This window comes from Pseudoblastomonas marina (assembly GCF_034374265.1).
Lineage (GTDB): Bacteria > Pseudomonadota > Alphaproteobacteria > Sphingomonadales > Sphingomonadaceae > Alteriqipengyuania_A > Alteriqipengyuania_A marina.
The window spans coordinates 504,766-561,710 of sequence record NZ_CP139718.1 but is presented as its reverse complement, the minus strand read 5'-3'; the positions used below and the strand labels follow the sequence as shown (position 1 = coordinate 561,710).

General features: G+C 65.5%; 52 protein-coding genes, 1 pseudogene and 1 riboswitch (2 of these 54 only partly in view). Of the genes and pseudogenes, 37 read left to right on the top strand and 16 right to left on the bottom strand.

What is annotated here, in order from left to right; genetic code table 11:
• The 6 genes in view from T8S45_RS02690 to T8S45_RS02665 are tightly spaced (at most 47 nt apart) and all read left to right on the top strand, a layout consistent with a single transcriptional unit that may run on beyond the window.
• Positions 1-1,306, top strand: partial view of a lytic transglycosylase domain-containing protein gene (locus T8S45_RS02690; RefSeq protein WP_322294579.1) — the 3' portion only. 668 nt of this gene lie to the left of the window's left edge; 1,306 of the gene's 1,974 nt are visible here — the last part of the coding sequence; its start codon lies beyond the left edge, outside the window; it ends in the stop codon at positions 1,304-1,306.
• A 10-nt stretch (positions 1,307-1,316) separates the two neighbouring features.
• Entirely contained in the window at positions 1,317-1,814 is a 498-nt protein-coding gene (greB, locus tag T8S45_RS02685) for a transcription elongation factor GreB (protein ID WP_322294578.1), read from the top strand.
• Positions 1,811-2,299: an invasion associated locus B family protein gene (locus T8S45_RS02680; RefSeq protein WP_322294577.1), complete on the top strand. Its 489-nt coding sequence runs from the start codon at positions 1,811-1,813 to the stop codon at positions 2,297-2,299. Before greB ends, T8S45_RS02680 begins: the two co-directional genes overlap by 4 nt.
• A 47-nt stretch (positions 2,300-2,346) precedes the next feature.
• Complete coding sequence (gene rlmN / locus T8S45_RS02675) at positions 2,347-3,585, top strand: dual-specificity RNA methyltransferase RlmN (protein WP_322294576.1); 1,239 nt, start codon at positions 2,347-2,349, stop codon at positions 3,583-3,585.
• On the top strand, positions 3,582-4,172 hold the full coding sequence (locus T8S45_RS02670) for a class I SAM-dependent methyltransferase (protein WP_322294575.1): 591 nt from the start codon (positions 3,582-3,584) through the stop codon (positions 4,170-4,172). Before rlmN ends, T8S45_RS02670 begins: the two co-directional genes overlap by 4 nt.
• Before the next feature lie 47 nt (positions 4,173-4,219).
• Positions 4,220-4,987, top strand: a complete 768-nt coding sequence (locus T8S45_RS02665; protein WP_322294574.1) for an SDR family oxidoreductase — start codon at positions 4,220-4,222, stop codon at positions 4,985-4,987.
• Here the strand turns inward: T8S45_RS02665 and T8S45_RS02660 are convergent.
• Complete coding sequence (locus T8S45_RS02660) at positions 4,984-5,421, bottom strand: DUF1801 domain-containing protein (RefSeq protein ID WP_322294573.1); 438 nt, start codon at positions 5,419-5,421, stop codon at positions 4,984-4,986. The two genes, T8S45_RS02665 and T8S45_RS02660, sit on opposite strands and share 4 nt — an antisense overlap.
• Before the next feature lie 86 nt (positions 5,422-5,507).
• Here T8S45_RS02660 and T8S45_RS02655 point away from each other — a divergent pair, with 86 nt between their 5' ends.
• From T8S45_RS02655 to T8S45_RS02645, 3 genes are all read left to right on the top strand, one after another.
• Positions 5,508-6,800, top strand: coding sequence for a class I SAM-dependent methyltransferase (locus T8S45_RS02655; RefSeq protein ID WP_322294572.1), 1,293 nt, complete (start codon positions 5,508-5,510; stop codon positions 6,798-6,800).
• Positions 6,801-6,897: 97 nt separating this feature from the next.
• On the top strand, positions 6,898-8,127 hold the full coding sequence (locus T8S45_RS02650; protein WP_322294571.1) for an argininosuccinate synthase: 1,230 nt from the start codon (positions 6,898-6,900) through the stop codon (positions 8,125-8,127).
• A 934-nt stretch (positions 8,128-9,061) separates the two neighbouring features.
• On the top strand, positions 9,062-9,598 hold the full coding sequence (locus tag T8S45_RS02645; protein WP_322294570.1) for a septal ring lytic transglycosylase RlpA family protein: 537 nt from the start codon (positions 9,062-9,064) through the stop codon (positions 9,596-9,598).
• 46 nt (positions 9,599-9,644) lie between these two features.
• On the opposite strand, the gene T8S45_RS02640 is transcribed toward T8S45_RS02645, so the two are convergent.
• The 4 genes from T8S45_RS02640 to T8S45_RS02625 form a co-directional block, all read right to left on the bottom strand.
• A complete protein-coding gene (locus tag T8S45_RS02640) occupies positions 9,645-10,265 on the bottom strand; it encodes a TIGR02466 family protein (RefSeq protein ID WP_322294569.1) in 621 nt (206 codons plus the stop codon).
• A 43-nt stretch (positions 10,266-10,308) separates the two neighbouring features.
• The gene (locus tag T8S45_RS02635) at positions 10,309-11,385 is read right to left on the bottom strand and encodes a hypothetical protein (RefSeq protein WP_322294568.1); all 1,077 of its coding nucleotides are present in this window, start codon (positions 11,383-11,385) and stop codon (positions 10,309-10,311) included.
• Positions 11,386-11,466: 81 nt separating this feature from the next.
• Complete coding sequence (locus T8S45_RS02630; RefSeq protein ID WP_322294567.1) at positions 11,467-11,958, bottom strand: hypothetical protein; 492 nt, start codon at positions 11,956-11,958, stop codon at positions 11,467-11,469.
• Between the two features lie 74 nt (positions 11,959-12,032).
• Entirely contained in the window at positions 12,033-12,173 is a 141-nt protein-coding gene (locus tag T8S45_RS02625; RefSeq protein ID WP_322294566.1) for a hypothetical protein, read from the bottom strand.
• 186 nt (positions 12,174-12,359) lie between these two features.
• Here T8S45_RS02625 and T8S45_RS02620 point away from each other — a divergent pair, with 186 nt between their 5' ends.
• Positions 12,360-13,574, top strand: a complete 1,215-nt coding sequence (locus tag T8S45_RS02620; protein ID WP_322294565.1) for an ATP-binding protein — start codon at positions 12,360-12,362, stop codon at positions 13,572-13,574.
• A gap of 153 nt (positions 13,575-13,727) precedes the next feature.
• Here T8S45_RS02620 and uvrA read toward each other — a convergent pair whose 3' ends face one another.
• Positions 13,728-16,667 carry an excinuclease ABC subunit UvrA gene (uvrA, locus tag T8S45_RS02615; protein WP_322294564.1) on the bottom strand — a complete coding sequence of 980 codons (2,940 nt, stop codon included), beginning with the start codon at positions 16,665-16,667 and terminating at the stop codon, positions 13,728-13,730.
• A 258-nt stretch (positions 16,668-16,925) separates the two neighbouring features.
• On the opposite strand from uvrA, the gene T8S45_RS02610 reads away from it, so the two are divergent.
• Both T8S45_RS02610 and T8S45_RS02605 read left to right on the top strand, forming a co-directional pair.
• A complete protein-coding gene (locus tag T8S45_RS02610) occupies positions 16,926-17,510 on the top strand; it encodes an Hsp20/alpha crystallin family protein (RefSeq protein ID WP_188641492.1) in 585 nt (194 codons plus the stop codon).
• A gap of 116 nt (positions 17,511-17,626) precedes the next feature.
• A pseudogene (locus T8S45_RS02605) lies at positions 17,627-17,770 on the top strand (2'-5' RNA ligase family protein); the annotation flags it as partial.
• Between the two features lie 172 nt (positions 17,771-17,942).
• Here T8S45_RS02605 and T8S45_RS02600 read toward each other — a convergent pair.
• Positions 17,943-18,518 (bottom strand): hypothetical protein, encoded by a 576-nt coding sequence (locus T8S45_RS02600; RefSeq protein ID WP_229658073.1) that lies wholly within the window; start codon positions 18,516-18,518, stop codon positions 17,943-17,945.
• Positions 18,519-18,678: 160 nt separating this feature from the next.
• Between T8S45_RS02600 and thpR the strand changes: the two genes are divergently transcribed.
• The 4 genes from thpR to T8S45_RS02580 all read left to right on the top strand — a co-directional run bounded on the left by thpR (position 18,679) and on the right by T8S45_RS02580 (position 23,470).
• Positions 18,679-19,215, top strand: a complete 537-nt coding sequence (gene thpR / locus T8S45_RS02595; RefSeq protein WP_322294563.1) for an RNA 2',3'-cyclic phosphodiesterase — start codon at positions 18,679-18,681, stop codon at positions 19,213-19,215.
• 199 nt (positions 19,216-19,414) lie between these two features.
• A complete protein-coding gene (locus T8S45_RS02590) occupies positions 19,415-20,398 on the top strand; it encodes a lysozyme (RefSeq protein WP_229658072.1) in 984 nt (327 codons plus the stop codon).
• A complete protein-coding gene (locus T8S45_RS02585; protein WP_322294562.1) occupies positions 20,373-21,083 on the top strand; it encodes a hypothetical protein in 711 nt (236 codons plus the stop codon). Before T8S45_RS02590 ends, T8S45_RS02585 begins: the two co-directional genes overlap by 26 nt.
• A 215-nt stretch (positions 21,084-21,298) precedes the next feature.
• Positions 21,299-23,470 (top strand): M3 family metallopeptidase, encoded by a 2,172-nt coding sequence (locus tag T8S45_RS02580; protein ID WP_373282518.1) that lies wholly within the window; start codon positions 21,299-21,301, stop codon positions 23,468-23,470.
• 53 nt (positions 23,471-23,523) lie between these two features.
• Here the strand turns inward: T8S45_RS02580 and T8S45_RS02575 are convergent, their stop codons facing one another.
• The 4 genes from T8S45_RS02575 to T8S45_RS02560 all read right to left on the bottom strand — a co-directional run bounded on the left by T8S45_RS02575 (position 23,524) and on the right by T8S45_RS02560 (position 28,015).
• Positions 23,524-24,282, bottom strand: coding sequence for an ABC transporter ATP-binding protein (locus T8S45_RS02575; protein WP_188641490.1), 759 nt, complete (start codon positions 24,280-24,282; stop codon positions 23,524-23,526).
• Complete coding sequence (locus T8S45_RS02570) at positions 24,282-25,235, bottom strand: FecCD family ABC transporter permease (protein WP_322294561.1); 954 nt, start codon at positions 25,233-25,235, stop codon at positions 24,282-24,284. Before T8S45_RS02570 ends, T8S45_RS02575 begins: the two co-directional genes overlap by 1 nt.
• Entirely contained in the window at positions 25,236-26,012 is a 777-nt protein-coding gene (locus tag T8S45_RS02565; protein ID WP_188643078.1) for a helical backbone metal receptor, read from the bottom strand.
• Between the two features lie 95 nt (positions 26,013-26,107).
• Positions 26,108-28,015, bottom strand: coding sequence for a TonB-dependent receptor plug domain-containing protein (locus T8S45_RS02560; protein WP_322294560.1), 1,908 nt, complete (start codon positions 28,013-28,015; stop codon positions 26,108-26,110).
• Between the two features lie 92 nt (positions 28,016-28,107).
• Positions 28,108-28,318: riboswitch (cobalamin riboswitch) on the bottom strand.
• A 67-nt stretch (positions 28,319-28,385) separates the two neighbouring features.
• Here T8S45_RS02560 and T8S45_RS02555 point away from each other — a divergent pair.
• The 12 genes from T8S45_RS02555 (at position 28,386) to T8S45_RS02500 (ending at position 42,758) form a co-directional block, all read left to right on the top strand.
• Positions 28,386-29,489, top strand: a complete 1,104-nt coding sequence (locus T8S45_RS02555; protein WP_322294559.1) for a cell wall hydrolase — start codon at positions 28,386-28,388, stop codon at positions 29,487-29,489.
• Positions 29,490-29,618: 129 nt separating this feature from the next.
• Positions 29,619-29,933: a hypothetical protein gene (locus T8S45_RS02550; protein ID WP_188641487.1), complete on the top strand. Its 315-nt coding sequence runs from the start codon at positions 29,619-29,621 to the stop codon at positions 29,931-29,933.
• A gap of 132 nt (positions 29,934-30,065) precedes the next feature.
• A complete protein-coding gene (locus T8S45_RS02545) occupies positions 30,066-32,015 on the top strand; it encodes a putative bifunctional diguanylate cyclase/phosphodiesterase (RefSeq protein WP_322294558.1) in 1,950 nt (649 codons plus the stop codon).
• 272 nt (positions 32,016-32,287) lie between these two features.
• The gene (mdh, locus tag T8S45_RS02540) at positions 32,288-33,250 is read left to right on the top strand and encodes a malate dehydrogenase (protein WP_322294557.1); all 963 of its coding nucleotides are present in this window, start codon (positions 32,288-32,290) and stop codon (positions 33,248-33,250) included.
• Entirely contained in the window at positions 33,247-33,642 is a 396-nt protein-coding gene (locus tag T8S45_RS02535) for a hypothetical protein (protein ID WP_322294556.1), read from the top strand. Before mdh ends, T8S45_RS02535 begins: the two co-directional genes overlap by 4 nt.
• 38 nt (positions 33,643-33,680) lie before the next feature.
• Positions 33,681-34,571, top strand: coding sequence for a succinate--CoA ligase subunit alpha (gene sucD / locus T8S45_RS02530; RefSeq protein ID WP_188641483.1), 891 nt, complete (start codon positions 33,681-33,683; stop codon positions 34,569-34,571).
• 28 nt (positions 34,572-34,599) lie between these two features.
• Positions 34,600-37,449 carry a 2-oxoglutarate dehydrogenase E1 component gene (locus T8S45_RS02525; protein ID WP_322294555.1) on the top strand — a complete coding sequence of 950 codons (2,850 nt, stop codon included), beginning with the start codon at positions 34,600-34,602 and terminating at the stop codon, positions 37,447-37,449.
• A gap of 14 nt (positions 37,450-37,463) precedes the next feature.
• On the top strand, positions 37,464-38,720 hold the full coding sequence (gene odhB / locus T8S45_RS02520) for a 2-oxoglutarate dehydrogenase complex dihydrolipoyllysine-residue succinyltransferase (protein WP_322294554.1): 1,257 nt from the start codon (positions 37,464-37,466) through the stop codon (positions 38,718-38,720).
• Positions 38,721-38,730: 10 nt separating this feature from the next.
• Positions 38,731-39,045: a hypothetical protein gene (locus T8S45_RS02515; RefSeq protein WP_322294553.1), complete on the top strand. Its 315-nt coding sequence runs from the start codon at positions 38,731-38,733 to the stop codon at positions 39,043-39,045.
• Positions 39,038-40,456 carry a dihydrolipoyl dehydrogenase gene (gene lpdA / locus T8S45_RS02510; protein WP_322294552.1) on the top strand — a complete coding sequence of 473 codons (1,419 nt, stop codon included), beginning with the start codon at positions 39,038-39,040 and terminating at the stop codon, positions 40,454-40,456. Before T8S45_RS02515 ends, lpdA begins: the two co-directional genes overlap by 8 nt.
• A gap of 111 nt (positions 40,457-40,567) precedes the next feature.
• Positions 40,568-41,920 (top strand): serine hydrolase, encoded by a 1,353-nt coding sequence (locus tag T8S45_RS02505; protein ID WP_322294551.1) that lies wholly within the window; start codon positions 40,568-40,570, stop codon positions 41,918-41,920.
• A 61-nt stretch (positions 41,921-41,981) separates the two neighbouring features.
• On the top strand, positions 41,982-42,758 hold the full coding sequence (locus tag T8S45_RS02500) for a hypothetical protein (protein ID WP_322294550.1): 777 nt from the start codon (positions 41,982-41,984) through the stop codon (positions 42,756-42,758).
• Here the strand turns inward: T8S45_RS02500 and T8S45_RS02495 are convergent.
• Positions 42,740-44,422: a DUF8614 domain-containing protein gene (locus T8S45_RS02495; protein WP_322294549.1), complete on the bottom strand. Its 1,683-nt coding sequence runs from the start codon at positions 44,420-44,422 to the stop codon at positions 42,740-42,742. The two genes, T8S45_RS02500 and T8S45_RS02495, sit on opposite strands and share 19 nt — an antisense overlap.
• A gap of 73 nt (positions 44,423-44,495) precedes the next feature.
• On the opposite strand from T8S45_RS02495, the gene T8S45_RS02490 reads away from it, so the two are divergent.
• Complete coding sequence (locus T8S45_RS02490; protein ID WP_188641476.1) at positions 44,496-45,197, top strand: PepSY domain-containing protein; 702 nt, start codon at positions 44,496-44,498, stop codon at positions 45,195-45,197.
• A gap of 9 nt (positions 45,198-45,206) precedes the next feature.
• Complete coding sequence (locus tag T8S45_RS02485; RefSeq protein ID WP_188641475.1) at positions 45,207-45,851, top strand: trimeric intracellular cation channel family protein; 645 nt, start codon at positions 45,207-45,209, stop codon at positions 45,849-45,851.
• Here T8S45_RS02485 and T8S45_RS02480 read toward each other — a convergent pair.
• Positions 45,848-46,570, bottom strand: a complete 723-nt coding sequence (locus T8S45_RS02480) for a hypothetical protein (protein ID WP_322294548.1) — start codon at positions 46,568-46,570, stop codon at positions 45,848-45,850. The two genes, T8S45_RS02485 and T8S45_RS02480, sit on opposite strands and share 4 nt — an antisense overlap.
• 105 nt (positions 46,571-46,675) lie before the next feature.
• Positions 46,676-47,230 carry a hypothetical protein gene (locus T8S45_RS02475; protein ID WP_322294547.1) on the bottom strand — a complete coding sequence of 185 codons (555 nt, stop codon included), beginning with the start codon at positions 47,228-47,230 and terminating at the stop codon, positions 46,676-46,678.
• Positions 47,231-47,425: 195 nt separating this feature from the next.
• On the opposite strand from T8S45_RS02475, the gene T8S45_RS02470 reads away from it, so the two are divergent.
• The 5 genes from T8S45_RS02470 (at position 47,426) to T8S45_RS02450 (ending at position 52,930) form a co-directional block, all read left to right on the top strand.
• The gene (locus T8S45_RS02470; protein ID WP_322294546.1) at positions 47,426-48,565 is read left to right on the top strand and encodes a GNAT family N-acetyltransferase; all 1,140 of its coding nucleotides are present in this window, start codon (positions 47,426-47,428) and stop codon (positions 48,563-48,565) included.
• Entirely contained in the window at positions 48,562-49,404 is an 843-nt protein-coding gene (locus T8S45_RS02465) for a transcriptional regulator (RefSeq protein ID WP_322294545.1), read from the top strand. The genes T8S45_RS02470 and T8S45_RS02465 overlap by 4 nt, the downstream gene beginning before the upstream one ends.
• A 31-nt stretch (positions 49,405-49,435) precedes the next feature.
• Complete coding sequence (locus T8S45_RS02460; RefSeq protein WP_322294544.1) at positions 49,436-50,347, top strand: acyl-CoA thioesterase; 912 nt, start codon at positions 49,436-49,438, stop codon at positions 50,345-50,347.
• A 224-nt stretch (positions 50,348-50,571) separates the two neighbouring features.
• Positions 50,572-50,847, top strand: a complete 276-nt coding sequence (locus T8S45_RS02455; protein ID WP_322294543.1) for a hypothetical protein — start codon at positions 50,572-50,574, stop codon at positions 50,845-50,847.
• Between the two features lie 256 nt (positions 50,848-51,103).
• Positions 51,104-52,930: a DEAD/DEAH box helicase gene (locus T8S45_RS02450; RefSeq protein WP_322294542.1), complete on the top strand. Its 1,827-nt coding sequence runs from the start codon at positions 51,104-51,106 to the stop codon at positions 52,928-52,930.
• An 11-nt stretch (positions 52,931-52,941) separates the two neighbouring features.
• Here T8S45_RS02450 and T8S45_RS02445 read toward each other — a convergent pair whose 3' ends face one another.
• Positions 52,942-53,196, bottom strand: a complete 255-nt coding sequence (locus T8S45_RS02445) for an energy transducer TonB (RefSeq protein WP_268235612.1) — start codon at positions 53,194-53,196, stop codon at positions 52,942-52,944.
• 150 nt (positions 53,197-53,346) lie between these two features.
• A complete protein-coding gene (gene uvrC, locus T8S45_RS02440) occupies positions 53,347-55,308 on the bottom strand; it encodes an excinuclease ABC subunit UvrC (protein WP_322294541.1) in 1,962 nt (653 codons plus the stop codon).
• A 115-nt stretch (positions 55,309-55,423) separates the two neighbouring features.
• Between uvrC and T8S45_RS02435 the strand changes: the two genes are divergently transcribed.
• Positions 55,424-56,131: a CPBP family intramembrane glutamic endopeptidase gene (locus tag T8S45_RS02435; RefSeq protein WP_322294540.1), complete on the top strand. Its 708-nt coding sequence runs from the start codon at positions 55,424-55,426 to the stop codon at positions 56,129-56,131.
• Between the two features lie 55 nt (positions 56,132-56,186).
• Positions 56,187-56,945, top strand: the 5' portion of a protein-coding gene (locus T8S45_RS02430) for an LLM class flavin-dependent oxidoreductase (protein WP_322294539.1). 225 nt of this gene lie beyond the right edge of the window; the window shows 759 of its 984 coding nt (coding positions 1-759); it begins with the start codon at positions 56,187-56,189; its stop codon lies beyond the right edge, outside the window.

Below are 56,945 nucleotides of genomic sequence, written 5' to 3'. Positions count from 1 at the left end.
TCCCGGCTTTCTCTACAACCAGGCCCGCCAGTGGCGCCGCAACGGCCAGCAATCGGCCGCAGTGGCCCTGCTCGCCAACGCACCGACCATGACGGCTCCCGCACTCGACGGCGAGTTGTGGCTCGCCGAAGTACTCGAAGTGGCGCGCGATGGCGGTGCTTCCTCTGCCTTCCGGATCGCGCAGAAGGTCGACCAAGCCTTCGCCCCGGATGCCGATATCAGCGACATGAGCTACTCGATCCGAGACGACTACACCTCGCTGGTGTGGCTCGGAGGGACGAGCGCGATGTGGCAGCTCGACGATCCCGCGGGCGCCGCGCCGCTATTCTATCGCTACGGTGCCGCAGCCAAGACTGCGCCGACCCGGTCAAAGGGTTTCTACTGGGCCGGCTTCGCTTCGCAGCGTGCGGGCAACCAGGCGGAGGCCAATCGCTATTACGAAATGGCCGCGCAATATCCCGACATGTTCTACGGCCAGCTTGCGCTCGAACGCCTCGGCCGTGAGTTCCCGACCATTGCCGCGCCCCTTACCCCACAGCCGACCGAGCAGGAACGCGTCCGCTTCGCCGCCATGCCGCTGGTGCAGGCGGTCAAGGAAGCCGCGCGCGGCGGGCTCGACTGGCGCGACACGCGTTACTTCCTGACCGAGCTCGCCGACTGGGCCGACACCCCGACCAGGGCGCAGATGGTCTACGATCTCGCGCAGGAACTCGGTCGCCGCGACCTGGCGGTTCATCTCGGCGCAGCGACGCAGGCCAATGGCGTGCCCGGGTTCGAGCGCGTCGGCTATCCAAAGCTCGACACGCCGATCAATTCCTACTGGACGATGGTCCACGCGATCTCGCGGCAGGAAAGTGAATTCGCGACCAAGGCCTTGAGCCATGCCAATGCCTATGGCCTGATGCAGCTGATCCCCGGGACCGCGCAGGACACCGCGCGCAATCTCGGCGTGACCTATTCGCGCAACGCGCTGCTCGAGGATCCGCAATACAATATGCGGCTCGGTAACGCCTATTTCGCGCAGCTGATGGACCGTTTCGGCGGCAGCTACCCGCTCGCGCTGGTCGGCTACAATGCCGGACCGGGTCGCGCGATCCAGTGGATCGAGCGCAATGGCGATCCGCGCAGGGGCGAGATTTCGTGGGAGGAGTGGATCGAGAAAATCCCGTTCTTCGAGACCAAGAACTACGTCCAGCGCGTCCTCGGCAACGCGGTGACCTACGAACAGCTCTATCCCGAAGATGCCCGCTACGGCGCCCCGCGCACGCCCAGTCGCTTTCTTGGACGGCCGGTCCCTTCACGCTAAGGCCTCCGGCGTGAAACACGACGGACACCCCATCACGCCGGCGGGCCTGGCGGCCATGAAAGCGCGCTACGACCATCTGCTGTCGAAGGAGCGCCCCGAGATCGTCGAGATCGTCAGCTGGGCCGCGGGCAATGGCGACCGGAGCGAGAACGGCGACTATCTCTACGGCCGCAAGCGCATGCGCGAGATCGACCGCGAGCTCGCCTTCCTCGCGCGCCGGATGAAGAATGCGCGCGTCGTCGATCCCTCGGCCCAGCCCGATCGCACCCGCGCATTCTTCGGCGCGACCGTGACGCTGGCGGACGAGCACGATGACGAGCGGGTCGTGACGCTGGTGGGTGATGACGAACAGGATGCGGGATCAGGCCGGATCGGTTGGTCGAGCCCACTCGCGCGGGCCTTGAAAGGGGCCGAGGTCGGAGATCTGCGCACCGTCTACCTGCCCGGCGGCGAGAAGGAATACGAGATCATGGCGATCGAATACCCGGTGCGGGAGAACGCCGCATGAAGGGGTTCGCCGTGTTCGGGGCCATGGTGCTCCTCGCGGTCCCGGCCATGGCGCGCGACAGCCTTGGCGTGTTCGACAGCTGGGGCGCGTTTCGCGATCCGCGCGTGCCGCGCTGCTATGCCATCGCCGCAGCCGAGCCGAACGATCGACAGCGCCGTTTCGAACCATTCGCAAGCGTCGGGACTTGGCCGAATCGCGGGGTCCGAAACCAGCTTCATTTGCGCCTGTCGCGAGAGGTTCGCGACGGCGGAGTGATCCGCCTGCGTGTCGGGCGCGACAGTTTCGAACTCGTCGGCGGCGGCGGTGATGCGTGGGCCCGCCACAAGCGTATGGACGCCGCAGTGATCGCCGCGATGCGCTCGGCCAACTCGATGCGGGTGACTGCGACCGACAAGAGCGGCACTCGCTTCTCCGATCGCTACGACCTGTCGGGGGCCGCCACCGCCATCGATGCCGCGACGGTGGGTTGCGCCAGGACGCGATGACGCGACGCTAGCCAAACCCGATAGCCGTCCCTATATCGCGCCTTCCCATGGCAGACACGAACCTCATGGCCATACCGGGGCAGGTCGACCCCGTTCCCGTTGCGCGCGATATCACCCCGCGCGCCGATGGCCGCATCGACCTGCTCGGCCTCACCAAGAGGCAGATCATGGACCTGTTCGCGGGCGCCGGGCTCGATGCCAAGCAGTCCAAGCTGCGCGCGAAGCAGGTGTTCCACTGGATCTACCATCGCGGCGAGACCGAATTCGAGGCGATGACCGATATCGCCAAGACCATGCGCCCCTGGCTCGCCGAGCGCTTCGTGATTGCCCGGCCCGACGTGGTCGAGGCGCAGCATTCGTCCGACGGCACGCGCAAATGGCTTCTCAAGACCGCCGACGGCCACGAATACGAGATGGTCTTCATCCCCGATGAGACCCGCGGCACACTGTGCGTTTCCTCGCAGGTGGGCTGCACGCTCAATTGCCGCTTCTGCCACACCGGCACGATGCGCCTCGTGCGCAACCTCACCCCGGGCGAGATCGTCGGCCAGGTCATGCTCGCGCGCGATGCGCTGGGCGAATGGCCCAAGGGCAAGATGGATTTCGCAGAGGAAGAGAGCGAAGCCGAATACCGCGCCGACGGCCGGCTGCTCACCAATATCGTGATGATGGGCATGGGCGAACCGCTCTACAATTTCGACAATGTCCGCGATGCGCTGCGGATCGTGATGGACGGCGAAGGGCTCGCCCTCTCCAAGCGGCGGATCACGCTCTCGACCAGCGGCGTGGTGCCCGCCATGGCGCGCTGCGGCGAGGAGATCGGCGTCAACCTCGCCGTTTCGCTCCACGCGGTGACCAAGGAGGTCCGCGACGAGATCGTGCCGATCAACAGGAAGTACGGCATCGAGGAACTGCTGCAGGCCTGCGCGGACTATCCTGGCGCCTCGAATGCGCGCCGCATCACCTTCGAATACGTGATGCTCAAGGACAAGAACGACAGCGACGACGACGCGCGTGAACTCGTCCGCCTGATCAAGCAGTTCGACCTACCGGCCAAGGTCAATTTGATCCCGTTCAACCCCTGGCCCGGTGCGCCTTACGAGTGCTCGACGCCCGAACGGATCAGGGCCTTCTCGAGCATCGTGTTCGAGGCCGGAATCAGCGCGCCCGTCCGCACCCCGCGCGGGCGCGATATCGACGCCGCCTGCGGCCAGTTGAAGACGACCGCCGAAAAGAAGAGTCGCGCCCAGCGCGACCGCGAGGCTGCCGCGGCGGCCGCCGGTTGAGCGACGCGGAGACATTGGCCTGGTACGAGGCCAACGCTCCTCGTTTCGCATTCAGTTTCGGCACCACGCACAGCGTCCATCTCGACGGCTTTCTCGACCGGCTCGCCCCCGGAGCGCGTATTCTCGAACTCGGTTGCGGCACCGGTCAAGATGCCGCTCGCATGATCGAGCGCGGGTTCGATCTCGACACAACCGACGCGACATCGGCGCTGATCCGCAAGGCGAAGGAACGGTTCGGCGTCGAGGCCCGGCAGATGCGATTCGACGAGCTCGACGCGATCGAAACCTACGACGCCGTCTGGGCACATGCCTGCCTGTTGCACGTCGCGCGGGCCGAGCTCCCCGACATCCTCGAACGGATCCGGAAAGCGTTACGCCCCGGAGGATGGCACTATGCCAATTACAAGCTCGGCGACGGCGAGGCACGCGATCCGCTCGGCCGGCTCACCAACTTCCCCGCTACCGAGTGGCTCGAGGCCATCTATCGGGATGCAGCCTTTGTCATTGATGCAGCGGAGAAATATTGCGGCAAGGGCGCAGACGGCGTGCGGCGCGACTGGTATGCGCTGACGGTTCGGCGCGGCTAGGTCGCCAAGGCTAGCCAAGTGCACCCATGTGTGCTTTGCCGCTGCCCATGAACAAGCCATCCGTCCTCGTTACCGGCGGTGCCAAGCGCATTGGCGCGCAGATCGTCCGTCGTTTCGCCGAAGCCGGGTGGCACGTCGTGATCCATTACGGCACCTCCGAAGAGGAAGCGCAGGCGCTCGCCGACGAATTGCCCTCGGCCGAAATCATCCAGCGCGATCTCGCCAATAGCGGTTCGGCCGTTCAGATGATCGACGAGCTTGCCGAACGCCTGCCCGACTGGCGCGTTCTGGTAAACTGCGCGAGCGTGTTCGAGCGCGACAGTTACGACAAGGTCGACCCGACGATTTTCGAGCACGCCATGCACGTCAACGCCCTCGCGCCGGTGCGGATGGCGGAGGCCTTTCTCGAACATGCCAAGAGCAGCGCCGGGCGACGCGTGATCCAGCTGACCGACCAAAAGCTGGCGAACCCCAATCCCGATTTCTTCAGCTACACGATGAGCAAGCACGCGGTCGCCGCGGCGATGCGGATGCTCGCGATCGCGCATCGCGGTTCGGACGACCGGGTCTATGCGCTTGCGCCCGGCGCGATCTTGCCGAGCCACGACCAGGACGAGGCCGAGACCGAAGTCTCGCACCGGATGAACCTGCTCGAACGCAAGACCGATATCGCGGAGGTCGCGGACGCCGCGCTGTTTCTCGCCGAAGGAACGCTTGCTTCGGGCGAGACGCTCTATATCGATTCGGGCCAGCACGTCCTGTCGCAGGATCGCGACGTGATGTTCCTCGCGCGCGAGGGCGAGGTCGAAACCTAGCCTGGCGGATAAAGCGCGTTCATCGTCGCCCAGTCGTCGGCGACGATCTCCTCGAGCACGTCCATGTCCACGTCGTCGAGCTTGTTGATGTAGAGGCAGCTCTTGCCGCGCGACCACTTGCCGAGCCGATCGAGTTTTTCCTTGCGCCGCTCGGCCTCGGCCTCGTCGCAATAGCCGCCCATTAGGTAGAGCGAATGTTTCGCCTTGCGCGGGCTGAAACCGGTCCGCATCCAGTCGCCCTCGCGCCCGCTGTCATATTCGTAGTGATATTCGCCGAACCCTATGATCGAAGGGCCCCACAAGTTCGGTCGTTCGCCGGTCACGCGCTCGAACAACGCGAGCAGTTCGCGGGCCTCTTCGCGTTTGCGCTCATGATCGATCGTGTCGATGAATTCCTCGACGCTCGCCTCGGTCTGCGTGGTCTTGTTCGCCATCCGAACGCTCCTTCCCGGTGGTCGCCGCTGTGGACGTCCACTCTATTCTATTGCCAGATCGGGCAACTGGCATAAACATATGACATATGTGGCTACTCGATAAACTGCTCAATCGGCTGATCTCCGAAGGTCGCCTCACCGTCACCGATCATGACGGCAAGTCTTATGACTACGGCCCCGGGGGCGACGAGGAGACGATCCGCCTCCGCCTGACCGACAAGCGCGCGGCGGGCCATATCGCACGCTACCCGCAACTGGGCGCGGGCGAGGCCTTCATGTGGGGCTGGCTGGTGGTCGAGGAACCGCACGATATCCGCGACCTTATCCTGTTCTTCACCCGCAACGCGAAGAAGATCGGCGACGATGCTACCCACGCCCAGGGCAAGCTGCGCAAGTTCCTGCAGAAGGCCGCGGCGAAATTCGACGGGATCAATTTGCGCGGCAAAGCGCGCAAGAATGCCGAGCACACCTACAACCTCACCCGCCGCCTCTACGAGCTGTTCCTCGACGAGGACCGCCAGTACACCATGGCCTATTACCGCGACCCGGCGAACAGTCTCGAGCAGGCGCAACTCGACAAGAAGGCGCATATCGCGGCCAAGCTGGACCTGAAGCCGGGCATGAAGGTGCTCGATATCGGCTGCGGCTGGGGCGGGCTCGCGCTCTATCTGCACAAGCATTACGACATCGACGTGCTCGGCGTCGCGCTTGCGCCCGACCAGATCGCCTTCTGCCAGGAACGCGCCGAGGCGCTCGGCGTGGCCGACCGCGTGAATTTCGAATTGTGCGACTATCGCGATGTCCAAGCCGAGGACGGCGGGCGCTTCGATCGCATCTGCTCGGTCGGGCTGCTCGAACATGTCGGCACGATCCACTACCCGCAATTCTACGAGCACACCTCGCGCCTGCTCAAGCCCGACGGGGTGATGTTCAGCCATTGCTGCGGCCGCGCCGGACCTCCGGGCACGACCGATGCCTGGACGCGCAAGTACATCTTCCCCGGCGGCTATATCCCCGCCCTGTCCGAACTGGTGAGCGAGAGCGAGAAGCATGGCTGGCAGGTGATGGACGTGGAGGCGATGCGCTTCCACTACAGCCACACGCTGGAGGAATGGTACAACCGCACGGTCCTCCACAAGGACGAGATTATCGCGCTCTACGACGAGCAGTTCTACCGCATGTGGCTCTACTACCTCGCCGGCGCCGAACAGAGTTTCCGCCACGGTACGATGGTCAACTGGCAAATCCTCTACGTGAAGGACCGCACCGCCATCCCGATGACGCGCGACTGGATCACCGAGGAAAGCGCCCGGCTGCGCGATGCCGACGAAGCACCGGTGTGGAGCCTCGACCCGGCGCTACGGCAGGCGGCGGAATAATCTTGCGGGCGGCAGTCCCGTCTGCCCGGCACCTCCCCGACACCGCCTCAAAGAGGGAAATATTGCCGAGAAACCGCGCCGCTGCTAGCTGCACGCGATGACCGACACCAAGCCCATCTCCCGCGTCGTCCTCGCCTATTCGGGCGGTCTCGATACCTCTGTCATTGCCAAGTGGCTGATGAAGGAGCGCGGGCTCGAGGTCGTGACCTTCACCGCCGATCTCGGCCAGGGCGAGGAAATCGAGCCGGCGCGGGCGAAAGCGCGCGCGATGGGCATTCCGGACGAGCACATCTTCATCGAGGATTTGCGCGAGGAATTCGTGCGCGATTTCGTTTTCCCGATGATGCGCGCCAACGCCCGCTACGAAGGCGATTACCTGCTGGGCACCAGCATCGCGCGTCCCTTGATCTCCAAGCGTCTCGTCGAGATCGCGCACGAGACCGGCGCCGATGCGATCGCTCACGGGGCGACCGGCAAGGGCAACGACCAGGTCCGCTTCGAGCTCTCGGCCTACGCGCTCGATCCGAATATCGAGGTGATCGCCCCGTGGCGCGAATGGGACCTCACCAGCCGCACCGCGCTGATCGACTGGGCCGAAAAGCACCAGATCCAGGTGCCCAAGGACAAACGCGGCGAGAGCCCGTTCTCGACCGACGCGAACCTGCTCCACACCTCGTCGGAGGGCAAGGTGCTCGAGGATCCGTGGGAGGAAACGCCCGACTACGTCTATTCGCGCACCGACCATCCCGAGGACGCGCCCGACACGCCCGAATATATCGAGATCGATTTCGACAAGGGTGACGGCGTCGCGCTCAATGGCGAGGCGATGAGCCCCGCTGCTCTGCTCGCCGCACTCAACGATCTCGGTCGGAAGCACGGGATCGGCCGGCTCGACCTGGTCGAGAACCGCTTCGTGGGCATGAAGTCGCGCGGCATGTACGAAACGCCGGGTGGCGAGATCTATGCCCGCGCGCATCGCGGGATCGAACAGATCACGCTCGATCGCGGCGCAGCGCATCTCAAGGACGAGCTGATGCCGAAATATGCCGAGCTCATCTATAACGGCTTCTGGTTCAGCCCCGAGCGCGAGATGCTGCAGGCGGCGATCGATTTGAGCCAGGAGCGCGTCAACGGCACCGTGCGGCTAAAGCTCTACAAGGGCAATGCGATGGTGGTCGGGCGCAAGTCGCGCGACACGCTCTATTCGGAGGCCCATGTGACCTTCGAAGACGATGCCGGCGCTTACGACCAGCAGGACGCGGCGGGCTTCATCAAGCTCAATGCGCTGCGCCTGCGGCTACTGGGCGCGCGCGACAGGCGCAGCTGATCTCGGGAATGGATGCAGCACGACTCGGCAGAAATGTCGGGATTGGCAGCGCCTTTATAAGATTCTTGCGCGAAAGGCAAGTCCGGCTTTCCGTTACTTATCCACCGTTATCCACAACCAAAAGTGTGGAATGTCGATAAGTCGGGCTTGCGCAGCTTGAACGAATCGCTTTCCCGGCGCAGTTTCAAGTCATCGGAAGGCGGAGGAACCCGTCGGAACTTGAAGGCCGAAAGGCCTGATAGGAAAGCGGAATTCCGTTGAAACCATCCGGTACCGTGGCTGAGCCCGCGGTAGCGTCGGAAAACACGTCGCGAACGAACCTTCGGGTTTGATCAAGACGAACCGCAGATGCTGCGAGTGGCTCGTTACGGTTTGGCCGGATCATCCGGTCACGCGAGGTCGGAGCAAAGGGAGGCGCGAGCCGAACCGGGCGAAGACCGCAAGTTCCGGGAAACCGGGGTGCTTCGGCACCGACGGAACCGGAAGGGAAAAGTCGGGTGAAACGCAATCCCTCGTGGATTGCCGGAACCGCGGATATCGCGAGACCGCTACGGATGTGAAGGCTTCGGAACCGCCGGGTGGTGGCAGTGAAGGAAAGCGAGCCTCGGGCTCGTGGACCGGATCTCCCCGCCCGACGGAACCGGTTCCCGGCGCGAGCGCCGGACGCACGAGCCCGGCGGCTTTGCCAAAGGGCAACATGCTTCGGCGTATGCGTTCCCCCCGGAACGAGACGTCGGCGAGAGCGGGGTCGGCAGCAATGCCGGCCCCGTTTGTCATTCGGGATCCGAAACCCTGGCACCGCGATTCTCCGGCTGCGGATCGGCAATTTCCCGCTCTTTGCCGCCCGGAATCGCGACCGGACGACGGCAAATTGCGGCAAAACGGTGGCACATCGCGACTCCTGAGCCGTTCGGCGCTGTATAACCCGGCCACGATGGAAGGGACCCGCAAACCCCTGCGCCGCGCCACTTGGCTGGCCGCCATGCTCGCCCTCACCTGGTCGAGCTCGGCGGCGGTGTCGCAGGACGCCGTGTCCGAACCGGTGGTGCAGGACGTACCGCCGAGCTTCGCCGACAGCTTTCCCTCGGTCCCCGAACCCGACACCACGCCCGAACCCGCCGACGGCGCGGTCGACGTGACCGAGATCGACCCGCCGATCGAGGTGGTCGAGGACGAGACCGCGATCGGCAGCGGCACCGCCTCCTATTACGGGCGCAAGTTCCACGGGCGCCGTACCGCCAGCGGCGAGCCGTTCGACATGTACGCGATGACCGCCGCGCACCGCACCCTGCCCTTCGGCACCCGCCTGCGCGTCACCAACCCGCGCACCGGGGCGAGCGTGGTCGTGCGGATCAACGATCGCGGCCCGTTCCACGGCAGCCGGATCATCGACGTCTCGCGCGCCGCGGCCGAGGAACTCGGCCTGGTCGGGCGCGGCCACGGCCTGGTCGAGCTCGCGCTGGTCGACTAGCGCGCCCTCCCTGCGCGTTCTCCCCGCGCATTCTCCCCCCGAGCCGCTAGAGCGTCAGCTCCGATACGTCGCGCAACGATCCCAGCTTGCCCTTGATGAAGGCGTTGAACGCGATCGAGTAGCGCGGCTGCTGCGTCTGGTTCGGCTCGACGTAATGCTGCAGCTTGCTCGGGAACAGCAGCAGGTCGCCCTGCTTGGGCACCACCGCGTTCTTGAGCGTGTTGTAGACGTTCACCTGCCCGTTGTTCGGCCCCAGTTCGAGCTGCTGGTAGGCAGTGTGCCGTTCGAAGATCATGTTCGCCGGCGGATCGGGCATCTCGGTATAGTAGAGCGAGCCCGACACGATCGAGTTCGAATGCGAATGCCCGTGCATCCCCGCGCCGGGCGGGTTCACCAGCGTCCAGCTCTGCGTGACGTAGAGCTTCTGCGTCAGCCCCATCACTTCCTTGGCATAGGTGTCGAGCGCCTCCTGCACCGCCTTGGCGATCGAGCGCAGCTCCTTGCGCTTGAAGATGTAGAGGTCCTTCGAGATCTTGTTGGTCTGGTTGTCGACCATCTCGAGCCCCTTGAGCAGCTTGACCTGCTCGGGCGTGATCGCATCGGCGATGCTGGTCACGAAGTATGGTTCCGCGAAGAGCGGTTTCACGTCGAATGCGCGGCTGGCCATCCGCTTTTCTCCCCGGCCATTTCAGTCCCGCCGACGGTGCTATTCATGTGACAGCAATGTTGCAACCCCCGGCTTCCGCCTCATCCGCGGCGCATTCCGCCACGTCGCGCGCCCACTCGGCCTGCACGTCCTGGCGGATGTGGCCCCAGGCATCGACCAGCCACCATTCGGGCGTCCCGCGCTCGAAGGCGAGCACCTGCTGCTCGATACAGGCCTGCAGCGTCTCGAGCGTGGCGTCCTGCGGCGCGCCGTCCGCGTCGTCGGGTTCGGGCGCGGGCTCGGCGAGCAGCTCGAACACCACCGGGTCCCCCGCCGCCACTTCTCCCGTCCCCCTTTCCTCGGCCAACGCCTCGCGCGCTTCGAGCATCTCCGCCACCCGCGCGCGCCAGCCCTTGTCGTAATCGGGATCGCGCCACTGCACCGGCGCCCAGAAGGCAGGCGAGGCCCAGTCCTGCCGCCGCATCGCGTCGAGGGCGATGGACCGGGTGTTACACTGTCCAGGACCTTTTTTACCGGATGGCTCTGCGCCCTTCGGAGAGGTACCGCAATCCGCCCCCTCGCCCCCGCTCGCCGCCGCCGGATCGCCCTCGCCGCCGTCGCGCGGGTCCGCCGGTTCGCGAGTGCCGGTTACAGGCAATTCCACCCCCGGTAGGGGCTCCCCTGCCCCGAACGCCGCCATCGCCGCGTCGAACTCGTCCGACAGCGCGCGCACCTCGGCGCGCTCGGACAATCTGTCGAGCCGCCCGATATGGGCGAGCAGCAGCCGCCCATCGTAGCGCCGCCGCTTGGCGACCTCCTCGCCATGGTAGAAGACCGTCTCCTCCACCCCGTCGATCGCGCGACACGCCAGCACGTCCTCCGCCCGCGCCAGCGCCTGCAACTGCGCCGCCTCCCAGCAGCGCCGGAAATCGGCGCAAGCCCGCCGCGCGCGATAGACCGTCTGGTGCGAGACCCGCGCCTTGCGCGCCGCCGCCCGCACCGACCCGACCACCGCCAGCGCCTCGAGAAACACGACCTGCACCGCGCGCGTGAACTCGACACAAGGCTTGCGCGGATCGTCCTCCGGCAAGCCCGAGAGCAGCGCGGGGAGGTTCGGGGTAATATGGGTGGGGGCGTTCATGGTCCGGTTCCTTTGTTCAGGAGTGGACCGGACTATTTATACCGAAGGGGGCGTGTAGGACAGCATCGCGATCCGTGAGCGTCACCCGCCGTTGAAGCGCCGATAGCACTCGCGCTCGACCAGCGGCACCGCTTCGGCCCGCGAGCGCGCCCTGACCACGACTGTGCCGTAGTCTTGGTCTTCCATCATGCAGCGCCCGTTAAACTCGCGCAATTCGGGCTCGTCGTACCGCGCTTCGTCGAGCGTTTCGAGAATCGAGCAGCTTTGCACTGCGATTTCGCCCACACCCTGGCCGAGCAGTTCGATCCGTTCGACGCCGCCCCTGAAAACTGCCGTTTGAGGTTGCCCATTGCGTGTCCAATCGACCCGAGAACATTTGCCGCTGCTTGATGTGAGCGTCAGCCACCGTCCTTCGACCGACGCGTTTGCATAGCATCGTCCGATGACCTTGCTGGCATCGCAGGCCGCACCGGTCTGCGCGCGCGCCTCCTGTCCTCCGGAGAGGATCGGCGGGACCACAAGCACCCCGAAAATCAGTCCGGCTATCACGCCAAGCAAATGGATTCGCTTCATGAGATTTCTCCGCAGCGCCACCCTCTTACTGGGCCCTGCGTAGCATGGTTTTGCACCAGATGCATTTGGCGGCCCTAATTCGCTACCGCCAGCGCCTCGAGAAACACGACCTGCACCGCGCGCGTGAACTCGACACCAGGCTTGCGCGGATCGTCCTTCGGCAAACCCGAGAGCAACGCGGGGAGGTTCGGGGTGATTTGGGTGGGAGCGTTCATGGTTCACCTCGTGCGGGGACGTTGGGGAACCGGACTATTTATACCGTGTGGGGCGTGTAGGACGGGGTTACGGTCAGTATCAAGCACATTCGGGGCGAGATCATAAAGGTTGGACCGGCGAAAAATCGCTTGTTGATATTGATGCCAATCAGAGCGAGAAAGACGCTGAAACTCGGAGAAACTCCTGTGGAATTTGCAGAACGTCACGACCTACTCAACAAGACATTTACGCCGCGGTCGCCGGTTAATCAGCGCCAGCTCTTCTCGGGCAGAATTGATCAACTCGCCAAGGTCCAGCGCGCTGTCGAATCCCCGGGGACCCACGCCGTACTATATGGCGAGCGGGGGGTTGGGAAAACTTCGCTAGCAAATGTGGCAGAACAAATTGCACCGATCTGGAACTCTGAGACTATCGCCCTCAAAGTTACTTGCAACAGCAACGATACGTATTCAACGATTTGGCGACGAGCGTTTTCGAAAATTACTTTTTCCGAAAAAAGTCAAAGCGTAGGATTTCTTTCAGAGACTTCCATAAACACCCGCAGCTTTGCTGAAACTCTTCCTCAGGAACTCACCTCAGATGACGTAGAAAACGCCCTTCAAAGATTAAAAAAGCACGCACGTCTGTTTATTATATTTGACGAATTCGATCGTGTTTTTCAAGCATCATCAACTCTTACCTTACCTTTTTCTGATACAATAAAATCATTATCCGATAATAACTACGATATTACTGTTTTAGTTGTAGGGGTAGCTGATTTTATTGGCGATCTCATTGCGCAGCACGAATCTATTGAACGCGCTATTGTACAAATTCCTATGCCACGAATGTCTTCCGTTGAGATTGGTCAAATCATCGATACCGGGGCCGCGCGACTTGAAATGGCGATCGAGAATCCTGCGCGCCAACAGATCGTAAAGCTTTCTCAGGGTCTACCTTACATCACTCACTTGATTGCGCTTCATTCCTTCCAAGAAGCGATCACGAATAACGATGCGAATGTAAATAAAGGGCATGTTAGCATCGGCATTCAAACAGCTCTTGATGAATGGCAAGCTTCAATCAAAACTGACTACGTGAAAGCGACAACCAGCGTTCAAAAGAAAAACATCTTTAGGGAAGTTTTGCTGGCATGTGCTCTCGCAGAAGTCGATGAGATTGGATACTTTGCAGCTGCTGATGTAAGATCTCCATTGCGGGAGGTCACCGGACAGTCTTACGATATTCCAAATTTTGCACGACACTTAAAAGAATTTTCTTCGGAAAATCGTGGTAAAATTATTGAGAGAACTGGGCAAGCGAAACGACTCCGCTATCGTTTCAATAATCCTTTGATGAGAACTTATGTCATTATCCGAGGGGTCGCGGAGGGAATGATACCGCTCGAGAAAATCAGATAAGTGATTTACTCGCTCGACTCCTCATGTCGCATTGGAAGCAACGGCTGTAGCGTATTTCGCTGTCAGGACTGAGGTCCAGAATGCCATACTCCCCATGATCTAATTTGCTTTGCACAGTTACGTTTCCCGGGGCAGGCTATCGACCGATTACGTTCACTCGGCGGCTTGCTTCGCCCGGTCCAGCATCGGCTGCAAATACCGCCCGGTATAGCTCGCCTCTGTCCCGGCCACCTCTTCCGGCGTCCCCTCGGCCACGACCTCGCCCCCGCGCACCCCGCCATCGGGGCCGAGATCGAGGATCCAGTCCGCCGTCTTGATCACATCCAGATTGTGCTCGATCACCACCACCGAATTCCCCTGGTCCACCAGCCGGTGGAGCACTTCGAGCAATTTGCGCACGTCCTCGAAATGCAGGCCGGTGGTCGGCTCGTCGAGGATGTAGAGCGTCTGCCCGGTGCTGCGCTTGCTGAGTTCCTTGGCGAGCTTCACGCGCTGCGCCTCGCCGCCCGATAGCGTGGTCGCCTGCTGGCCGACCTTGACGTAGCCGAGGCCGACCTCGTTGAGCATGTGCATCTTGTCGCGGATCGGGGGGACGGCCTTGAAGAAGGTCTCCGCGTCCTCGACCGTCATGTCGAGCACGTCGGCGATCGAGTGGCCCTTGAACTTCACCTCGAGCGTCTCGCGGTTGTAGCGCTTGCCGCCGCATTCCTCGCAGGTGACGTAGACGTCGGGCAGGAAGTGCATCTCGATCTTGATCAGCCCGTCGCCCTGGCACGCCTCGCAGCGGCCGCCTTTGACGTTGAAGCTGAAGCGGCCGGGCTTGTATCCGCGCGCCTGGCTTTCGGGCAGGCCGGCGAACCAGTCGCGGATATTGGTGAAGGCGCCGGTATAGGTCGCGGGGTTGGAGCGCGGGGTGCGGCCGATCGGCGACTGGTCGATCTCGATCACCTTGTCGCAATGGTCCAATCCGGTGACCTTGTCGTGCGCGCCCGCGACCACGCGCGCGCCGTTCAAGTGCCGCGCGGCGGCGGCATAGAGCGTGTCGATGGTGAAGGAGGACTTGCCCGAGCCCGAAACGCCGGTGACGCAGGTGAAGGTGCCGAGCGGGATCGAGGCGGTGACGTCCTGGAGGTTGTTCGCGCGCGCGCCGTGGACGGTGAGCTTGTGCCCGTTGCCCTTGCGGCGCTCGCTCGGGACGGAGATCTCGCGGCGGCCGGTGAGGTAGTCCGCGGTGAGCGAGTTCTTGGCCTTGAGCACCTGCTTGAGCGTGCCCTGCGCCACCACCTCGCCCCCGCGCACGCCCGCGCCGGGGCCGAGATCGACCACGTGATCGGCCTGGCGGATCGCGTCTTCATCGTGCTCGACCACGATCACCGTGTTGCCGAGATCGCGCAGCCGCTTGAGCGTTTCGAGCAGCCGGTCGTTGTCGCGCTGGTGGAGGCCGATGCTGGGCTCGTCGAGCACGTAGAGCACGCCGCTGAGGCCCGAGCCGATCTGCGAGGCGAGGCGGATGCGCTGGCTCTCGCCGCCGCTCAGCGTGCCCGAGGTGCGATCGAGGTTGAGGTAATCGAGCCCGACATTGTCGAGGAAGCCCAGCCGCTCGTTGATCTCCTTGAGGATGGCGCGCGCGATCTGCGACTGCTGCTCGTTGAGATGATCGTCGAGCTTGAGGAACCAGTCCTTCGCCGCGGCGACGCTCATCTTGGTCGGGGTAGCGATATCGACCGTGCCGTTGTCGACCTCCGGAGGGCCGGGTATCTTCACCGCCAGCGCCTTCTCGTTCAATCGCTTGCCGCCGCAGGTCTCGCAGGGCTGCGCGGTCTGGAACTTGGACAGCTCCTCGCGCATCCACGTGCTCTCGGTCTGCATCAACCGGCGGTTCAAATTGCCGATCACGCCCTCGAACGGCTTCTTCACCGTGTACTGCTTGCGCCCGTCCTTGAAGGTCAGCGGCACCGGCTTGCCGCGCGTGCCGTGGAGGATGACGCTGCGCGCCTCCTCGCTCAGCTCGTTCCACGGCGTGGTGAGGTCGAAATCATAGGCCGCGGCGAGGCTGGCGAGCACCTGCATGTAATAGGGCGACGGCGGGTTGGACTTGGCCCACGGCACCACCGCGCCCTTCTTGAGCGTCAGCGCCTCGTTGGGGACGACCAGCTGCGGGTCGAACAGCTGCTTCTCGCCCAGCCCGTCGCAGGTCGGGCAGGCCCCCTGCGGCGCGTTGAACGAGAACAGCCGCGGCTCGATCTCCTCGATCGTGAAGCCCGAGACCGGGCAGGCGAATTTCTCGGAGAACACGATGCGGTTGGCGGGAATGCCCGCGCCCTTCATCGCGCCGCCGCTCTCGCTTTCATCCTCGCGCCCCGGCACCACGCCATCGGCGAGGTCGACATAGGCGAGCCCCTCGGCGAGCTTGAGCGCGGTCTCGAAACTGTCGGCGAGGCGGGTTTCCAGCCCCTCCTTCACCGCAAGACGATCGACCACCACCTCGATGTCGTGCTTGAACTTCTTGTCGAGCGCGGGGGCCTCTTCGATCGCGTACATCTCGCCGTCGATCCGCACGCGGGTGAAGCCGGCCTTCTGCCATTCGGCGAGCTCCTTGCGGTATTCGCCCTTGCGCCCGCGAACGACCGGCGCGAGCAGGTAGAGCCGCGTGCCCTCGGGCAATTCCATCACCCGGTCGACCATGTTGGAGACCGTCTGCGCCTCGATCGGCTCTCCGGTGGCGGGCGAATAGGGCACCCCCACCCGCGCCCACAGCAGGCGCATATAGTCGTAAATCTCGGTGACCGTCGCCACGGTCGAGCGCGGGTTGCGGCTGGTGGTCTTCTGCTCGATCGAGATCGCGGGGCTGAGCCCGTCGATATGCTCGACATCGGGCTTCTGCATCATCTCGAGGAACTGCCGCGCATAGGCGCTGAGCGATTCCACGTAGCGCCGCTGTCCCTCGGCATAGATCGTGTCGAAAGCGAGGCTCGACTTGCCCGAGCCGGACAGGCCCGTGATGACGATCAGCGCATCGCGCGGCAGGTCGATATCGACGCCCTTGAGATTATGCTCGCGCGCGCCTTTGACGGAAATCTTGGTAAGGGCCATGGGGGATGCGTGTTCCTGAATTGTTCGCGCAGGTCAAGGGGCGACGATGCTGGGGTATCCGACGCCCATGTGGGTGCAGGCCGGTCGATTGCAAACGGCGATGGCAGACAGGGCACGCGACACCTCCCAAACCGCTGCGCCGTCCGGAACACCGTGGCGCGGTCATGCGTTTTGCACCCGACATCAACGGCGGCTCCAGGCGCGTCTGTTCCCCATTTCCGGCGTGCCGGGGGGCGCATAGCAAAAGGAGAAGACAGCATGGCATTCCGATACCTCACCCCCTATCGCCGCGGCATGACACCTCGCTCGCGCCTCGGCGGCGGCTCGCTGTTCGACCTGCATCGCCAGATGAACAGCCTGTTCGACGACCTGTTCGAGCAGGACGGCGACGGGACCGGCACGACCGCCACCATGACCAGCCCGATGCTCGACATCCATCAGGACGACGACCAGATCGAGATCACCGCCGAGCTGGCGGGGGTCAAGCGCGACGACATCCATATCACGGTCAATGAGGGCGTGCTGACGATCTCCGGCGAAAAGAGAAGCCAGCGCGACGACGACGGGACCGGCTATCGCGAGCGCAGCTACGGACGGTTCGAACGCAGCATCACCCTGCCTTCGAATGTCGACGAGGAAGAGATCTCGGCCGACTTCGAAGACGGCGTGCTGACGATCACCCTGCCCAAGAGCGAAGAGAAGGCCCGCGGTCGGAAGATCGAACTCGGCGGCGGGAAGAAGCGCACGGGCGACAACCGCGCCGAGCAGGCGCTGATCGACCAAGAGGACCAATCCTCGAACCAGACTGAGAAGAACAAGAAGCGCGAAAACGAAGACGCCTGAGCGCATAGCAACCACCCTCAGTGGGCGGCCCGTGAGGGCCGCCCATTTGGTTCGCCACCGGAACATTCCGCTCCACGAAGTTGGACGTTCACTGAGGCTGGGCCGACCTGATCCGCATGCACCGCCTGTTCGTCGCCCTGCGCCCGCCCGAGCCCGTGCGCGACGCCCTCATCGATACGACGGAGGGGCTCGAGGGCGCTCGATGGCGGGGGGATGAGCAGTTGCACCTGACCTTACGCTATGTTGGCGCGGTCGACCGATCCCGGCCACGATGCGCCAACTTCACCTGTGGCCAACCTCGTCGAGGGACCTATTCACCTGCTGATCGGAAGCCAGCAGTCGATCCGGGCCATCCAGCTCTTCTGACGAGCCCGCCGCGGGTGCGGGGATCCGCCCGAGAGGGACGGACTGCCCCCGCGCCGGTCGGGTGCTTCAGCCGAGCTTGGCGAGAATCTTTTCCCGCGACGCCTGGGAGAGATGTGCGAGACGTTCGTCGTCGAGGTCCACGCCCCATTCGGGAATGTAGGCGACTTTTTCGTGAAGCTCTTTGTCGAGACAAATCCCGAACCGCTCGCGGACCTTCACCTGCACGTGGCCCCACACCCGGAACTTGCAGTCGCCGCGTTCAAAGGTCGCGTGGATACGACGCGCTTCCCATTTCTCTTCGGTCACGGTCTGGCCGTCGACGACCCGGCTCTCGTCCTCGGGAAGAAATTCCCCCCAACGGCCGAAGAGGCATTTGCAGCGCCCCCCGGTCTCATCGCCCTCCGCGCTACAAACTTGGCGCTCGGTCTCCGGATACTGGGCGAGCACACGCCGGGCCGCCGCCTCCCGTTCGTCGGCGGTGGGGCGAACTGCGTCGCGACAGCGCTGCTCGGCCTCCTGCTGGCTCTCGTTTTCGCCCGGAATCACACGGACGTTTTCGTTGACCTGCATCACGATCCGTTCAGCCCGGTCCTTCTTGTATCGATATTCCCGCTCGCGGCATTGGCCTGTGCATCCGCTCATGATCGACTTCCCTTCGATTGAAGCGCGACCCGATCGAGGTGGCGAAGCCTTTGCGACTCCGCGCATGGGTGCATAGCATATCCAGGCGACGCGCGGGCCTGGCCCGGCTTTCCGCGACGCGGGATTGGACGTTCACGGAGGCTGGTCCTAGGTGATCCCGATGCACCGCCTCTTCGTCGCCCTTCGCCCGCCTGAGCCCGTGCGCGATGTCCTGATCGATACGATGGAGGGGCTCGACGGCGCTCGGTGGCAGGGGGACGAGCAGTTGCACCTGACGCTGCGCTTCGTGGGCGAGGTCGACAGCCCGCAGGCGAACGACCTTGCCGATGCACTTTCGGAGGTGCGCGCCGGGCCGTTCGCGCTGCAGGTGCGCGGGGTCGGGCATTTCGCGAGAAAGGGCCGCGCCTCGGCGCTGTGGGCGGCGTTCGAGCCGAGCGAAGGGCTCGCCATCCTCGAACGCCGGGTCGAGCGCGCCTGCCGCGCGGCCGGACTGCCCCCCGAAACCCGCAAGTTCGTGCCGCATGTCACGATCGCGCGGTTGAACGCCTCGAGCGGGCCGATCGACGGCTGGCTCGCACGCCACGGGCGGCTCACCGCCCCCGAATGGCCGGTCGAACGCTTCGTCCTGTATGAAAGCCAGCTCGCCGAAAGCGGCGCGGTCTATACACCCGTCGTACAGTATCGGCTTGTAAACTAAAGACATTCCTCAGGCTGGAGGATCGCTTTTCCGCGCCGCAGGGCAGCAAGCGAATAGCGACCACCGCACGGACTCGCACGACGAAGCGAGGACCGATGCCCCTCCCCATCCGTTGAACAGACAAGAGCACAGGAGGCCTCGATGCGCCGCCGGCAGGGCGGGCGCTCGGGCTCCCACGCAGACAGAAAGATACGACCCGATGTCCTATATCGAATCCGCCACCTCGGGTGGCGATCCCCTCAACCCCGCGTCGCGGGACAGACTGGGCGGTCAACCGACCCATTCCCCGACGAAAGCCTCCGTCAATCGCCCCGCCACCGCGGCGCGGTCCGATGACGAGAAGGCGCGGCGCAAGGCGGCGCTCGACAAGCTGCTGCGCGATATCGACACCTCGCTCGACGAGGCCAACAAGGCCAATGCGTCGGGTGCGAATCGCCCCAAGACCAAGGCGCACAACATGGTGCGCGACCTCGGCGAACGCTATCGCCACCGCAGCGAATTGCAGCGCGCCCGCGCGGCCGCGCAGAAGACCTTCGGGGTCAAGCCGCGCAAATCGGGCCGCAAGCGCGCGGCATTGATGATGGGGCTCGGCGCGATGACGCTGAGCACCGTCGCGGCGACCGGGCCCGAACTCCGCACCAAGTCGGTGCCGGTGATCCAGGACGTCTCGGTCGACGCGACCCGCTATCGCGTCCACGCCGCCAAGATCGGCGCGAGCGACGCGTTCAAGCAGGCCCTGATCGAGGAGGAAGGCGTGCGCCAGACCGTCTATCGCGACGTCGCCGGCTACCCGACCGTCGGGGTCGGCCACCTCATTCGCTCCGAGGACGGGCTGAGCGTCGGCGACCGGATCAGTTACGACCGGGTACTCGATTTCCTCGAGGACGATCTCGCGATTGCCGAGGAAGGCGTCCGCCGCCTCGTCGGCGACCTGCCAATCTACCAGCACGAATTCGACGCGCTGCTCGACCTCGTCTACAATGTCGGAGAAGGAAACGTATCCGCGCAGGAATCGCCGCGCCTGAATGCCGCGATCGCCGCCGGAGACTACGAGACGATCGCCGATGAACTGCGTTACACCACTGCTGCGGGCAAGAAGGCGCGCGGGCTCGAATTCCGCAGCGAGCGGCGCGTCGCCATCTTCGAACAGGCGAGCTATGAAGATCCTCGCGAACAGTCGTGATTGGCGTTCATACACCGGTTCGGTCTTCGTGACGTTTTCTGCGCTCTCGCTGACCGCCTGCGGGGTGGTCGACGAGATGCGGAAAGGCGAAAAGGGGACCGACCTCCCCGCTGTCGCTGCCTCCGTCCCCGAAACCGACGCCGAAGTGGTCGAGCAGATTGTCGCCGATGCCGACGACTGCCTGCTCGTCGTCTGGGAGGCCCAGGAAGAACGCGACATCGCCTTCGACCGGGCACACGACCAGGCCGAGGGTGGCGCGATTTCCTGTGCCACCGGCACCAGCCCAAGCCAGTTCGAACGCGCGATCGCGTCGATCCGCGATGCCGCCGGCAGTGGCGACAAGGCCCGCATGCTGCGCGAGGTCGACATCCCGCTGATCTACATCGACAATGACGGCAATCGGCGCGCTCTCGCCGACCCGCAGACGGTCGACGCGGTGTTCGACGAGGTCTTCGACGGCGCGACCATGGCGATGCTCCAGCGGATCGACCTGTCGCAGATGACCGTCGTCCCCGAACAGAAGGGCGGCTTCTTCGAACTCGGTTCGCTGTGGCTCGTCGTAGACGAACCCGGCTCCCGCCCGCGCATCGTCACCGTCAACCGCCAGGCGATCATGGAAGCCGCCGAAGCCGCGCGCGCCAAGGCGCAGGCGGGCGAGAACGGCGTTTCGAGACAGTCGGGCTGAGCCCGCGCCGAGCTTTACCCTTGAATCCGTCGGACATCTGCGGTTCAAGCGCGACCATCTAACAAGCGACGGACCCCTACATTTCGTCCGTCCAATTTCCAGGAGAGAATCTCTTGCTTTACCGCCTACTCGCCACCACCGCCTCCGCCGCGCTGCTTGCCGGCTGCGCCACCTATGACGGCAGCGGCATCGACAGCACCGAAACCACCGCCACGATCGACGGCGACACCGGCGTCACCGCCGTGAACATCCCCGAAGGCACCGGCTATTTCGCGTCCGACAGCGACCTGCCCTTCCTCGCCCCCGATTTCACGAAGATTTCGGAAGACGATTACATCCCCGCCTTCGAGCAGGGCATGGCGATCCAGAAGGCCGAAGTGCAGGCGATCATCGACAATCCCGCCGCGCCGACCTTCGACAACACCATCGTCGCGCTCGAGAAGTCGGGCCGCATGCTCGGCCGCGTCGGCCGCGTCTTCTTCGCCGTGTCGGGTTCGAACACCACCGACCGGCTCGACGAGATCAACACCGAGATCAGCCCGCGCCTGTCGGCCCATGGCGACAGCATCACGCTGAATCCCGAACTCTTCGCCCGCGTGAAGGCGGTCTACGACAACCGCGCCGCGATGAGCATGACGCCCGAGGACGCGACCCTGCTCGAGAACACCTATGACAGCATGGTCCACGCCGGTGCACTGCTGACCGACGCCCAGGTCGAGCGGGTCAAGGAGATCAACACCGAGCTTTCGACCCTCACCACCGAATTCGGCCAGACCGCGCGCGCCGCGATGAGCGAACAGCCGCTGATCGTCGACACCCGCGAGGAACTCGCCGGCCTGTCCGACAGCGACATCAAGGCCGCGGCCGATCTCGCGACCGAGAAAGGCTATCCGGGCAAGTTCGCGATCGCGCTGCAGAACACGACGCAGCAGCCGCTCCTGCCGAGCCTCGAGAACCGCGCCACGCGCGAGAAGCTGTTCAAGCTCAGCTACAACCGCGCCGACGGCACGACCGATATCGACACGCGGATGCTGATCGCGCGGATCGCCGAACTGCGCGCCGAGAAGGCCGCGATCTTCGGCGAGGACGACTGGGCCAGCTACACCATGTACGATCGCATGGCGAAGACGCCCGACACAGCGCTCGACTTCATGGGCCAGATGGTCCCCGCGCTGGCCGCGACCCAGCGCCGCGAAGCCGCGCTGCTCAACGAGATGATCGAAGCCGAAGGTGGCGATTTCGACGTCCAGCCGTGGGACTGGTATCGCTACGCCAACAAGGTGAAGGCCGAGCGTTACGAGCTCGATGAAGACGCCGTGATGGAGTATTTCCAGCTCGACAAGGTGCTCGAGGACGGCATCTTCTACATGGCGGAAAAGCTCTACGGCCTGACCTTCGAGCGTCGCACCGACCTGCCCGTCTACCACCCAGACGTGTGGACCTACACCGTGTTCGACGCCGACGGCAGCGAACTCGGCCTGTTCTACTTCGATCCGTTCCAGCGTCCGTCCAAGCGCGGCGGCGCGTGGATGAGCAACTTCGTCGACCAGAGCTATCTCTGGGGCACGAAGCCGGTGATCTACAACGTGCTCAACATCCCCAAGGCCCCGGCGGGCGAGCCGCAGCTGGTCAGTTTCGACTGGGTCAACACCGCGTTCCACGAATTCGGCCACGCGCTGCACGGCTTCTTCGCCGACCAGAAGTACGAGAGCCTGTCGGGCACCGCGACCGCGCGCGACTTCGTCGAGTATCCGAGCCAGGTCCACGAGATGTGGGCGACCTATCCCTCGGTGCTGTCGAACTACGCCAAGCACTACCAGACCGGCGAGACGATCCCGGCCGAACTGATCGACAAGATCGAGGCTGCGGCGCAGTTCAACCAGGGCTACGATTTCGGTGAAGTCGTGACCGCGGCGCTGCTCGACATGAAGTGGGCCGCGCTGTCGCCGGCCGAAGCCGCCGCGCTCGACACGCCGGCCAAGGTCGACGCGTTCGAACGCCAGTCGCTGACCGAACTGGGGCTCGAGATCGACCTCGTCCCGCCGCGCTATCGCAGCACCTATTTCAACCACATCTTCAGCTCGCCGGCAGGCTATTCGGCCGGTTACTACAGCTATCTGTGGACCGAGATGCTCGATCGCGACAGCCGCAAGTGGTTCCTCGACAATGGCGGGCTGACGCGCGCCAACGGCGATCACTATCGCAAGACCGTGCTCAGCCGCGGCGGGACGATGGACTACTTCAAGATGTTCGAGAACTTCGCCGGTCGTCAGCCCGACGTCACCCCGATGCTGCAAGCGCGCGGCCTGCTCGCGGGTGGCGACGAGGCGGTCGACAGCGAAGTGGCCGATGACGGCCCGGCCGAAGTCGGCGACAGCGGCCAGTAAGCCGCATCGCAACCGGAACGAAGGGCGGGCCCGCGGGTCCGCCCTTTTCGTATCTAGCGAAGTGCCAGCGCGCGGCTGCCCGGCTCGCCGACCCAGCGGGCATCGACGCCCCAGACCTCGCGCAGCACGTTTTCGGAGAGCGCGGTTTCGGGCTCGCCCAGCGCGACGCGGCGCCCCTCGTCGAGCACCAGCACCTCGTCGGCATGGTTCATCGCCAGCGCAAGGTCGTGCATCACCAGCACCACGCCGCGCGCGGCATCGGCTTCGCGGCGCAGGAGCCGCAGCAGCGCGAGCTGGTGCGCAAGGTCGAGATTGGCGAGTGGCTCGTCGGCGAGGATCCACTGCGGCGCACCCGCCAGCACCCGCGCCATCAGCGCCCGGCTGCGCTCGCCGCCCGACAGGCGCGAGAGCGGACGGGTGCGCAAATCCTGCAACTCCATCGCATCGAGCGCGGTCTCGATCGCGGCGGCATCATCGGCGCCACCGCTACGGCGCTTCGCCAGCGGCCCCCCGCGCCACGCCAAGCGACCGAGATCGACCAGCGTCTCGACGGTGACGTCCCACGCCACCTCGGGCGTTTGCGGGAGGTAACCGATCGCGCGCGCCCGCGCCCGCGGCGAAAGGTCGGCAATCGGCGTCGTGTCCAGCTCGGCGGCGCCAGCATCTGGCGCGATCAAGCCCGCGAGCACCGACAACAGGCTCGACTTGCCGGCCCCGTTCGGGCCGCAGATCGCGGTGATCCGGCCCGGCGCAATCCCGGCAGATACCCCGTCCAGGCGATCGCCGAGCGTGATATTGTCCGCGCACAGCATCACACGGTCTCGCGGCGGATGCGCAGCAACAGCGCAAGGAAGAAGGGCGCGCCGATCAGGCTCAGCGCGATCCCGAGCCGCAACTCGCTCGCCAGCGGCAGGATGCGGCACAGCATGTCGGCCACCAGCACCAGCAGCGCGCCGGCGAGCGCGCTCGGCACGACCAGCGAAGACGGGCGGCGATCGGTCAGCGGGCGCACCAGGTGCGGCACGATCAGCCCGACGAAGCCGATGATCCCGGCGACCGCCACGCCGCTCCCCACGGTCAGGCCCACCCCGCCGATCAGCAGCCATTGCAGCGCGCGCGGCTCCATCCCGAGGCTGCGCGCCGCTTCCTCGCCCAGCGTCAGCGCATCGAGCCCGCGCCCGGCGAGCAGCAACAACGCGATACCGATCACGATCAACGGCGCGGCGAGCCAGACATCGCTCCAACTGCGATCGGTCAAAGCGCCCATCAGCCAGGTCACGATCTCGCTCATCGCGAACGGATTGGGGGCAAGGCTGATCGCGAGGCTCATCAGCGCACCCGCGAGGCTGGCGATCATCATTCCCGCAAGCGTGAACAGCAACACCGAATTGCCGCGTCCCGCGATCAGCGACAGCAGCGCCATCGCCCCGCCCGCGCCGACCAGCGCGAAGGCCGGAAGCGCGTAGGGCTGCGCGGCATAGCCGAGCCAGAAGCTCAGCACCGCGCCGAGCGCCGCGCCTGGCGCGATCCCGAACAGGCCCGGATCGGCGAGCGGGTTGCGCAGATAGCCCTGCATCGCCGCCCCCGCCGCGCCCAGCCCGGCGCCCACCACCAACGCGAGCACCCCGCGCGGCAGGCGCAATTCGGCTAGGATCACCGTTGCATTGGGTGTGGTGGCTGGATCGAGCCAGACCCTCCCTGCCAGCAGCGAGAGCGGCAGTGCGAGGGCGATGGCAAGCAGGAGGATCGGGACCGGGCGGCGCATTCAGCCGATACCCTCCCTGATCGCCCGCAACCGCTCGGCCGCGCGGATGATCGTCGGACCACCGCAATAGAGCAGGTTCGAGGCGAGCCGCCGCTGCTCGATGCCCGCGCTGTCGATCACCGGGTGGAACAGCGCGCGGTCTTCCTCCGCGGTCGGCGAACCGGCGGCGAGGATCAGCGCTGGTGGATCGGCGAGCACGGCTTCGAGCCCGAGCCGGTCGGCCTGCCCCAGCCCGCGCGCGGCGGCGGCGTGGGCGAAACCTGTGCGGCGGAGCAGGTCGACGATCAGTGTCCCCTCTCCCGGAACGATCCCGCCCGCCTGCCACACCAGCGCGGGGATTGGATCGCCCGCACCTTCGGCAGCGGCCAGCGCGTCCTCGATTTCGGCGACCAGCGCTTCGCCCGCATCCTTCGCATCGGCCAGCGCCGCCAGCTCGCGGATCTGGGCAATGCTTTCCTCGACCGTCGCGGTGATCCCGATCCGCGCGACCGGGTAGCCGAGCCGCTCGAGCGCCTGCGCGGTGGCGGGCGGGAGGAAGGTCGTGGCGACCACGAGGTCGGGATCGAGCGCGGCAATCTCCTCGACCGTCCCAGCCGTGGCGGGCCAGCGGCGCGCCTCGCGCACGTCCAACGAACTGGCGGCGGGATCGTGGCTGTAATGCGAGACCGCAGCGAGCTTGTCGGGCGCGATCTCGGCGAGGATCGCGTCGGAACAGGGGTTGAGGCTGACGATGCGGAGTTCTTCGGTTTCCGGTTGCGGTACCTCCACACACCCCATCGTCATTCCCGCGCAGGCGGGAATCCAGAGCAGGAGCGCGCGCCAGGCCGCCCTGGATCCCCGCCTGCGCGGGGACGGCGAGGCGAAAGCAATCCTCAATAGCCCGCCCTCACCCCGACGAACGCGCCGCGCCCGGCCTGCGCGTAGCCGGCGGCGGTCTGGTATTGCGCGTCGCCCACATTCTCGATCCGGCCGAACAGTTCGACCGGGCCGAGATCGTAGCGTGCGCGCAGGTCGGCGGTAGCGTAGCCGTCGAGCGCGTTGAAATTGCCTGCGTCGTCGAAACTGTCCGACGCCATGCGGATGTCGAACCCGAGCGTCAGCCCGTTGAGCGGGGTGCGCCAGTCGCCCCACACGGTCAGCGCATGGTCGGGACGGCGCGCGAGCCGGTTGCCGAAATTGGCCGAACCCGGCGTGCGGTTCGCGGTCTCGAGATAGGTGTAGGCCGCGCCGGCCTCGAATTTCGCCCACAGGCCGACGGTCGCTTCGGCTTCGACGCCGCGCGCGCGGGCCCGCCCGACATTGTCGTAGGTGCCGAACGGGCGATCGGTGCAGATCCCGCCGGTGACGCCGAAGCACGACACGAAATCGACCTGGTCTTCGGTGTCGCGCTGGAATGCGGTCACGGCGAAATGGAACCGGCCCGAACGCCGCGCGCCCTTCTCGATTCCGATATCGTAACTGACGCTGCGTTCGGGCTCGAGCGCGGCGTTGCCGTAGTCCGAATAGAGCTGGAACAGCGTCGGCGCCTTGAAGCCCTCGCCCATGCTGGCCTTCACGCTCCAGCCATCGCCGAGCAACCAGGCGGCATCGGCACCAAGGCTGGTCGCGCCGCCGAAGCGGTCATGCTCGTCGCGCCGGACGCCGAGATTGAGCACCAAGGGCCGCACGCGATATTCGAGCTGGGCATAGGCGCCGACGATCTCGGCGTCCTGCTGCGGATCGAAGCTCGAGGAGAAGCGGCTCCACTCGGCCTCGCCACCGAAGGCGATCGCGACGACATAGGGCTTGAGGAAATAGCGCCCGCGCAGTTCGGCACGCTCGCTGCGGCCCTGTGTGGAGAAACTCGGTTCGGTGCCGAAGCCGGGATCGAAGGTGTCGCGGTCGGTGTCGGAGAGCGAGAACGACGCCGTGAGGTTCAGCCTTTCTCCGCCATAGTCGAGGCCAATCCGTCCGCTGCTCTCGCGCGTTTCCTGGAACCCCGCGGTGTCGGCGAGCGTGAACGCGGGTGCAGGAAAGCCGTCGATCTCGAGCCGGCTGTCTGCATGGCGCGCGCTGGCGACCACGTCGAGCGTGTCGGTCAGCGCAAAGCGACCGCGAGCGCCCGCCTGCCATTGGCGGTAGCCGTCGGCTTCGATTCCGGCGGCGGCCGAGGAAAACCCCTCGGTGTCGTAATGGCCGCCCGAGAAGGTCAGCCCGTAGCGCTCGCCTTCGAGCCCGAGCGCGGCGGTCGCATAGAGCGTATCGCGTGCGCCGTATTCGACGCTCGCCTCCGCCCCGTCGAACTCGCGCCCTTCGACCAGCAGCACGCCGCCGACCGCCTGGCTGCCCCAGATCGTCGAGTTCGATCCGCGCAGCAATTCGATCCGGCCTACCGTGCCGGGCAGTAGGTTCCCGAAATCGAATCCCGCACCAGGCGCTGCCGGATCGGCCACCCGCACCCCGTCGACCAGCACCAGCAATTGTTCTGCCTCGGCCCCGCGCAGCCGTATGCCGGTGAAGCTGCCGACCCCGCCATTGCGGCTCGCGGCTACGCCCGGCGTGCGGGTCAGCACGCGGACGATATCGGCACCCTGCACTTCTTCGATCTCGCTGCGCGTGAGGATCGAGACGCTCTCGCCGGTCAGCTCGGTGCTCGCCGCGAAACCGTCGCCGGTGATTGTGAGCGTGCGCGCATCCTCGTCCGCGCCATCGCTCTCGACGAGCGGTGCCGCGCTTTCCTGCGCTTGGGAAATACTGGGAAGTAGCGCCGAAACGCTCAACAAAAACAGAAATTTACGCATTATTCCTCCGTCATTCGCGAACATATCGCTCATGACGGAAAGCGCGCGAAGATCGCGGCTCTCGCCTGCTTCCGGTACACCCCGCCCGGCCGCGGAACGACACGTCGCAGGCAGGTCTCCTGACTCCCGGATCGCCGGCCTTTCCCGCCTTCCCACCGGTGCAGGCGCACGCGGCAGTGGCATCTCGGGAACGGCCTCCCCGGTCACAGTTGCGGGGGCAGCGGAGGTTTCACACCTCCTTCCCTCTTCGGTCCGGCCCCAAGTCTTCCTTGGCGCGGGACAACCTATGACGCTGGGCCCCGATTAGCGCCGCCTTCCGCAGCGCACAAGAGACGCTGCAATGTTAACTTAGCTGGGCTAAGGCGGCAGCATGGATGCGCGCGTTACAGGGCCCCGCGACCGGGTCGATATCGCCATGCGGCGGGCCGAGATTGCGGCTCGGCGCAAGGCCGCGCGCCGCCGGATCGATCCGCGCTGGGGGCTCGCGCTGCTGGTGGCGATCGGCGTACCCGCGCTGGCCGCAACGACCGACATGGACATGCGCTGGGGCGCGGTGACCGAAATTCCCGCTGGGGGCAGCGGCCCGGTGGTCGCGCGGATGCCGTTCGAGCGTGAAGGCTGGAACTTCCCTGGGTCGGCCTATTACTACCTCGAGGCCGACAGCGTGGCGGCTCCCGACGCCGGGGGCGAAGGCGCCACTTCCGCTCCCTCCGCCATCGCCGCCGCCTTCCGTCGCGCGGGATCGGCGACCGACCAGCGCCGCGCGCTGACCTGCCTCACGCAGGCAATCTATTACGAGGCCGCGAGCGAATCCGACAGCGGCCAGCGCGCGGTCGCACAGGTCGTGCTCAACCGGGTCAAACATGCCTCCTGGCCGGGCACGGTCTGTGGGGTGGTGTTCCAGGGCAGCACGCGCAAGACCGGGTGCCAGTTCAGCTTCACCTGCGACGGGAGCCTCGCGCGGCGCCCCTCGCGCTCGGCCTGGGACAAGGCGCAGGACATCGCCCGCGCCGCCCTTTCCGGCTACGTCCATGCGCCGGCCGGGCTTGCGACCCATTACCACACGCTGGCGGTGAACCCCTACTGGGCGCCCCGGCTCGCGACGCTGACGGTGATCGGCGCGCACCGTTTCTACGTCCTGCCCGGCAGCGCCGGCAGACTGCGCGCCTTCGCGACAAACTATCGCGGCGACGAACCGACCATCTCGGCGGTCCGGGCGAACGATTCGCGGATGCCCGACCCGCTCGATGACCTGCCACAAGTGGCGCCTGCTTCGACCGCGCCCCCGCAAACCGACGATCGACTCCCGCCCGCGCCGCGTGCGCTCGACCGGCGCCCCGGAGACCCCGCGCCGGCGCCCTCGGCGTCACCCGCCCCGCGCGACGACCGATTGCCCGGGGGTGGCACGGTACGCCCCGAATATCGCGACAGCGGACGCTGGCGCACGCCTGCCGCCAAGCCCTCCGAAGATTAGGGTAAATGGCCGCTTAACCATCCCGCGAGACGAAGGCTTCAGGCCTTGAGGCTAGGCGATTCTCCAACGCACCCGACCCGCCGGATTCGCATAAGGCGAGCGCGGCCCGGACGTGCCAGGAGATAGATTTTGACGATCCGATTCAGCGCTGCAAAGGGCGGGCGCCGCTCGCTCGACCGGTTCTTCGGTACGCAGATATCTTCTTTTGCCGCGAACGACGGCGCCGCCACCGCCGAAAGCGACGCACTGCTGCGCGCGGCGCTCAAGCACTTCGCGCGCCACGGCCTCGGTGCTGCCGATGCCGCTCGGGAAAAGGCCGAGGACGCCTTTTTCCGCGGCGATCGAGAGACTTACGACCACTGGCTCGGAATTTGCCGCCTGCTCGATGCGCGGATGGCGGGAGCCGTCGCGGCTCGCGAGGACGACGCCCGCCGCGAAGCCTAGTGCCGCATTAACCAAATCGCGCAATGCCATCTTGAGTGTGAAACGCCGCGTTAGGCCTTGGGCGCAGACCCACATTAACTATTGTTTGAAAGTTCGCTGCCATAGCCGACCGGTGATGGAAACAGGCTTCCGATGGTAAGCGCGCTCGAATCCTACTGGCGCAGATGGCGGGGCAGCACCGCGGTTGACTCGCGTATTCGGAAGACGCTGGTCGACACGCTCTACGCGCGCCCGTCGAGCCTGATCATCGGGGCCTGCAACGGCGTGGCGACGAGTTCGGTCGGGGCCTATGTGACGCAGGACCGGACGCTCACCCTCCTGACGGCCGTGCTGTTGCTGGTGGCGGTGTTCCGGATCGCGCTCGGCCTCGCGCTGCCGAAGATGAAATTCGTCGCGCCGCGCCGCATGGAAGTGGTCTACGAAATCGGCGCGTTCGCCTTTTCCGGCCTGACTGGCATCATCGCCGCCTACGCGATCCTGATGAATTTCGGCACCGCAATCCAGCTGATGCTGCTCGCCAATGCCGCGGTCTACGGGGTCGGCATCGCCGCGCGAAACGCCGGGCGACCGGTGATCGCGATCGGCCAGCTTTGCCTGTCGCTGCTCCCAGTCGTCGCCGCCTGCGTCTATGTTGGCAGCCTGCCGCTGCTGATGACGGCGCTGGGCCTGCTGCTCTGCATCCCGGCGATGGTGTCGATCATCAAGGACGTGTTCGACGTGCTCAAGCGCTCGATCACCGCGGCCGAGACGAGCCGCCGCCTGGCCGACAATATGGAGAAGCTCGCCCGGACCGACATCGTCACCGGGCTGCTCAACCGCGCCGGTCTCAATCACCACCTGACCGCCGCGCTGATGGACATCGCGAACGACCGCAAGCTGGCGCTGGTGTGGGTCGACCTCGACCGCTTCAAGTTCGTCAACGACACGCTCGGCCACCAGGTCGGCGACAAGGTCCTCGCCAATGTCGCGCGGCGCCTGCGCGAGGAAGCGCCCGGACCCGCGACGATCGCGCGCTTTGGCGGCGACGAATTCATCGTTGTGTTCGAAGCCGATCGCCGCGACGAGGTCGAGAAGATGGCGGTCAAGCTGCTCGACGCGCTTACCCGGCCCTATCGCTTCCGCGGCGAGCGGATCGAGATCGGGGCCTCGATGGGCATCGCGATGCTGCCCGACGACGCCAGCGACCTCGAGCCGCTGCTGCAGGCGGCGGACCTCGCCCTGTATCACGCCAAGGTCAACGGCCGGAACCAGATGTCGTTCTACCACCCGTCGATGAACCGCGACCTCGTGCGCCGGCGCGAGATCGAGGCCGAATTGCGCCAAGCGGTCCAGCGCGACGAATTGTCGATCTTCTTCCAGCCGATCGTCGACCTCGAGACCGGCCGGATTCGCTGTTTCGAGGCGCTGGTGCGCTGGTTCCACCCCGAAAAGGGGGAAATGCGGCCCGACGAATTCATCCCGGTGGCCGAGGAGACCGGCGCGATCGTGACGCTGGGCAACTGGATCCTCGCACAGGCCGCGCAAATCGCGGCGCACTGGCCCGAACATGTCACGCTCGCGGTCAATCTCTCGCCACTGCAGATCCGCACGCCCGGCGCCGCGTTGGGAATCCTCGCCGCGCTCAAGGAAGCGGGGCTCGATCCGCACCGGCTCGAACTCGAAATCACCGAATCGGTGCTGGTCGACCACGACCAGACGACCGAAGCCTTCATCGCCGAGCTCTCGCAGGCCGGAGTCCGCTTTGCGCTCGACGATTTCGGGACCGGCTATTCGTCGCTCGCCTATCTGCACAAATATCCGTTCGGCAAGATCAAGGTCGATCGCAGTTTCGTCTCGGGCAGCCATGTCGGCAAGAAGAGCGAGGCGATCATCCGCGCGGTCTCCGAAATGGGCAGCACGCTCGAGATGGAGATCGTCGCCGAGGGGATCGAAACGATCGAACAGGTCCGCACGGTGCGCGAGGCCGGTTGTACGCTCGGCCAGGGCTATTACTTCAGCCGCGCGGTGCCCGATTACCTGGCGACGATGCTGCTCGCCCGCGAGCAACAGACGACCGACCAGGACCAGCGCGTCGCAAGCTGACGCGACCTGCACACATCCTGCCGAATGACGCGCGCCGGACCAGGCCTGTCCGGAACCCGATGCCGTGCGCCCCGTTGCCAGATCGGACGCCCGCGAAACCTCTTCTTGCTATTGCAAACCAGTTGCAAAGATAGTCGGGCGAAGGCGGTTGCTTTCGCCCGGATCGGACGGTAATCCGCGCGCAAATCTCGGGGCCTCGCCCATTCGCGGGACGGGCCGGAAGCCCCCTTCACCCTCGCCTGACCCGCGGCGGAAGGACTGGCCTACCCACTATGGCACGCAAGAAGATCGCGCTCATCGGCTCCGGCATGATCGGAGGCACCCTCGCCCACCTCGCAGCGAAGAAGGAAATGGGCGACATCGTCCTGTTCGACATCGCCGAGGGCATGCCGCAGGGCAAGGCGCTCGATCTCAGCCAGTGCGGCCCGGTCGAGGGCTTCGACGCTAAGATCACCGGTTCGAACGATTATGCCGACATCGCCGGCGCCGACGTGGTGATCGTCACCGCGGGCGTGCCGCGCAAGCCCGGCATGAGCCGCGACGACCTGCTCGGCATCAACCTCAAGGTGATGAAGGCGGTCGGCGAAGGCATCAAGAACAACTGCCCCGATGCTTTCGTGATCTGCATCACCAACCCGCTCGACGCGATGGTCTGGGCGCTCCGCGAATTCTCCGGCCTGCCGCACAACAAGGTCGTCGGCATGGCCGGCGTGCTCGACAGCGCGCGCTTCGCGACCTTCCTCGCGTGGGAATTCGACGTCTCGGTCAAGGACGTGAACGCCTTCGTGCTCGGCGGCCACGGCGACACCATGGTCCCGGTCACCAGCTACACCACCGTCAACGGCATCCCGGTCAACGACTTCGCCAAGATCAAGGGCGTCGACCAGGGCCGCATCGATGAAATCGTCGACCGCACCCGCAAGGGCGGCGGCGAAATCGTCGGCCTGCTCGGCAATGGCTCGGCCTATTACGCCCCCGCCACCAGCGCGATCGCGATGGCCGAAGCCTATCTCGGCGACCAGAAGCGCATCCTTCCCTGCGCCAGCTATGTCGAAGGCAAATACGGCCTCGACGGTCTTTACGTCGGCGTCCCCACCGTGATCGGCGCGGGCGGCACCGAAGAGGTGATCGAGATCGAACTGTCGGACGAAGAGAAGAGCAACCTCAAGGTCTCGACCGACGCGGTCGAGGAGCTGCTCGAAGCGTGCAAGGAGCTGGATGAGAGCCTGAAATGAGCGTCGATTTCGCCGTCTTCGATCCAACTGCTGCGCCGTCCGAGCCGCAGGCCTTCAGGAGTTGGTTCGAAACTCAGATGGACTTGATCGAGGAATCAGTTTTCGAACCTTCGGAATTGGCCGAAAAACTTCGGAGTTGGTACGATGCGATGATCGCCGAATTCCCAGATATCACGCGCGCTACTCCTAGCAGCAACAAGTGCATCGAGTATAGTTTCACGCCATCATTTATCTATTGCTCGATGCCCACTCCGTTTGCCGAAGAAGCCGAGGCGCTGTCCAACTCTCTCGCCCAGGCACAGGGAATCGGCAAGTATCTGCCCATGTTTGACGATGGGCAAAACGACAAATGCATCATCTATCCGGACAGCCCTTCGGCTGGCCTGAACTAACCATCCAATTCACAGTCACGTTTCTGGAAGGAAACTTAATGTCCATCCTCGTAAACAAGAACACCAAGGTCATCACCCAGGGGATGACCGGCGATACCGGCACCTTCCACACCCAGCAGGCGCTCGATTACGGCACCCAGATGGTGGCGGGCGTGACCCCGGGTAAGGGCGGCACGACGCATATCGGCCTGCCCAACTTCAACACCGTCAAGGAAGCCAAGGAAGCGACCGGCGCCGATGCGAGCTGCATCTACGTGCCCCCGCCCTTCGCCGCCGACGCGATCTGCGAGGCGATCGACGCCGAGATTCCGCTGATCGTCTGCATCACCGAGGGCATCCCGGTGCTCGACATGGTCAAGGTCAAGGCCGCGCTCGAAGGGTCGAAGTCGCGCCTGATCGGCCCGAACTGTCCCGGCGTGCTGACCCCGGACGAATGCAAGATCGGCATCATGCCCGGCAGCATCTTCAAGAAGGGCAGCGTCGGCGTGGTCTCGCGCTCGGGCACGCTGACCTACGAAGCCGTCCACCAGACCACGCAGGTCGGCCTCGGCCAGACCACCGCGGTCGGGATCGGCGGGGATCCGGTCAACGGCACCAACTTCATCGACGTGCTCGACCTGTTCCTCGACGACGACGCGACCAAGTCGATCATCATGATCGGCGAGATCGGCGGCAGCGCCGAGGAAGAAGCGGCCGAATACATCAAGCAGGAAGCCGCCAAGGGCCGCCGCAAGCCGATGGTCGGCTTCATCGCGGGCCGCACCGCGCCTCCGGGCCGCCGCATGGGCCATGCCGGTGCGATCGTCTCGGGCGGCCAGGGCGGCGCCGACGACAAGATCGCGGCAATGGAAGATGCGGGCATCCGCGTCTCGCCCTCGCCCAGCGAGCTCGGCACCACGCTCGACGCGATGCTGAAAGAACTCGCCTAACCTTCCTCCTCCCTCGGAGACTCCCCGCATGGGCAACGAGAACCACGACTTCACGCCGGGCGACCCGGCTGCCGATCCGCAGGCCGGGCCGTCCTGGCAGCGACGCGGCTGGCCGCTAGTCGGCGGGGAGACCGAGGACGAGCTGACCCAGGCGCTCGATCCCACCGCGATGCAGATCAAGGTGAAGGATGCGCTGGAGAAGGCGGGCAAGCCTGCCGATGCGCGCTCGGTCGAGGCGGCGGCGAGCGACGCGCTGCGCGCGATGCTGCTGGTGCGGCTCTATCGCGTGCGCGGGCACCTCGCGGCCGATCTCGACCCGCTGGGGCTGACCACGCACGAGCTGCCCAAGGACCTCACGCTCGAATGGCACGAATTCGCCGGGCAGGAGGACAAGGAAGTCTTTCTCGCTGGAAATCTCGGCTTCGAATGGGTCACCATCGGCGAACTGCTGAAGACGCTGCAGGCCAATTACTGCGGGCGCATCGGCCTCGAATACATGCACATCGCCGATGTCGAGGAACGCCGCTTCCTACAGGACAAGTTCGAGGGCAAGGACAAGGAAATCGAGTTCACACCCGAGGGCAAGCGCGCGATCCTCTCGGCCGTGGTGCGCGGCGAGCAGTTCGAGGAATTCCTCGCCAAGAAATATGTCGGGACCAAGCGTTTCGGCCTCGACGGCGGCGAAAGCATGATCCCCGCGCTAGAGGCGGTGATCAAGTATGGCGGCGCCTACGGCGTCAACGAGATCGTCTACGGCATGGCCCACCGCGGCCGGTTGAACGTGCTCTCCAACGTGATGGGCAAGCCCTATCGCGTGATTTTCCATGAGTTCTCCGGTGGTTCGGCCACCCCCGACGAGGTCGGCGGGTCGGGCGACGTTAAGTACCACCTCGGCACCAGCACCGATCGCGGCTTCGACGACATCGAAGTCCATATGAGCCTCGTGCCCAACCCCAGCCACCTCGAGGCGGTCGATCCGGTCGTGCTCGGCAAGGTCCGCGCGCAGCAGGCGATCCGCGACGACCTGGTCAAGCACCAGCAGGTGCTCCCGGTGCTGATTCACGGCGACGCTGCCTTCGCGGGACAGGGCATCGTGTGGGAATGCCTCGGTTTCTCCGGCGTGCGCGGCTACAATACCGGCGGCTGCATCCACTTCGTCATCAACAACCAGATCGGCTTTACCACGAGCCCGCAATTCGCGCGTTCGAGCCCCTACCCCTCGGACGTCGCCAAGGGCGTCCAGGCGCCGATCCTGCACGTCAACGGCGACGATCCCGAAGCCGTGACCTTCGCCTGCAAGCTGGCGATCGAATACCGCCAGAAATTCGGCCGCGACATCGTGATCGACATGTGGTGCTATCGCCGCTTCGGCCACAATGAAGGCGACGAGCCGAGCTTCACCCAGCCGCTGATGTACGCGAAGATCAAGCAGCACCCCAAGGTGTCGGACATCTATGCCCGGCGGCTGGTCGAGGAAGGCGTGATCGACGAGGATTTCCTCAAGGAAGACGAGGCCGCCTTCACCGCCAAGCTCGCCGACGAGTTCGAGGCGGGGCAGAACTACACCCCCGACAAGGCCGACTGGTTCGGCGGTCGCTGGTCGGGCCTGCACAAGCCCGCCGATCCGGAGACCGCGCGCCGCAACGTCCATACCGGGATCGAGGGCAAGCTGTTCGACAGCCTCGGGCGCACGCTCACCACCGTGCCAGACGACCTCAACATCCACCGCACGCTCGGCCGCGTGCTCGATGCCAAGCGCGAGATGTTCGAAAGCGGCGAAGGCTTCGACTGGGCGACCGCCGAGGCGCTCGCCTTCGGCTCGCTGCTGTCCGAAGGCTTCGGCGTGCGCCTGTCGGGCCAGGATTCGGGCCGCGGCACCTTCAGCCAGCGCCACGCGGTGTGGGTCGACCAGAAGGACGAGCGGAAATACGTCCCGCTGGAGACCGTGCCGCACGGCGATTTCACCGTGCTCGACAGCCCGCTCTCCGAATACGGCGTGCTCGGCTTCGAATACGGCTATGCGATGGCCGATCCGAAATCGCTGGTCCTGTGGGAAGCGCAGTTCGGTGATTTCGCCAATGGCGCGCAGATCATGATCGACCAGTTCATCGTCTCGGGCGAGGTCAAGTGGCAGCGCGCCAACGGGCTCGTCATGCTGCTGCCGCACGGATACGAAGGCCAGGGACCGGAACACTCCTCCGCGCGCCTCGAACGCTTCCTCCAGCTGTGCGCGAACGACAACATACAGGTCTGCAACATCACCGAGCCGTGCAATTATTTCCACGTGTTGCGCCGCCAGATGCTGCGTCCGTTCCGCAAGCCGCTCGTCATCATGACGCCCAAGTCGCTGCTGCGGCATCCCAAGGCCAAGTCGAGCCGCGAAGGGTTCCTCGGCGAAAGCCACTTCATGCGGATCAAGTCCGATCCGGTCGAGATCGACGACACGAAGATCAAGCGGCTGGTGCTGTGTTCGGGCAAGGTCTCCTACGACCTGTTCGAGAAGCGCGAGGAGTTGGGCTGCGAGGACGTCTCGGTGGTTCGCATCGAACAGCTCTATCCCTTCCCCGGCGAACCGCTCGCCGTGCGTCTCAAGCGCATGACCAATCTCGAGGAAGTCGTGTGGTGCCAGGAAGAGCCGCGCAATAACGGCGCGTGGTTCTTCGTCGCCGAGAAGATCGAGCAGGCGCTCCACGAAGCCGGGCACGAGGGCATGCGCCCCTGCTATGCCGGGCGCGAGGAAGCCGCCTCGCCCGCCACCGGCCTCGCCGGACGCCACAAGGTGCAGCAGGACGCCCTGCTCACCATCGCATTGGGCTGCGCCGACGGCGGAGCCGCCCAGCGTGAACTCGATTGCCCGCCCTCCCTGCCCAAAGTCTGAGGAAAGACCAGCACATGGCCACCGACATTACCGTCCCCTCGCTGGGTGAATCCGTCACCGAAGGCACGATCGCCGAATGGCTCAAGCAGCCCGGTGACGCCGTCGCCGTCGACGAGCCGATCGTCTCGATCGAGACCGACAAGGTCGCGGTCGAGGTGCCCTCGCCCGTCGCCGGCACGATCGGCGAATTGAAGGCCGAGGAAGGCGACACGATCGAAGTCGGCGCAGTTATCGCGACCGTCGAGGAAGGCGGCTCCGGCACGGCGCCCGCGAAGAAGGCCGACGCGCCCGCGAAGGACGCTCCCAAGGACACCGGCGACGAGCAGGACGCGGTCCCCAATTCGACCGGCGAGGTCACCGGCACCGATTTCGATGCCGCCGCGCTTTCGCCTGCGGTGCGCCGCGCGGTGCTCGAACACGGGATCGACCCGTCGAGCGTCAAGGGCACCGGCAAGGACGGCCGCCTGACCAAGGAAGACGTGCTCGCCGCGGCCAAGGCCAAGCGCGAGGCGCCCGCCCCGTCGCAAAGCCAGGACGCGCCCGCACCGGCGGCTTCGGCCCCGGCCGGCGGTCGCAACGAAGAGCGCGTCAAGATGACCCGCCTGCGCCAGACCATCGCCAAGCGCCTCAAGAGCGCGCAGGACACCGCTGCGCTGCTCACCACCTTCAACGATGTCGACATGACCGCGGTCATCGAAACGCGTGAGAAGTACAAGGACACCTTCGCCAAGAAGCACGGCATCAAATTGGGCTTCATGAGCTTCTTCGCCAAGGCTGCGCACCTCGCGCTCAAGGACGTGCCCAGCGTCAACGCGCAGATCGACGGCGACGAGATCGTCTACCACGATTACGTCGATATCTCGGTCGCGGTCAGCGCGCCCAACGGCCTCGTGGTCCCGGTCGTGCGCGACGTCGACAAGAAGGGCTTCGCCCAGATCGAACTCGACATCGCCGATTTCGGCAAGCGCGCGCGCGACGGCAGCCTCACGATGGACGACATGAAGGGCGGCACCTTCACCATCTCGAACGGCGGCGTGTTCGGCTCGCTGATGAGCACCCCGATCATCAACCCGCCGCAGAGCGCGGTGCTCGGCCTCCACCGGATCGAGGACCGCCCGGTGGTGGTGAACGGCGAGATCGTGATCCGCCCGATGATGTATATCGCGCTGTCCTACGACCACCGCCTGATCGACGGCCGCGAAGCCGTCACCGCACTCAAGATCATCAAGGAAGCGATCGAGGATCCGACCCGGATTCTGATCGACCTCTAAAGGAGCCGATATGATCTTCCGATCTGCATTTGCCGCGCTGTCCCTTGTTGCGCTCTCCGCATGCGACGTAGCCACCGAGATGGCGGGCGATGCGCTGGCTGGCGAGGTGCGAGCACAGTACCTTTCCCGATGCGAGTCGGTCGCCGAAAGCAGCGATATCGCATCGGCCAACATCACGCGCGCCTGCGAATGCAGCGCGGACAATTTCGAAACCGACCTCGCCGATGGCGAATTGCAGATCGATCGCACCCGGATCGAAGAGGTCCTCAGAACCTGTGTGCAGGATGGCGCGAGCGAAGCACCTGCGGAGGAAAACAATGGCTGACCATTCCTACGACTACGACGTCCTTGTCATCGGCGCTGGCCCCGGCGGCTATGTCGCCGCGATCCGCGCCGCGCAGCTCGGGCTCAAGACGGCCTGTGCCGAAGGCCGCGAGACGCTCGGCGGGACCTGCCTCAATGTCGGCTGCATCCCGTCGAAGGCGATGCTGCACGCAAGCGAGTATTTCGACGCGGCCAAGAACGGCGCGATGAAGGAACTCGGCATCGACGTGACGCCGAAGCTCAATCTCGACCAGATGCACAACCAGCGCCGCGACGCGGTGAAGGGCCTGACCGGCGGGATCGAATTCCTGTTCAAGAAGAACAAGGTCGACTGGAAGAAGGGCTATGCCACCTTCCAGGACGCGCACACGGTCAAGGTCGGCGGCGAGACGGTCACCGCCAAGGACATCGTGATCGCGACCGGATCGTCGGTCACCCCGCTGCCGGGAGTCGAGGTCGACAACGACAAGCACGTGGTGGTCGACAGCACCGGCGCGCTCGAACTGCCCAAGGTACCCAAGACGATGGTCGTCATCGGCGGCGGCGTGATCGGGCTGGAGCTTGGTTCGGTCTGGCGGCGCCTCGGTGCCGAAGTCACCTGCGTCGAATTCCTCGACGAAATCCTGCCCGGCATGGACGGCGACATCCGCAAGGAAGCGCGCAAGATCTTCAAGAAGCAGGGGATCGAATTCAAGCTCTCGACCAAGGTCACCGGCGTTTCGGTCAAGGGCAAGAAGGCCACCCTCACGCTCGAACCCGCCGCGGGCGGCGACGAGGAGACGATGGAGGCAGATTGCGTACTCGTGTCGATCGGGCGCAAGCCCAACACCGACGGGCTCGGCCTCGACGCGATCGGGCTCGAGACCAACAAGCGCGGCCAGATCGAGACCGACCACGACTTCCGCACCCGCGTCGACGGCGTGTGGGCGATCGGTGACGTGATCCCCGGCCCGATGCTCGCGCACAAGGCCGAGGACGAAGGCATCGCCGTGGCCGAGAACATCGCCGGCCAGACCGGCATCGTGAACCACGCGATCATTCCCAGCGTCGTCTACACCTGGCCCGAAATCGCGGGCGTTGGCCTGACGACCGAGGAAGCCATCGAGAAGATGGGTGGCGACAAGAAGGCCGTGAAGGTCGGCAAGTTCCCGATGCTGGGCAACAGCCGCGCCAAGACCAATCACGAAGGCGACGGCTTCGTGAAGGTCATCGCCGAAGCCGAAAGCGACCGCGTGCTGGGCGTGTGGGCGATCGCCGTGCCCGCCGGCACGATGATCGCCGAAGCGGCGGTGGCGATGGAATTCGGCACCACGAGCGAGGACATCGCCTATACCTGCCACGCCCACCCGACGCATTCCGAGGCGATCAAGGAAGCGGCGATGGCGGTGCAGGGCAAGCCGATCCACGTCTAACCGAGAAAACCGAGACGTTTTATCGTCACCCCGTTAACGGTTCGGGGTGACGAGCGGCTTGCATGCCCACCCCGGGTGTATTAGGCAACTACTGCACCCAGGGAGAGAATCATGTTACGTTTTGCCGCCACCGCCGCCTTCGCGCTGGCTTTCGCCACCCCGACGCTTGCGCAGGACGCGGAGCGGATGGACGAGGTCGTCTCGGCCGAGGCCGACACCGGTGCCTATATGGGCGCCGTCCTCGTCGCGAAGGGCGACGAGATCCTGCTCGACAAGGGCTATGGCAGCGCCAACCTCGAATGGGATATCGCCAATACGCCCGCGGCCAAGTTCCGGATCGGCTCGGTCACCAAGCAGTTCACCGCCGCCTCGATCCTGCTGCTGCAGGAACAGGGGAAGCTGACGCTCGACGCGCCGGTGAAGACCTACCTGCCCGATGCGCCCGCGGCGTGGGACGCGATCACCGTGCGGCACCTGCTCCAGCACACGTCGGGGCTCGCCAACGTCACCAGCCTCGACGCCTTCGCGCGCCAGAAATACCTTCCGACGACACGCGCGGAGCTGACCGCGATGTTCGCCGATGAACCCCTCGAATTCGCGCCGGGCGAAAAGTGGGAATATTCCAATTCGGGTTACGTCCTGCTCTCGACCATCGTCGAGGAGGTGAGCGGCCAGGATTACGCCGACTTCGTGAAGGCCAACATCTTCGATCCGCTCGGCATGGACGACACGGCGATCGACGTTTCTGCCGATATCGTCGCCAGGCGTGCCTCGGGCTATTTCCCTTCGGAAGGCGGCCCGAAGAACGCCGACTACGTCAACATGGAGATCCCCACCGGCGCGGGCGCGCTCTATTCGACCACACACGACCTGCTCAAATGGCAGCGCGGCCTGTTCGGCGGCCAGGTTCTCTCGTCGGACAGCCTCGCCGCGATGACCGCGCCGGGCGTGCCGGCGATGGGCGAGGCGACCTACGGTCTCGGGGTGCTCGTCACCGAGAACGACGACGGTCGCATGGTGTGGCACGGCGGCGGGATCGAAGGCTTCAATGCGATGCTGATGCACGATCCCGACGACGCGATCACGGTTGTGGTGCTCGCCAACATCAATGGCGGACAGGCCGGCGCGCTGGGCCAGCAATTGATGGAGCTCGCGCGCGGCGGCGAGGTCGTTCTCGCGAGCGAAAGGGTGGAAGGCAGCGTCGATACCGCTGCGCTGCCGCAATACGAGGGAACGTTCGCGCTTTCACCGCAATTCAAGATCCGCATGTTCGTCGAGGACGGCAAGCTGATGACACAGGCGACCAACCAGCCCGCCTTCCAGCTCTTCCCCGGCGAGGAAGCCGATCACTTCTTCCTGAAGGTGGTCGACGCCCGTGTGCGCTTCAACCGCGACGATAGCGGCGAGGTCGTCTCGATCACGCTGTTCCAGGGCGGCCAGGAAATCGACGGCGCGAAGGAATAATCCGCTGCGCCCGGCCGCCCTCCTCGCGCTCGCCCTGCCCATCGCGTCGGGGCTGGCGTGGATGGCGGCGCAGGGCGCTCCGACGCACTACCTCGCGATCAATGTCGGCTGCCTGCTGGCCGCGCTGGCGCTGGTGCACTTTGCCCCGCTCCCCAGGGTGCAGCCCGATGTGGCCGCGGTGATTTTCGTCGCATTGCTATTCCTGCCGCTGCTGGCGGGGCCCGAACTCAACGGCGTGCATCGCTGGATCGGGGCGGGACCGATCGGGCTCAACGCCTCGCTGCTCGCCTTGCCCGCGCTCGCCGTTCTGGCGGCGAAGATGGATTGGCGCTGGCAGCTCGGCCTGTCGGTGGCAGCGCTCGCGGCCGCCGTCGCACAGCCCGACGCCTCGCTCGCGCTGGCGGTTGGCGGGGCGGCGATCGGCGTCGCGCTCGCCACGCGCGACACCAAGCCCTCGCTGGTCGCGATCGCCGCGCTGCTGGCGGCGATCTGGGCGCACAAGCGCGGCGTGCTGCCGCCGGTCGAGTTCGTCGAGCAGGTCTATCTGGATGCCGCCGGTGGCGGGGTGTTGTGGCTGGTCCTGCTGGTGGCGGCGAGCCTCGCGCCGCTCGTCCTCATTGCGCTCGACCACTCGATGGACCGCGCACCACGCTTCGCGATCGCCGGGGCGATGGCGGGGTTCTTCTACACCGCCGCATTGTCGGTCTATCCGGCCCCGCTGGTGGGATACGGCGCGGCGGCGATCCTCGGACTGGCGCTGGCGCTATGGCTGGCCGGCAACCAGCCGGGCCCCCGCCAAGGCGGGGACCCGACCGGCGATCAGATCTCGTCGGGATAGATCGGGCGGATGTCGACCGGGATCTCGCCCATTGCCGCGAAGCGCGATTCGGCCGCCGCATCGAGCTGCGCCCATTGGTCGAAGAAGGCGACCGTACCGGCATAATCGCCGGTCGCCTGCAGCATCAGCTGGTCGTGCAGCAGGTCGCGGATGCCCTGCTCCATCTTCGCGTAATCGACAGTATAGCGCTGCGCCGCCGCATCCCAGGCGAAGGCACCCTTGGCCTTGAGATAGCCGTATTGCAGCTTGGCCCCGCGCCCATGCGCGCTTTCGGTGCCGAACCGCATCGAACGGAACAGCCCGGTGAAATAGGTCGAGAACAGCTGCGGCTTCTCGGCCGCGGGCAGCTCGCCCTTCTCCATCATGTAGAGGATATTCCAGATCCCCATCACGTCGGCCTTCGATTCCTCGAGTGCAGAATACTGTTCCTTGAGCTCGGCATTGACCGTCGTCTCGCGGCCGTCGACCGTGATCGTGCCCGGGCCGAGGCTGTGCGCGAGTTCGTGGAACAGCGTGTTCGCTTCCATGTACTTCTTCATCACCAGCCGGTTCTGTGCAGGCTTGAGCACGACCGCGCCCATCGGGTCGAGGATGCGATCGAACTTGGCGCCGAGCACGTTCGACAGGATGACCTTCTTCGCGCCCTTGGCCTCGCGCACGCGCTCGTCGTTGGGCAGGTTGAAGGCGATCGTCTGCACGCCTGGCACGTTGTCGCCGCCGCCATGGACCTGGTCGGCCACCGCGATCGGGCTCTCGAAGCCGCGGGTGAAGTTCTTGTAGCGGTCCTCGATCGGAAGGTTGCCTTCCATGTCGCGGAGGTAGTTCTTATATTTCGCCAGCGCGGCCGAAGCGTCCGGGTCCTTCAGCGTGACGAAGCTCTCGAACGCGGTCTTGGTGCCGTAGAGCCGGTCGGTATAGACCTCGTACGGACCGATCGCGACCTCGATCGGCGTGCCCTCGAGGTCCATCCACGCCATTTCGCTCTCGAAGTAATCGTCCGACAGGAAACTGTCGGCGCGCAGGCTGAGGAAATTCTTGAGGCTCGGGTTGGACGTCCGCGCTGCGGCGCGATCGAGCAGCGCCGCAGCCGGTTTCAGCCACTCGGCGTATTCGACCGAATACGGCACGGCGACCAGCCGGTCGCCGTCGCGCTTCACCACCGTATAGGGGCTCAGCAGGTCGTCGCGCTGGCCGGGATTGGCGGCAAGGTAGGCGTCGAATTCGGCCTTGGTCATGTCGGCGGGGTAGAAGCCCGCGCCGAGCGGCATTTCGTCGGCACCCCAGAACGGGTGCAGTTCGGCAACCTCGTCCCACGGGCCGAAATTGCGGTCGAACATGGCGAGCAGCAGGTCGCGGTCGCCGCGCTTGCTGCGCGCGATCGCCGCGCGCACCGCCGGCAGGTCGGCGCCGCGCTGGCGCAGGTAGATCGCGTCCATGTAAGTCGAGGCGTCGATCAGCAGGTTGACGACGTCGCGCTCCTCGGCGGTGAGATAGCCGGTTTCGGGCGCCATGCGGATCTCGGCCAGCTTGTCGTACTGCGCGCGCAGGTCGTAGCCGGCCTCGGCGCTGGTTGAAGTGCCGGCATCCTGCATCGGCATGGTGGCGCAGGCCGCGGTCGCGAGCAGGAGGGGCAGGATCACCGCGGATTTCGGGCTGATTGGCATCGTATCTCTCCACATTCGTTGATTGTCGCCGCGTGTAGCTTGCGCCTGAATGCGAGTCACGCAAAGGAACGCCATGGCAAAACGTCTCTGGATGCAGAAATTCGCCCGTTGGCACATCTGGCTCGGCTGGCTCGTCGGGGTCCCGATCCTGATGTGGCTCGCCACCGGCCTGTTCATGGTCCTGAAGCCGTTCGAGGAAGTGCGCGGCGAGGATCTGCGCGTTCCGGTCGAGCAGCAGGCATTGCCCGCCGGCAGCACGACATCGGTCACGGTCCCCACCTCGGAGCGGCCGGTACGCTCGGTCTCGCTGGCGATGGACGGCGACCAGGTCGTCACCACCCTCAACTACGAAGATGGCTCGGTCGAGCGCTACGGCGAGGACGGGGAGCGGATCGCCCCACTCAACGAGATTGCCGCGCGGATGCTGGTCGAGGAAAGGATCGAGGGCGGCGACGATTTCGCCAGCGCGACCTTCTACGAGGCCGACGACGTGCCCTTCGATTTCCGCCGGCCGCAGCCGGTGTGGCGGGTCGCGCTCGAAGACGGGACCTATGTCTATGTCGGGCGAGATACCGGCAAGATCGAGGCGGTGCGGACGCGCTGGTGGCGCTGGTTCGATTTCATGTGGGGCCTCCACATCATGGACCTCGAGACCCGTGAACCGAGCAACCATCCGATCATCCTGATCTTCGGTACGCTCGCCACATTCGGTGCGATCCTCGGCTGCATCCTGATGTTCCGCCGGCGCAAGGCGCGGATCAAGGTCCCCAAATAGGCAGCGCGCATGACCCCCGACCAGATCCTCACCCCGATGCTCGACTGGCTCGACCTGGTGGGGGTGGCGGTGTTCGCGCTGACCGGCGCGCTGGTCGCGGCACGGCTCAACCAGACCTTCGTCACGATGGCGTTCTTCGCGCTGGTGACCGGCGTCGGCGGCGGCACGGTGCGCGACCTGCTCATCGGGGCCCCGGTCTTCTGGATGCAGGATCCGTGGGTCGCGCCGGTCTGTTTCGCGACCGCGCTGCTCGCCTGGTTCACGCCCCCGCGCTGGTGGGAAGGCGACGGGCTCGAATATGCCGACGCGATGGGCCTCGCCTCCTACGCGGTGCTCGGCAGCGCCAAGGCGTTCGCCTACGGCGTCGCACCGATCCCGGCGGCGGTGATGGGGGTGGTGACCGGCTGCGTAGGCGGGATCATCCGCGACGTGGTGGCCAACCGTCCTTCGATCATCATGCGCCCGGAGCTTTACGTCACCGCAGCCGCACTGGCGGCGGGCCTGTGCGCGACGGGGCTCGCGCTCGGCTTCGATCGCGCGCTCGTCTGGCCGGTGGCGGTGGTCGCGGGCTTTGGGCTGCGCGCCGCCGCGATCCGCTTCGGCCTGTCGCTCCCCTCGCATAGCGGCGCCGAGGGAGATTTGCGCGACGACTAGCCGCCCAGGTCTCCATCGATTTCGCCTTCGAATTCACCGGAATCGCCGGTCTGCTTCATGCGATAGGTGTATTCGCCCTGCCGCTCGCGCGCGGCGGCGTAATCGAAATCGGCCTGCAGGTCGTCCTCGACAGCATAGGGTGCACTGACGGAGGCGCGCCGCCCGATCTCGCGGACCCGGCCATCGGGGCCGATCTCGCACGAATAGGGCGTGCCGTCGTCCATCCGTCCCTCGACCCGCCAGCCCTCTCCGACCCGGCGGATCAGGTCCGGCTGCTGCGCTTCGCCGAGCTGTTCGACTTCCTCGACGCAGGCTTCGGCGGCCTGCGAGGGCGACACCTCGCTCGCATAGCGATCGGCATCGCGGCGCTCGGCATAATCGCGGTCGTAGTCCCGGTCGCGATAATCGTGCTCGCGCTCGTATTGCTCGTCACGCTCGCGCCGGTCGCGTTCGGCATCGCGCGCCGCATCGGTGATCGCAGCGATCCCGCCGAGGATCAGGATGCCGGTAATCACGTCGCCTGCGTCGATCCCGCGGTCGCGGCGCCAGCGATAGCGACGATGGCGCTCGAGCGTCAGTTCCGCCTCGCCCGTGGCGGGCGCAATTTCGACCGGGCGCTGGACCTGCCCCGGGCCGCGCGCGCGCTCGGCACCCGCGACGGGCGTCGCCAGCATGGAGAAGATCGCCATGATGGCGGCGGCGGAACTGGTCTTGGTCATCTACCCGGCCCTCCTGTTGGGTAAACTCCATGTAGGAACGAAAAATGGGCGATCCAGCCTGTCACCAGACTGAACCGCCCACCTCATGCCCGGACTGTGCGACCCTTAACGCAGCCCGCGCACTCCGCTGAAGTCGAGATCGCGGACGCGACCGTAGCTGACTTCGCAGGAGAACTTGCCTTCGTCGCTCACGCGGCGGCGATCGTAGCGATCGCGGCGGTCGTAGCGGCGGTCGTAGCGGCGGTCGTAGCGTGCGCCGCGATAGCCGCGCTGCCCTTCGACCGCGATGCGGCCCTTGATCTTCCAGCCGTCGCGCTTGCGGTCGACATCGTAGATTTCATAGACGTCGGCGTAGCGATAACCGGCGCGGCGCGCCTGGTTCTCGGCGATCCGAACGCACTGTTCGACCGCCCGGCGACCGTTCCCGCGGCGGGCATAGCGATCGTCGCGATAGCGATCGTCGCGGTAGCGCTGCCCCCGGTAATAGCGATCATCGTCGTCGTCGTCGAACGCGCCGAGCACGGCGGCGATACCGCCGATGATAACCGCGCCGGCGATGATTTCCTCGGTGCTTTGCGCCTGAGCCGGGGTCGCAAGCGCTCCCATCGTCATTGCGCCAGCCGCAGCGGTACCGAGCAGGGCTTTGCTATAGTTGTTCATTATTCTGCCTCCTTCACAGCTGGCCGGGGGAGATATCCCGCGACCTTCGATTGCCGTTCTAGAGGACCGGGCTTGAGGCGACGCTGAATTGCGCTGACAGACATTGTTAAGAAAAGTCAGGTTTAGTCTGAACGACAGAATTAGCGAAAGATTTGCGCTTCGGTGCTATGAAATCGCGCGAAGGAACCGCGAGTGATGCAGCACGATCCAGCGCTCGGCACACCGGCGGCGCAGCCATCGCGAGGTGGCATGCGCTCGCACGCGCTCGCCTGGCGCGACTTCGGACTTCCGCAGCGTGCGCAGTTGCGCGACCTTGCCGCGCATGCCTCGCAGCCCAACCCCTTTTTCGAGGAATGGCACCTGTTCCCATCGCTCGAGGCGCTCGACCCGCGGAGCGAGGTCATGGTGTTCTGGCTCGAGGATGCGGAAGGACAGGCGCTCGGCCTGCTCCCCCTCAAGCGCGAGCTGGGCTATTACGGGCGCCCGATACCGCACTGGCGCAACTGGATGCATGCCAATTGCTTCCTCGGCGCTCCGCTGGTGCGCGCGGGATGCGAAGCCGTCTTCTGGCCCGCGCTGTTCGAATGGCTCGACAGCGCGGGAGCGCTGCCGATGTTCGTCCACCTCGCCGGGATGCCGCTCGAAACCGCGCTCGCAGACGAACTCGAGACATGCCTTGCGCGATCGCATCGCGCCGGGCGCCGGGTGCACGTCGTCGAACGCGCCATGCTCGCGTCGGCGCTCGAGCCGCAGGCCTATCTCGAGGAGGTTCTCTCCACCAAGCGTCGCAAGGAGCTGCGCCGCCAGCGACGGCGGCTCGAGGAATGCGGCGCGGTGGAGACCGAATTCCTCCGCGACGACAGCGATCTGCAGGCGTGGATTGCGGCCTTCCTCGCGCTCGAGGCGGCGGGCTGGAAGGGCAAGCAGGGCAGCGCCACCGCCAACGATCCCGACAAGGCCGCGATCTTCACCCGCGCGCTGCACGGCGCCGCCGCCTGCGGCAAGCTCGAGCGCCGGACGCTGCGGCTCGATGGCGCACCGATCGCGATGCTCGCCAGCTTTTACACGCCTCCGGGTGCGTTCTCCTACAAGACGGCATTCGACGAGGAGTTCGCGCGCTTCTCCCCCGGCGTGCTGCTGCAGGTCGAGAACCTCGACAGCCTGGCCGATCCGGCGATCGACTGGGTCGATAGCTGCGCCAGCGCCGATCACCCGATGATCGATCACATGTGGCGCGAACGCCGCCGGATCGCGCGCTACAGCATCGGTATCGGCGGAGCCGCCCGTCAGGCGCTGTTCGGCGCGCTCCTCGCATTCGAGGGCAAGGTCGCATGACGCAGGCAATCTTTCCCGACACGGCGCGGCGCAGCTTCGCCGAATGCTATCCCGAAACGCCGCACAAGCTGGTCCACGCGCTCGATCGCCACGCCCTGCTCGAGCGCGGGGCGCTCGCACGGCTCGGCGAGACGCTGCCGGCCGCCAGCGTCGAATACAATCGTGGCGACGTGCCGATCGGCGTCGACGGCAAGCCGCCCGCGAACGGTCTCTCGATCGGCGAGACGATCCGCCGGATCGACGAGGTCCGCAGCTGGGCGGTGCTCAAGAACATCGAACAGGTGCCCGCCTATCGCGATCTCGTGGCCGGGCTGCTCGAAGAACTGCGCGCGCCGATCGAGGCGGCAACCGGGGCGATGCTCAAGCCGCAGGGATACATCTTCGTGTCGAGCCCCGACGCGGTGACGCCCTACCATTTCGATCCCGAGCACAACATCCTGCTGCAGCTCGAAGGCAGCAAGGCGATGACCCAGTTTCCCGCCGGCCATCCGCGCTTCGCGCCCGATACCGCGCACGAGGCCTATCACACCGGCGGCGGCCGCGAATTGACGTGGCAGGACGGCTTCATCGACGAGGGGCGCACCTTCGCGCTCGATCCGGGCGAGGCGCTCTACGTCCCGGTCATGGCACCGCATTACGTGCGCAATGGCGGTGCGCCGTCGATCTCGCTGTCGATCACCTGGCGATCCGAATGGAGCTTCGCCGAGGCCGATGCCCGGGCGTTCAACCGGATGCTGCGCGGGATCGGATTGACCCCGCGCGCACCGGGCCGCTGGCCTGCGCGCAATCGCGCCAAGGCGCTGGCATGGCGCGCCTTGCGGCGAATGAAGTCCGCTTGACCTCGTCCCGCCCGCGCCACATGTGATCCGCATGAGCGACGCAGACGAAACCACCCCGCCCTCCCCTGAAACCTTGGTCGAACGGCTGGTCACGCTGCTGACCCCCGAGGAGACCGTCGGACACGACATCTATCGCGGGCCGCGCAAGGGCGACGGGATCGGCCGGGTGTTCGGCGGACAGGTGATCGCGCAGGCGCTGCGCGCGGCGGAAATGACGGTCGAGGACGACCGAGCGCCGCATTCGCTGCACGCCTATTTCCTCCGCGGCGGGAGCGAGGATTACGATATCGAGCTGGCGGTCGACCGCCAGTTCGACGGGCGCAGCTTTTCCAACCGCCGCGTCGTCGCCAAGCAGAAAGGCACGCCGATCCTCAACCTCGCCGCGAGCTTCCAGCGCCCCGAAGAGGGCCTCGAGCATGTCGATGCGCCGATGCCCGAGGTGCCGCATGCCGAGGAGCTTCGCCCGGAAATGGAAATCCGGCGCGAAATGGCGGACACGCTCAAGGACGAGAACGCCCGCCGCTACATGCTGCGCCCGCGCGCGATCGAATTGCGCAACGTCGATGCGCCGCATTGGCAGAGCAAGGAGCCGAAGGACCCGGTGAGCCACACCTGGTTTCGCGCGGTAGATCAGATGCCGGACGATCCATCGCTCCATCGCGCCGCGCTCGCCTATGCCAGCGACTTCATGCTGCTCGGTACCAGCGCGCTCCCGCACGGGCTCTCGTGGTGGCGCAACGAGCTGAAGGGCGCGAGCCTCGACCATGCGATCTGGTTCCATCGCCCGGCGCGGGTCGACCAGTGGTTGCTCTATGCCACCGACAGCCCTTGGAGCGGTGGCGGACGCGGGTTCAATCGCGGAAAGATCTTCACCGAGAACGGCGAGCTCGTCGCCAGCGTCGCGCAGGAAGGCGTGATCCGCAAGATGCGAAAAAAGGACTGACAAGGTTCGAAGCCACCCCGAGTCGCGAAACAATATTTCCGTTTAGAAACCAGTTCTTTCAATTAATTGAGTCGCAATCGAAAATATTTCTATTGCCATTCATATACTTCGGCTCGACTCGTTAATCACTCATTTACCATTCTCCAACTCCCGGATTACGTTGATCTATTCGGGACGCAAGGAATGGGGCAGCCTGAATTGCCCCTCTTGGAGGAGTAAATTCGATGAAGAAACTCTTTGCCTATGCAGCACCGCTGGCGATGGCCATGTCGTTTACGGTGGCGCCGACCACGCTGCACGCCAACCCGGGTGGCAGCAACGCCGCCGCCAAGGCCTGCAATTCCGGTCTCGCCGATGCCATCGGCGTGTCGGTCGGCACCTGCGTGAAACTGTTCAAGGATGGCGATGCCGTCAGCGTCTGCAAGGCGCTCAAGGACCTCGGCCTGCTCGACCTCGTCGGCGCGCGCAACCAGGGCCAGTGCATCAAGGCGCTGAGCTGAAGCACGCGCCATAACTCGAGGGGGCTGCGGAGCGATCCGCGGCCCCTTTCCATTCCCGCCCCGCGGGCCGACGACCACCTTCGCAGCTGCACAATTTTTAGGGAAGCCAAACCGGGTTTAATCCGCTAATGGGCGCGCATGTCGCCGCTGGCCATAGGGCTGGCGTGCCTTTTTGCATCGGCGCCCCTCCGGCGCGACCCCGCATTCCAGATCCCTCCCCGCACCGCGCGCCGGTGCCGTTTCCCCTGTGAGCACCATGTCCTTCGAAAACGTCCAGCCGCCCCTCGCCCAAGCCCTGACCGAGCGCGGCTATACCGAGCTTACCCCCGTCCAGTCCGCCGTGATTGCGCCCGATGTCGCGGGCCGCGACCTGATCGTTTCGGCACAGACCGGCTCGGGCAAGACCGTCGCTTTCGGCCTCGCGCTGGCCGATGAACTGCTCGCCGAACTCGGCAGCCTGCCGATGGTCGAGCGCCCGCTCGCGCTCGTCATCGCGCCCACCCGCGAACTCGCGCTGCAGGTCAGCCGCGAACTGGGCTGGCTCTACGGCCAGCACGGCGTGCGCATCGCGACCTGCGTCGGCGGGATGGATGCGAGCAAGGAACGCCGCAACCTGCGCGCCGGACCCGCGATCGTGGTCGGCACGCCGGGCCGGTTGCGCGATCACCTCGAACGCGGCGCACTCGACCTATCCGGCCTGATCGGCGTGGTACTCGACGAGGCCGACGAGATGCTCGACATGGGCTTCCGCGACGATCTCGAGGAAATCCTCGACGCGACGCCCGACAAGCGCCGCACACTGCTCTTTTCTGCCACCATGCCGCCTGCGATCGTGCGGCTCGCCGAACGCTACCAGACCGATGCCGAGCGGCTTTCGCTGGCGGGCAAGGACCGCGGCCATGGCGACATCGCCTATCAGGCCATCGCCGTCTCCCCGTCCGAGGTCGAGAATGCGGTGGTGAACCTGCTGCGCTTCCACGAGGCGGAAACCGCGATCCTGTTCTGCGCCACGCGCGACAGCGTCCGCCGCCTCCACGCCACGTTGCAGGAGCGCGGCTTCGGCGTGGTTGCCCTGTCGGGCGAGCATTCGCAGTCGGAACGCAACCAGGCGCTGCAGGCGCTGCGCGATCGCCGCGCCCGCGTCTGCGTTGCCACCGATGTCGCCTCGCGCGGGATCGACCTCCCCAGCGTCAGCCTCGTGATCCACGTGGAGATTCCGCGCGATGCGGAAACGCTGCAGCACCGCTCGGGCCGCACCGGTCGCGCAGGGAAGAAGGGCACCGCCGTGCTGGTGGTGCCGTTCAACCGCCGCCGCCGGGTCGACGGCATGCTGCGCGGCGCGAAGATCACCGCCGAGTGGACCGACGCCCCCACCCCCGAAGCGATCCGCGAAAAGGATCGCGAACGGATGATGGGGCAGATCACCGATACCAGCGAGATCACCAAGGATGACCGCAAGCTGGCGGCGACGCTGATGGAAACCATGTCGGCCGAAGATATCGCGGCTGCCCTGATCCACTCGCACCGCGCCAAGATGCCCGAACCCGAAGAGCTGCTCGCCAACACGCCCGAAGCGCGCGAAAAAGCAAAGAAGGACGCCCACCGTCCCGGCTTCGAGGACACGGTGTGGTTCAAGATCGAGGTTGGCCGCAAGCAGAACGCCGAGCCGCGCTGGATCCTGCCGCTGCTGTGCCGCCGCGGGCACATCACCCGCAACGAGATCGGCGCGATCAGGATCGGCACGCACGAAAGCTGGTTCCAGGTGCCGCGCAACGTGGCTCCCAAATTCCAGGACGCCCTCGCCCGCACCGCTTCGAGCGAGGACGAGCAGGACGCGATCGCGATCGAGGAGGCCCCCGAAGGCCCACAGGTCGGTGCCGGCAACAAGGGCGGCCCGCGCGGCGGCAAGGGCTTCGTGAAGCCGCACCGCAAGGGCGGAAAAGGCAACTTCAAGGGGAAGGACTCCGCCAAGGGCAAAGGCAATCCCGACGGCGGCAAGTTCAAGGGCAAGCCCAAGCCCGAAGGTGCAAGCGGCAAGTCGCTCGCCGGCAAGTGGAAACGCGACAAGGGGCCGCGTTCGTAAGCGACGCTTCGCTAGACCATCAATGCGAGGACGACGGTGTCTTCGATGGGCGTGCCTGAGGCATCGAGCGCCGGCTCGAATTTCCCGTATCGAACGACGCTTCGGCAGGCATAGCTATCGAGCGCAGCATTCTCGCTGCTGCGTATGATCACACATTTGGAAACCTTGCCAGACGGCCTCACCGTGATCAGCATCCTCACGGTGCCCTTCACGCCCCGCCTCAGATTGCGCGGCCGCGACTGGTAGGACTTGCGAAGCCACTCCATGTCGTTCGTGATCGAGGCCTCGCGAGATTTGTCGTCAGTCTCGTCTCGAGGGGCAGCTGAGCTGGTCGCGCAGGCACTGACGAGAAGCGCTGCAGCGGCCAACCTCAAGAAACTAGACATCAACCGCACCCCTGTAGCCTTTGCCACGATTCACCCGCCCGCGTGGTAGAAGTCGTAAATCTTCTGCGCAACGCCCTCGCTGATCCCCGGCGTGCGCTTCAAATCGTCCAACGCGGCGGCGCGGACCTTGCTGGCGGTGCCGAAGGCGAGCAGCAGCGCGCGCTTGCGTGAGGGGCCGATGCCGGGGATCTCGTCGAGCGGGCTGGCGGTGATCGCCTTGCTGCGCTTGGCGCGGTGAGCGCCGATGGCGAAGCGGTGGACCTCGTCGCGCAGGTTCTGGGCATGGAACAGCACCGGCGAATTGGTCGGCAGCGTCTTCTCGCGACCATCAGGGAAGTGGAACACCTCGCGCCCCTCGCGGCCGTGATGCGGACCCTTGGCGATGCCAATCACCGGCACCTGGTCGGCAATGCCTAGGTCTTCGAGCACGCTCATCACGCTGGAAACCTGCCCCTTGCCGCCGTCGATCAGCACGAGATCGGGCCACACGGTCTCGTGGCTGTTCGACTTGCCCTCCTCGCCATCGGGATGCTCGGCAAGGTTGCGGAAGCGGCGCTCCATCACCTCGCGCATCATTCCGAAATCGTCGTTCGTCTGCGCGGTCTTGATGTTGAACTTGCGGTACTGGCTCTTCTCGAAGCCCTCGGGCGAGGCGACCACCATCGCGCCCACGGCCTTCGCGCCCTGGATATGGCTGTTGTCGTAGATCTCGATCCGCTGCGGCGGTTCGTCGAGTTCGAGGAATTCGGCCAATTCGCGATTGATCTTGGCCTTGGTGCCGGTCTCTGCCAGCCGCCGTTCGAGCGCCTCGGTGGCGTTGCGCTGCGCCTGCTGCATCAGCTTGCGCCGCACCCCGCGCTGGGGGATCGATATCGCGACCGCGTGCCCGGCGCCTTCCGCCAGCGCCTCGGCCAGCAGTTCCTGCTCTTCGAGTTCGCGATCGACCAGGATCGTGCGCGGCGGCGGCACTTCCTCGTAAAATTGCAGCAGCACGTCGGCGAGCACCTCGCCCTCGTCGACCTCGCCGGTATTCTTGGGATAGAACGTACGGTGGCCCCAGTTCTGCCCGCCGCGAATGAAGAAGGCCTGCACCCCGATCTGCCCGCCCCTGGTCGCGAGCGCAAAGACATCGGCATCGCCCACCCCCTGCGCGTTGATCGCCTGCGAACCCTGGATGAAGGTCGCCGCGCGCAACCGGTCGCGCAACATCGCCGCGGTCTCGAAATCGAGCTCCTCGGCGGCCTTCGCCATCTGTTTCTCGATATCGGCCTGCACCGCGCTGGACTTGCCCGAGAGGAAGTCCTTCGCCTCGCCGACGAGCTTGTCATAGCCTTCCTCGTCGATCCGCCCGACACAGGGGGCCGAGCAGCGCTTGATCTGGTAGAGCAGGCAGGGCCGATCGCGATTGTTGAAGAAGCTGTCGCTGCAACTCCGCAGAAGGAAAAGCTTCTGCAGCGCGTTCAATGTCTTGTTGACCGATCCGGCGCTGGCGAAGGGGCCGTAGTAATTGCCCTTCGCCCGCCGTGCGCCGCGATGCTTCTGGATCCGCGGGAAGGCGTGGTCGGCGCGCAGCAGGATGAAGGGGAAGCTCTTGTCGTCCCGCAGCAGCACGTTGAAGGGCGGACGATAGCGCTTGATCAGCTGCGCCTCGAGCAACAGCGCCTCGGCCTCGGAGTTCGTCACCACGATTTCCATCGCGCGGCACTGGCTGACCATCCGCTGGAGCCGGTTCGAGAGCCCCTTTACCTGCGTGTAATTGGCGACTCGCGCCTTGAGGCTGCGCGCCTTGCCGACATAGAGCACGTCGCCGCGCGTATCGAGCATGCGGTAGACCCCGGGGCGCGGCTTCAAGGTCTTCACCGTCTCGCGGATCGCGGCGATCCCGGCTTCGAGATCGGGCTGCGCGCTGGCGACGGTATAGGTCGCGCGCTCCTCGTTGAAGCGTTCCTTGCCTCTCGGGTCGTGGGGGGATCCGGCTTTCGAGCGCGACATGGGGCCGAGATAGGCAAGCGCCGCGGATTGCACAATCGCACCTGTTGCAACTGTTTTGGCTTGGTGTATTACTACACTAAAACAGAACGGAGAAACCTTGCAATCCGCTGCCGCCATGACGCCGACCGAATATTCACCGCCTGCCAATCGCTGGGTGGTGCTGGAAGTGCTGTGCTTCGCGGCGCTGGCATTCGGGTCGCGCCTGGCCTTCGCCGAAGTGGCGTGGGCCTATTCGGGGCCACTGTCGCTGCTGCTCACCCTGATCGTTCTCAGCTTTTACATGCGCGCCCGCGGGTTGGGCTGGCGCGAGATGGGACTGATCCACCTGCCCGGCTGGAAGGCCAAGGCGCTGGTGATCCCCAAGGCCTTGCTGCCCTTTGCGCTGTTTGCCGTCGCGGTGTCGCTGATGATCTTCGTCGGCGAACCACTGGGTGTCACCCGCTCCGATACCGCCGGGGTCGAGGCGCGCTGGGGCAATGTCGAGGGCAATCTGGGCATGCTGCTGCTGTGGCTCGGCATCGTCTGGACCAGTGCCGCCTTCGGCGAGGAAATGTTTTTCCGCGGCTACATGGTCACGCGCCTTGCCGACGGGCTGACGGGCGTTCCGGGCCGACTCTTCATCGCGGTGCTGGTGCCCGCGCTGATCTTCGGCTACGGACATTTCTATTATCAGGGCCTGTTCGGACTGCTGATGACCGCGATGATCGCCATCGCCTTCGGCACGGCGTTCCTGCTGCTCAAGCGCAATTTGTGGCCGCTGGTCCTGGTTCACGGCGTGATCGACACGATCAACTTCGTCGCGCTCTATCTCGGCGAGGCCTGACCAGGGATCGGGAATTGCGCATGGACAAACCGGTGCAGCGCCCCATCTAGCCTGCATGACCGAACTTTCCGTGCTCGATCTCGTCCCCGTCCGCGAAGGCGGGACCCTTTCCGAAGCCTATGAAGCCGCCGCCGGCCTTGCGCGCGTCGCAGAGGAGGCGGGCTACAAGCGGTTCTGGGTCGCCGAGCACCATGCGATGGAGGGAATCGGCGGCGCCGCGGCCTCGGTCGTGCTGGCGCATATCGGCCATGCGACTTCGACCATCCGGATCGGTTCGGGCGGGATCATGCTGCCCAATCACAATCCCTTCGTGATCGCCGAGCAGTTCGGCACGCTCGATGCCCTGTTCCCCGGCCGGATCGATCTCGGCCTCGGTCGCGCCCCCGGGGCCGACGGGCGGATCCGGCAGGCCTTCCGCAAGGATTTGATGAAAGCGGCGGGCGATTTCCCGCAGGACGTGATGGAACTGGCGGCCTATTTCTCGGGGCAGGAGGATATCTCGCTTCGCCCCCATCCCGGCTTCGGCGCCGATATCGAGATGTGGATGCTGGGATCGAGCCTCTACGGCGCGCAGCTCGCCGCCGCGCTCGGCCTGCCCTACGCCTTCGCCGCGCATTTCGCGCCCGACCACCTCGACGACGCGCTCGCGATCTATCGCCGCGATTTCAAGCCGTCGGAGCGGCTCGACAAGCCGCATGTCATGGTTGCGATGAACGTCTTCGCGGCAGAAGAAGCGGACGAGGCCGAGCGGCTCGCCTCCTCGCAATTGCAGAGCTTCGTGCGGCTGCGCACCGGCAGCCCGGGCAAGCTCCCG

Bases quoted from the DNA above. Each gene is read 5' to 3' on its own strand.
- T8S45_RS02630 (WP_322294567.1), bottom strand. From the start codon at position 11,958: ATGAAGCGAATCCATTTGCTTGGCGTGATAGCCGGACTGATTTTCGGG.
- T8S45_RS02470 (WP_322294546.1), top strand. From the start codon at position 47,426: ATGCAGCACGATCCAGCGCTCGGCACACCGGCGGCGCAGCCATCGCGA.
- T8S45_RS02590 (WP_229658072.1), top strand. From the start codon at position 19,415: ATGTCCTATATCGAATCCGCCACCTCGGGTGGCGATCCCCTCAACCCC.
- uvrA (WP_322294564.1), bottom strand. From the start codon at position 16,667: ATGGCCCTTACCAAGATTTCCGTCAAAGGCGCGCGCGAGCATAATCTC.
- sucD (WP_188641483.1), top strand. From the start codon at position 33,681: ATGTCCATCCTCGTAAACAAGAACACCAAGGTCATCACCCAGGGGATG.
- lpdA (WP_322294552.1), top strand. From the start codon at position 39,038: ATGGCTGACCATTCCTACGACTACGACGTCCTTGTCATCGGCGCTGGC.
- T8S45_RS02450 (WP_322294542.1), top strand. From the start codon at position 51,104: ATGTCCTTCGAAAACGTCCAGCCGCCCCTCGCCCAAGCCCTGACCGAG.
- T8S45_RS02660 (WP_322294573.1), bottom strand. From the start codon at position 5,421: ATGGCGAACAAGACCACGCAGACCGAGGCGAGCGTCGAGGAATTCATC.
- odhB (WP_322294554.1), top strand. From the start codon at position 37,464: ATGGCCACCGACATTACCGTCCCCTCGCTGGGTGAATCCGTCACCGAA.
- T8S45_RS02600 (WP_229658073.1), bottom strand. From the start codon at position 18,518: ATGAGCGGATGCACAGGCCAATGCCGCGAGCGGGAATATCGATACAAG.
- T8S45_RS02535 (WP_322294556.1), top strand. From the start codon at position 33,247: ATGAGCGTCGATTTCGCCGTCTTCGATCCAACTGCTGCGCCGTCCGAG.
- thpR (WP_322294563.1), top strand. From the start codon at position 18,679: ATGCACCGCCTCTTCGTCGCCCTTCGCCCGCCTGAGCCCGTGCGCGAT.
- T8S45_RS02475 (WP_322294547.1), bottom strand. From the start codon at position 47,230: ATGAACAACTATAGCAAAGCCCTGCTCGGTACCGCTGCGGCTGGCGCA.
- uvrC (WP_322294541.1), bottom strand. From the start codon at position 55,308: ATGTCGCGCTCGAAAGCCGGATCCCCCCACGACCCGAGAGGCAAGGAA.
- T8S45_RS02640 (WP_322294569.1), bottom strand. From the start codon at position 10,265: ATGGCCAGCCGCGCATTCGACGTGAAACCGCTCTTCGCGGAACCATAC.
- T8S45_RS02560 (WP_322294560.1), bottom strand. From the start codon at position 28,015: ATGCGTAAATTTCTGTTTTTGTTGAGCGTTTCGGCGCTACTTCCCAGT.
- T8S45_RS02465 (WP_322294545.1), top strand. From the start codon at position 48,562: ATGACGCAGGCAATCTTTCCCGACACGGCGCGGCGCAGCTTCGCCGAA.
- T8S45_RS02460 (WP_322294544.1), top strand. From the start codon at position 49,436: ATGAGCGACGCAGACGAAACCACCCCGCCCTCCCCTGAAACCTTGGTC.
- T8S45_RS02635 (WP_322294568.1), bottom strand. From the start codon at position 11,385: ATGAACGCCCCCACCCATATTACCCCGAACCTCCCCGCGCTGCTCTCG.
- T8S45_RS02455 (WP_322294543.1), top strand. From the start codon at position 50,572: ATGAAGAAACTCTTTGCCTATGCAGCACCGCTGGCGATGGCCATGTCG.
- T8S45_RS02435 (WP_322294540.1), top strand. From the start codon at position 55,424: ATGACGCCGACCGAATATTCACCGCCTGCCAATCGCTGGGTGGTGCTG.
- T8S45_RS02495 (WP_322294549.1), bottom strand. From the start codon at position 44,422: ATGCCAATCAGCCCGAAATCCGCGGTGATCCTGCCCCTCCTGCTCGCG.
- T8S45_RS02680 (WP_322294577.1), top strand. From the start codon at position 1,811: ATGAAGGGGTTCGCCGTGTTCGGGGCCATGGTGCTCCTCGCGGTCCCG.
- T8S45_RS02655 (WP_322294572.1), top strand. From the start codon at position 5,508: ATGTGGCTACTCGATAAACTGCTCAATCGGCTGATCTCCGAAGGTCGC.
- T8S45_RS02525 (WP_322294555.1), top strand. From the start codon at position 34,600: ATGGGCAACGAGAACCACGACTTCACGCCGGGCGACCCGGCTGCCGAT.
- T8S45_RS02515 (WP_322294553.1), top strand. From the start codon at position 38,731: ATGATCTTCCGATCTGCATTTGCCGCGCTGTCCCTTGTTGCGCTCTCC.
- T8S45_RS02505 (WP_322294551.1), top strand. From the start codon at position 40,568: ATGTTACGTTTTGCCGCCACCGCCGCCTTCGCGCTGGCTTTCGCCACC.
- T8S45_RS02565 (WP_188643078.1), bottom strand. From the start codon at position 26,012: ATGGGGTGTGTGGAGGTACCGCAACCGGAAACCGAAGAACTCCGCATC.
- T8S45_RS02625 (WP_322294566.1), bottom strand. From the start codon at position 12,173: ATGAACGCTCCCACCCAAATCACCCCGAACCTCCCCGCGTTGCTCTCG.
- T8S45_RS02575 (WP_188641490.1), bottom strand. From the start codon at position 24,282: ATGCTGTGCGCGGACAATATCACGCTCGGCGATCGCCTGGACGGGGTA.
- T8S45_RS02500 (WP_322294550.1), top strand. From the start codon at position 41,982: ATGGCGGCGCAGGGCGCTCCGACGCACTACCTCGCGATCAATGTCGGC.
- T8S45_RS02485 (WP_188641475.1), top strand. From the start codon at position 45,207: ATGACCCCCGACCAGATCCTCACCCCGATGCTCGACTGGCTCGACCTG.
- T8S45_RS02490 (WP_188641476.1), top strand. From the start codon at position 44,496: ATGGCAAAACGTCTCTGGATGCAGAAATTCGCCCGTTGGCACATCTGG.
- T8S45_RS02445 (WP_268235612.1), bottom strand. From the start codon at position 53,196: ATGGAGTGGCTTCGCAAGTCCTACCAGTCGCGGCCGCGCAATCTGAGG.
- T8S45_RS02570 (WP_322294561.1), bottom strand. From the start codon at position 25,235: ATGCGCCGCCCGGTCCCGATCCTCCTGCTTGCCATCGCCCTCGCACTG.
- T8S45_RS02610 (WP_188641492.1), top strand. From the start codon at position 16,926: ATGGCATTCCGATACCTCACCCCCTATCGCCGCGGCATGACACCTCGC.
- T8S45_RS02480 (WP_322294548.1), bottom strand. From the start codon at position 46,570: ATGACCAAGACCAGTTCCGCCGCCGCCATCATGGCGATCTTCTCCATG.
- T8S45_RS02585 (WP_322294562.1), top strand. From the start codon at position 20,373: ATGAAGATCCTCGCGAACAGTCGTGATTGGCGTTCATACACCGGTTCG.
- T8S45_RS02650 (WP_322294571.1), top strand. From the start codon at position 6,898: ATGACCGACACCAAGCCCATCTCCCGCGTCGTCCTCGCCTATTCGGGC.
- rlmN (WP_322294576.1), top strand. From the start codon at position 2,347: ATGGCAGACACGAACCTCATGGCCATACCGGGGCAGGTCGACCCCGTT.
- T8S45_RS02665 (WP_322294574.1), top strand. From the start codon at position 4,220: ATGAACAAGCCATCCGTCCTCGTTACCGGCGGTGCCAAGCGCATTGGC.
- T8S45_RS02645 (WP_322294570.1), top strand. From the start codon at position 9,062: ATGGAAGGGACCCGCAAACCCCTGCGCCGCGCCACTTGGCTGGCCGCC.
- mdh (WP_322294557.1), top strand. From the start codon at position 32,288: ATGGCACGCAAGAAGATCGCGCTCATCGGCTCCGGCATGATCGGAGGC.
- T8S45_RS02555 (WP_322294559.1), top strand. From the start codon at position 28,386: ATGGATGCGCGCGTTACAGGGCCCCGCGACCGGGTCGATATCGCCATG.
- T8S45_RS02545 (WP_322294558.1), top strand. From the start codon at position 30,066: ATGGTAAGCGCGCTCGAATCCTACTGGCGCAGATGGCGGGGCAGCACC.